The sequence below is a fragment of the Nostoc sp. genome (genome assembly GCF_036917615.1).
Lineage (GTDB): Bacteria > Cyanobacteriota > Cyanobacteriia > Cyanobacteriales > Nostocaceae > Nostoc.
In genome coordinates this window covers 173,015-221,257 of record NZ_JBALCZ010000026.1, presented here as the reverse complement: position 1 = coordinate 221,257, position 48,243 = coordinate 173,015, and the positions used below count along the sequence as shown (strand labels likewise).

The following is a 48,243-nucleotide window of genomic DNA, read 5'->3' as shown; positions in this document are numbered from 1 at the left end:
CAAGCTAAGGAAGTTGCACCACAGGTTCAGCCACAAGCTAAGGAAGTTGCACCACAGGTTCAGCCACAAGCTAAGGAAGTTGCACCACAGGTTCAGCCACAAGCTAAGGAAGTTGCACCACAGGTTCAACCACAAGCTAAGGAAGTTGCACCACAGGTTCAGCCACAAGCTAAGGAAGCTGCGCCACAGGTTCAACAGCAAGCTAGCGAAATCGCGGTATACATTCAAGAGCGAGCTGCGGAAGTCACAAAATTAATTCAAGAACGCTGTTTGTGGCAGTTTCACTCGCGTGCATGGGATCGGGAAGAAAACATCAATGGTGTTCTCAATAAGGCCGCCCAAATCTTGACTGGAGAAAAGGTGGTTCTGGATACCTTGATTGAGAGAGGTTTTTATGCAGATGCGAAGATCCTTTCGGCTGACCTAGAAATCAGGTTTTCATGGTTAAGTAAGATGGAGAACTCGCAAAAGAAAGCAGTACTGGAGTCTGTTAAGGCAATGCTGGTCGATATTGTAATAACCAAGTCGAAGAATGGTGAATTGCATTATTCGCTTTATTAAAGCAATTAGATCGGTAGTTCAACCCTCCGGGTGACGCTCCTGCGTCGCTAACGCTGACGCTAACAGCAGTTCCTCTTGGGGGAAACCCCAAGACTAGACTGCCTCATTAAACGAACAGTGTTGCTGAAATAGAGTTTTGTCATTCTGTTCGCGTTGGCGTAGCTTCTGGTAGAGAAGCCTTTATGTAGGGTTGGATCGCTTTTCGCTTCTTTCTTTGGGGAGAAGAGATCGCCTTCACCCATTCCTCAAGAGTAGCAAAGTGTTTGCGTAGCATCTCGTTTAGTTTTCAAGGCTTTTCAGAAATTCAATTCTATGCTTCTGGTGTAGTCGATGCTACGCATCGCTTACTTCGACCTAGAGGCATGAAAACGCCTTCATGCAGACATTCTACTTCGTTATCTATGCCCTGACGCGCCTGCTACAGAACAGGATGACAATTCATTCTTTCTTTCAACAACGTCAAACAAATACAATCACGAGTTTCTCACTATCTAGGAGTCAATAGGATGTCTTTAGTCGTTAAACAAAAAGAACGCAAGGGAATAATCAATCCTATATTTACCTGTCAGCCTGCTGGGGCTGAATATGCTGCAATTGGAGTAAAAGATTGTATTCCCCTGGTGCATGGAGGACAGGGGTGTAGTATGTTCGTTCGTTTGCTGTTTGCCCAGCATTTGAAGGAAAATTTTGACATTGCTTCTTCTTCACTCCATGAAAATAGCGCTGTCCTTGGAGGACAGCCACGCATTGAGGAAGCCGTACACACCTTAGTTGCACGATATCCCGATTTACGGATTATCCCAATTATTACAACTTGTTCAACTGAGACGATTGGGGACGATATCGAAGGAACCATTAACAAACTCAACGGCCAGTTAAAGACAGCCTATCCCGATCGCAAGATTGTCCTTGTTCCTGTGCATACCCCCAGTTACAAAGGTAGCCAGGTCAGTGGCTATAATGTCGGCATACATGCAATCATTTCTAGCCTGGCAAAAAAAGGCGAACCAACTGGCAAATTGAACCTCATTACTGGGTGGCTTAACCCTGGAGATGTCACGGAAATTAAGCGCATCTTAAAAGATATGGATGTTCCAGCAAACATCTTAGTGGATACAGAATCCTTCGATGCGCCTACCATGCCCGATAAGACAAGTTTTGCCTTTGGGAATTCAACCATTGAAGAAATTGCTGATTCTGCTAATGCGTTGGGAACTATTGCCTTATGCAAATATGAAGGAGGCAGCTCAGCTGAATTCTTACAAGAGAAGTTTAAGGTTCCTGCAATCATTGGCCCAACACCAATTGGCATCAAAAACACTGACGTCTGGCTGCAAAATATCCAGAAACTGACTGGGAAAGCAATACCAGAATCTTTAGTCAGAGAACGTGGAAAAGCTATCGATGCGATCGCCGACCTCGCCCACATGTTCTTCGCTAACAAGAAGGTAGCTATTTACGGAGATCCCGATCTGGTAATTGGCCTAGCAGAGTTCTGCTTGGAATGTGAGTTAGAGCCAGCACTGATGTTGTTGGGAGACGACAACAGAGCTACCAGCAAAGACCCAAGAATTGCTGCGTTGGAGAAGCAAGCAGCCTGTGATATCGAAGTCATTTGGAATGCAGACCTCTGGGAATTGGAGCGCCGCATTAAAGATAAATCCATGCAAATCGACTTGATTTTGGGTCATTCCAAAGGTCGATATATTTCTATCGATCACAAAATTCCAATGGTTCGGGTTGGCTTCCCCAGCTTTGACCGGGCAGGTCTGTGGAAATACCCCATTATTGGCTATAAAGGAGCAGAATGGCTAGCAGACACCATTGCTAACACCATGTTTGCAGATATGGAGAACAAGCACGAGCGTGAGTGGATCTTAAACGTTTGGTAGAAAGCTGATGTATATGGGGGATGGCATCTATCCGCAGTGATATTTCTGTCATCCACCCCCAACTGATTAGATGGTATTTCCATCAGAATTTTTACGATACTTAGCAATCCTATGTCAATTGTAAACCAGGCAGCACCCGTTTAACTGATTAGTATCAGAGGGCGGCTTAGTAGCCTGGTTTACAAATCACAGGGTATTGCTACAGAAGCTATTGAAAGATTGGAGAGTGATCATGACTGCAACAAGTATAGATAAGAATGTCGTATTTTACGGAAATTTGAGCGAACTGTATCGCTTGGCAAAAGAGGGGAAGATTAAGACCACTTTACAAGGTAGTCATACCCGTCCCTGTAAATTTTGGACTGCAACGAAGATTTTAAGTGGGATTAAAAATGCGATCGTCATTTCTCACGGGCCGAGTGGCTGTGCCTATGGTGTAAAGCGAGCATACAAGCTGACCAATAGCCGCAATAGTGGTTCACCTTATGAACCCGTGGTGACTACGAACATGAGTGAAAAAGCGGTAATTTTTGGTGGAGAAAAAGAATTAGCAGGCGCGATTCGAGAAGTAAATGAAAAATACCATCCAGATGCGATCGTTGTTGCCACTAGTTGTGCGTCTGGTATTATTGGGGACTGTGTTGATGACGTCGTGAATAAGGCGCGTGGCGAAATCCAGTCTGAAATCATGACGATACATTGTGAAGGATTTGCCGGGGAATATCGCAGTGGATTTGATATCGTATTTCGGCAAATCGTAGACTTTATGGAGCCGCCAACTCCAGAGCGGAAAGCACAACTAGCCGATGCTGTCAATATTGTGGGCGCAAAGATGGGCCCTGAAAGAACAGAAGTCGAAACTGATGTTAAAGAACTGGTGCGATTGATAGAAGGAATGGGGGCACGAGTTCATAGCGTCATCGCTGGTGACTGTACTTTAGAAGAACTCAAGCAAGCACCGAGTGCGGCAGTCAACTGTACTTTATGTTTGGATCTTGGCTATACCATCGGCAAAGCCATGTCAGACAAGTTCGGTACTCCGCTAAACTCTACCATCCTTCCCTATGGAATCGCTGCTACAGAAAAATGGCTCGAAGGGGCGGCAAAATATTTAGGCATGGAAGAACAAGCGGCTGCCCTAATGGAAAAGGAATATGCCGCAATTAAGACTGAATTTGAAGCAGCTAAGGGTTATATAGAAGGGAAGTTAGCGATTATCGAAGGACATGATGCTATCAAGTGCTTATCCCTTGCTCACATGTTGGATCGTGATTTTGGGATGCGTGTAGTAATCTATAATTTTCATCCCTGGAGTACAGAAGCACGAGAAACCAGTGTAGACTACCTATTGGAAACAGGGTTAGACCCGGAAATATTGATTACGAAAGGGACGCTGGCCTTTGGCAAGTACGAGTCCATGAAACAAACGGAAGATGAATTACTGGATTTCATTGGTGGTCTTGATGCAGAATCGGTAGTTTATTTTGGTTCTTCCTTGAGTTTCCCCCATATTCCCGTAGTCGATTTAAATGCTATCTTAAATCGTCCCAGATTTGGCTATCGCGGAGCCTTAAAGGTCGCAAGGTGTATTGAAACAGCACTCCAATATGCCTTTAGACCTCGGAGTGCTTTAACCAAGCAAATGGTATTCCCTAAAGATTCCGGGTTAGCATCTACTCAATCACTAAGCGGAAAATTAGCTCAAGACATGCCTGATTGTACCGTATATGCAGAGAAGAGACGGGGAAAATGTATGAATGAGTAATAAATGAAATGTGACTTTGCTAAATAAAAGTATGGATTTGTCTCACGCAGAGGCGCAGCCAAATGACTAGGCTTCTTCTTTCTTTGTGTCCTTTGCGTTCTTCTCTACGAGACGCTGTGCGAATGCGGTTCGTTCCTCATATAGTTTGAGTTTGGCGTATCTTTATACCGAATTGGTACTAAGCCAAAAACGTCAAGGCAGAAGTCGCTACAGGCTGCGCGAAACACGGAAAGGCAGAAGTCGCTACAGGCTGCGCGAAACACGGAAAGGCAGAAGTCGCTACAGGCTGCGCGAAATACAGAAACGTCAAGGCAGAAGTCGCTACAGGCTGCGCGAAACACGGAAACGTTAAGCCAGAAGTCGCTACAGGGAAGACAGAAGCCGTTACAGGCTGCGCGAAACACAAAAACGTCAAAGCAGAAGTTGCTACAGGGACAACAGAAGCCGTTGCAGGCTGCGCGAAACACGGAAACGTTAAGGCAAAAGTCGCTACAGGCTGCGTGAAATGCATTTACCATAGTCAAGCCTTATAAAAATAGGAGGAAAAAATGTCTGCTGAAACAACTTTTGACAATTGTAACCATAGTAAAGACCCAGTAGTTGGCTGTGCCCTTGAAGGTATTGCAACTACAGTTGCTGGTATTAAAGATGTCAGTATTGTAATTCAGTCTCCACAGGGTTGCGCGTCCACTGTTGCAGCTGGGTATGATGCTCATGAGGTTGATTTCACCAAGCGAAAAGTAGCTTGTACTCGTCTTTTTGAGTCAGACATTGTAATGGGAGCGTCTGAGAAACTCAAAGGGATGATTAAAGACGCGGATAAATCTTTTGATGCTAAGGTGATGTTTGTCGTTGGTACTTGCGCGGCAGACATTATCGGTGAAGATATTGCGGGATTATGCAACCAGCTTCAGCCAGATATCAAAGCCAAACTCGTTCCTTTAATGGCTGGTGGGTTTCGGGGCAATGCTTATGATGGCTTGGAGATGGGTTTGGAGGCTTTACTTCCTTTTATAAAAAAAAGGGAGACCAAGAGAAAGGGCAGGAAGCCAAAGATTGTAAATATTATTGCACCACAGGCAAATCTGAATCCTACTTGGTGGGCTGATTTGCATTGGGTAACGCAGACGTTAAAGTCTTTAAAAATTAAAGTGCAGACGGTATTTTCTCATAATACCTCTTTTGAAGAACTAGAACAAGCTGGTGAAGCAACCGCCAATATTGTTCTCAGTCATGATGTTGGGTATAAGTTTGCTCGGAAAATGCAACAGACTCATGACATCCCGTTTATCCTCGATGATATACCTTTACCAATAGGTGTAAACAACACTACTCGGTGGTTGAAGGCATTGGCGGCACATTTCAAGATAGATGAAAAAGTGGAGCCAATCATCAAACAAGGCGAAGAAATGGTCGTAGATACACTTCGCAAACGAGCATTGATGATTATTCCCCGATATCGTAACTGTCGAATTGCCGTATCTGCGGATGGGACGCTTGGTATTGGACTAGTCAGAATGCTTTTTGAAGAATTGGAGATGATTCCAGAAATCTTATTATTTCGCTCGGCGATGCCTGATTCTCGTTCAATTTTGGAGCGAGAACTGTACAGCCTCGGTCTTACTTCCCATATAGTATTTTCGGCAGATGGCTATCAGGTAAAACAGACCTTAGAAGAGTTTGGTGTTGATGCTGTGATTGGCTCGGCATGGGAAAAATACATGGCAGAGGAATTGGGAATCAAAATTGCTTTTGATGTATTTAGCCCCACTAACAGAGAAACTTATGTTGACAAGCCATATTTTGGCTATGAAGGCATGATCAATATCATGGAAGTGATTGCTAACGATTGGGATAGAGCTTTTCGTTCAAAAGAGATTAATTGGACATAGAGAAGCAAATACACGTGTTGATTAGAAATCGCGGCTCATCTTGCAAACATACTTTTTTGGAGAAACCGAAGGGTAGTCCGCGTAGACGGACTCAAAAAATTTGAAACCCGCGTAGGCGGGTTTTATCTGTATAAAGAATCAAAAGTTTTTACTTAAAGTTTTGATAAATTCAGCGTTTAATTACGTAGTTAAATTGATTTTATCCAACCAAGTTGGTATGATATTTTTAATCGGAAAAATAGAATAGTTAGAAAATCGAGTAATTTGGTTAATTTGAAACAAGCTGTTAGTAAATCCCAGGAAAAAACAAACTATGAATAAACTAACTACCTTTCCTTTCTTTTCTCAAGGAATGGCCAAGATTGGTACAACCTTGATAGCAGGACTTGCATTTAGTCTCTTGCTTTCTAGCCCCATCTATGCTGCCACCTTTGGTACTAATTTGATAGTAAATGGTGATGCAGAACAAGGGCAAGGAGACCCAATTGGTAACGCTGTTGGGGCTAATATACCTACTATCCCTGGCTGGACTACGACAGGTAGTTTCAGTGTATTAAAGTACGGGGCAACAGGTTTTAGCTTTACTAACCCCTCAGGCAATGTAGTAAACGTTACTTTTCCTGGTATTAATGTTCCTGGTCCAAGCGATCGCGGCGCAAATTTATTCTTTGGCGGTGCTGATCGAGCCTCTTCCAGTGCTTCGCAATTAATCGATATATCTGATCTGGCCTCAACTATTGATGCAGGTCAAGGTACGTTTAACTTGAAGGGCTGGTTGGGGGGATATAGCACCGATGAAGATAGCGCAGCACTGAAGATTACTTTTCTTGATCAAGCTAACAACTCTCTAGGCATAGCTAGTATTACTTCGCCAACTCCCGCGCAAAGAAACAACATCACAGGCTTATTTTTGCAGTCAAATGATGGCTCTGTACCTGTGGGTACACGTCAAATTAATGTACTGCTGAACGCCAATTATGTAAGAGGACGAGTAAACGACGCTTATGCAGATAATCTTTCGTTGGTAATTACTAAAGTCCCAGAACCATCAATCTCTGGTTTTTTGTTAATTGGCTTGTCTTGTCTCCCAGCATGGAAATTGCGTAGATATCGTCAAGTATTGCACTAGATGCATCATATTTTAGAGGTTTAAATCCTTAACTTGCAACAGTTGGAGAAGTTCAACTGTTGCAGTCTCAACCTTACTAAAGAATTTTCTCAACACGCTAATTCATATACAGTGTATTGCAGCTCAATGAAGTATACGGGTAGGGGCACAACATGTTGTGCCCCTACGATGATCTGTACCTCACCTTGGCGTAGCCTAAGAAGAGAAGTTGCAATCTGCTGTAATAATCCTATCTGATTTATGAAAATGAACGAACTGCCTTCGCGCAGCGTCTCGTTAGAGAAGAGCGCCTTTCCTTCTCGTAGAGAAGAAAAGAAACAGAAGCTTTCACATATGTTCTAGGACTGCTATATAGAGGATAAATTAATGTTGAAAGCAGCATCTATCAAAAAATGCTATTTAGCTAAATTTCCTGTAACTCTTGGGATACTTTAGTTTATGACATTAGTTCTTTTTTATTAAAAATTAGATAAACTGGCAACACAATCGTTTCTCTAGATATATTGCCAAAAGGCAATTAGCAACGTCAAACATCTACAATTAGCCTTGCTTTTCTCAAAAAGAATTGGAGTACAGTTTCTTGTTTAGAAATAATATCGGCTCTGCCTTCCATTCCCATTTGAATGGAACATTGTTTGTTTCCTCGACCTAAAGACAGACCTTGAGGTTCAATTGTCACCTCATAGAAGGCAGCAGTACCTTTAGCAGTAGTTGCGATTGTAGGAGAACTTGTAGCAGCACCATTATTCGCTGCTGGGAAAAATGCATCTGGAGAAATTGATTTCACTTTACCTTTGAGAGTACCGTAATCTGGATAAGGACAAGCAGAAACTCGCATTTGCACGTTTTGTCCTGGCTTCAACTTGCTTTTATCCTCAGTTCCTACCATTGCCTTAATCACCAAGGGCGCAGAAGTAGGGACAATTTGGGCAATTTCATCTCCAGGACGCAATGTTTGGCCGGGGTTACGTAGGTTGAGCTTGGAGATAACACCATCTGCTGTTGCAGAAATGATAGTTTCCTTGATCTCGATATTCACTTGTTTAAGTTCGCGGCTATCATGCTCGAACTGTTTTTGCATTTCAATCCGTTGCTGAATAAGCGCGTTGCGTTCTTTGCTTGATGTGGCGATGTTAGCTTGCGCCGTAGCTTTTTCTTGAGCAATGCGTTCTTGTGCGATCGCTACTTCTGCAGGAATTGGATTCAGGGCAGCTTGTAGGCTTTGCAATTTGGCTTTGGCAGCCTCGAGTGCTTGTTCTTGCTGGCCAACAGCTAGTTGTACTTCCTCAAATTGATCTTGTGACAAAGCTCCAACTTTGGCGACGCTCTCATATCGGTTTCGCTTTGTCTGCGTTGCTCTTAAACCGGCAGTTGCTGCTCTCACATTTGCAGAGGCTTCTTGGACATCACTAACAGTGGTAATTTGCTTGTCTTGATAGTCCCGCTTGCGACTGCTCAATTCAGCTTCAGCCGCTGCAACCACACGGTTACTGCGGTCAGTTTCGGCTACAAGTTGGTTATTTAGGGCATGAATCTGAGCGTTGATTTGAACCAGTTGTAATTTTATTTGCCCAACACCACTTTCTAGCTGGCTTTTTTGGGTTTGCAGGCGGGAGTCGTCAATAGTAGCGATCGCATCTCCTGTTTTGACAACTTGATTCTCTTTCACAAAAATACGCATAACTGGGCCTTCCGTAGCAGCCTGAACGAGCCGCAACTCACCAGCAGGACGCAGACTTGCCTGTGCTTGAACGGTGACTTTGTATTTAGTTACAGAAGCGACGGCAACTGCTATTGTCACAGTCACCAATGTAATCACACCGCCAATAGTAGTCCAACTACCAAGTGGTGGAAGAAAATCGTTTTCTTCAGCTTGGGGTAATAAGACAGAATTAGACTGACTAACCATAATAAAGAATCAGGATGAGGGAGGGATGATTTTTGAGGGCAAGGGATGGTCAAGGAGAAATCCAAAATCCTCAAAGAAAGAGGATGGCATTAACTGATGGTGGCGTATTTGCCGTTAGCATGATCGGAAGATTTCACCAGTAAACTAGGAGTCGATGACCGAACATCTTCTAAGAAGCCCAAGTGGTCACCAGGAATTTGGCGCAATTCTTCTGGAGAACCTTGGATTTGCAAACGTCCTCGCTCTAGTAATACAATCCAATCGGCTCGCTCAATGACCTTGGGGCGGTGACTAATTAAAATTGTGGTTTTGCCTTGGCGATAGGTAAGTAGTCGATCTAGTACTTCAGCTTCACTGGCCGGATCGAGAGCGCCAGTGGATTCATCTAAAATCAGTATCGGCGGGTTAGTAATTATCGCTCTGGCGATCGCTAATCTTTGGCGTTGTCCACCAGAAAGATTAGCTCCAAATTCTCCTAAGACGGTATGATACTTGTCAGGTAATTCGCTAATAAATTCATCAGCTCCTGCTATCTGGCAAGCTGTGACAATTTCTTCAAAAGTCACGTCAGGATAGCTGAAGTGGAAGTTATCAAAAATTGAGCGACTCCAGAAGTGCGGGTCTTGCGGTACTAAGACTACCTGCTGTCGCAGACATTCTAAAGATAAGTCTTGTCTGTTATAGATGCCATAACGGATATTGCCTGACTGGAGGGAATATAAACCAGCAATCAGTTTGGCTAGGGTACTTTTACCACAACCAGATTTACCAATTAAAGCAATAGCTTTACCACCAGGGATAGTCAACGAAAAATCTTGCAACAGCTCAACTCTACCAGCATGGTGGAAGTTAACTTTAGTGCAGATAATATTTGCATCAGTGGGAATTTTTGCCCAAGGCTTTTTTTCTGCGTTCAAATCTTCTGGGGTAGCGTCAATCACTTCTGCCATCCGTTGGATGACAATTTGGGCAGTAATAAACTCATCAGCTAACCCGATTACTGAACTTAAAAAACCGAGAAAGTTACCACTCATGCCGTTAAAGGCTAGCAGTTGACCGATGGATAATGTCCCATTAATTACTAAATAGCTGCCTAACCAGAGTAAGCCTATATTAGTTAAAGTTGAAAGAATATTAGTGAATGTGCTGCTGTATAGCTCCAACTTCATCGTACTCCAACCCAAGTTAGCGATGCGACCATAATTGGTTTGATATTCTTGCCAAGCTTGCGGAGTTGCTTGGGTCGTTTTGAGTACTTGGACACCACGAAAGGTTTCCACCAAAAAACCTTGGTTTTCAGTGCCTAAAATGATCAGCTTACGGGTTTTCTGGCGCAAGGCGGGTAGGAAAAGCAGGTTAACTAAGGTGACGATCACAAAGGCCAATACAGAAGCCAGAGTCAGTTGCCAACTCAAAAAGAGCATAAAGCCCAAGGAAACTAGAGCAATAAAAAATTGGCTAGGTAAACCAAGGACAATCTGCGAAACTAACTCATTGATGGCATGAATATCGGCAATTCGGCTGACGACTTCCCCACTACGATGTCCTTCAAAGTAAGATAACGGCAAGTGTAAAAGTTTTCGACCATAATCCAGCAGCAGTCCTAATTGCAACCGTTGACCGAAGTGACCGATGAGGTGAGACTGTACCAAACCAATCGCACTTTTAAACAAGTTCATGGCAATTACCCCAATTGCCACGGTAGTTAATAGTTGAGTATCTCCCCGCACTAGCACATCATCAGTGAGGAGTTGCATCATCAAAGGATAGGCCAGAGATAATATTCCGATCACAATATTGATTGCGATCGCCTGACCCAGAAGGAAGCGATAGGGCCAAACACGTACCAGATAGCGCCCAAAGCCAGTCATTTTGTCATCTGGCTGCTCGGAAAAACGGGTGTCGTCTGGCAGCAATAGCAGCATAATCCCATTGCTCCAACCCTCAACTAATTCCTGACGGCTGAGGTAGCGGATACCAATACCAGGATCACAAATTACATATTTATTTCTATTTTGACCGTATAAAACTACCCAGTGGTAGCCTTTCCAATGTATAATTGCGGGCATTGGAGCTTTATTTAAACTGTCGATCAGTTGAGGAGAAGCTTTGACTTGGCGGACATTGAATCCCAAAGCTTCTGCACCCCGATTCAAACCAAGCAGGGTAGTACCTCTCGACCCCGTACCTGCCGCTTCTCGTACCCGGCTTAGAGTCAAAGTGCGTCCGTAATGTTTGGCAACAGTTGCAAGGCAGGCAGCGCCGCAATCTTCTTCACTATGTTGGAGAACAACCTGGTATTTCATAAAAAATCTGGGGATTACTTGGTTACGCCGTGTGCGACTTGATTCTCATGCTGTTCGCATACTCTGACGCTCAAATCTTGCTATGGGTATTACCATTTACGTTTATTTGTGTTATTTTCATTGAAATGAAAAAGTAGGAGCGAAAACGACCTCGCCCCTACAAACTGCGAGAAAAGGATGTTACTCAGCTAAAAGCGAAGGTGAGAGCATTCTTTTCTGTTTTAGTTTTTCAGGTTTCTAGTCTGCGGTATGAAATAGAACCGAGTTAATATGCAGGTTTGACAGACTCCCAATTGTTGTTAGCATAGCCGCCTAAGTTACCTTTGCTACCTGGTTTTAGATAGTATCCTTTACCTGTGTAATTCTTACCAGTGTAGGCATACCAACCTTTGTTACCCGTTACCTTGTACCAAGATACTTTATTGTCATAGCCTCCTAAATCGGGATATGCTTTTCCGAGAGGAGGTGTCTCACTTCCTGAACCATTATATCCGGTAGAAAGGTATAAATAACCACCAGTAACAGTAGCAGCGGCTTCGTGGTCAAGGTCTTGCACCAATTCGATGCTATAGAGGTCTTGGGTTTGGTCGTTGATGTTAGACATTGTTTTATTTTCCTTAGTTAATTGAGGCAGGTTAGTAAATTGAGTCTGTGCGGCGCTGGCGTTTTAGGTGTTTGCCCTCTCTGCACTCCTTTACAATAGATAAATTTGATTAGATGCACATCGTCAAGTTTGGAAATTGACTTTCCAAAATTGGAAAGTCAATTTCCGAAAATAACTAAAACTTTTTAGGAACCCGAATTCTATTCGTGGGAGTATGTCAATTCTCACTTTTCTAAAGTTCTTACACTCAGCACTTGCGGCGGTGTCGAATCTGGCGGATAAATCACATCTACCTGTACTATCCGCTTAGTCGAAGGTGGAAGTACAACCTGCACCAATGGTTCTAACACCTGACCAGTTCTGTGCCATAGATGTACGTAGCGCGTCTTTTGTTGACCTTGGTCATCGAAGTAGCGTAGCCGCACTGTACCACGGAAGAAAGGAAAATCTAGGGATGGTTTGCAAAAACGCACACCACCTTGGGATAATTTATCTTCCTTCAAAGGTGTTTCCAAAGTAACGGTCACGGTCTGATTTTGGTTGGTATTGTTGCTTAAGGGTAAGGTGAGTTTATATTCCACCCCATAATTGCCATGTGCTTCGTATGCCGTATCTGGATAACGTACCAGCATCTTGGCTGTTTGGATTTGTTGAGTGCCCAATCGACCACTGAGCAATGTGTCTAAAGTATATGAGATAGCTTTGCCACGCTGGGGAATAGTCAAATTTGTGGTTTGGGGATTATCCACCAACTTTGCTTGCCATTGGGAACCACTAGACACACCAGCTACACGCCCATAAATCAGTGCGCCACTGGTAGCATTTGGAGGAGTAGGGGTTTTATCTCGCGGCCCAGCAAAGTTCCCGGTATCTAGTAAAGCTTGCCATTCTGCAAGAGTCGGTGGGCGTTCTTTTGATTCAGAATTTTCCTTGGCAAACATTGCTAAACTTGCCATATAAACTTGATCGCTACTACGCAGCCGCATAAAGGTAGAGCTACCATTCACTGGCTTTTCTAGATTTCGTACAGGAATAGGATGATTTAGCAACATCTGGCTTTGTCCTGGGGGAATTATCAGCTTTGCCTTAATATCAGCTTGTCGAACACCTCGGAGTACATCACCAACAGCGCGATCGCCTGGCCCTGAGTAAGCCTTCCCATCGTTATTTTCTATGTAGGGGGGTAAGGTGACAAAGGGCGCATCCTGCATCAAATAACTCGCTGCTTGCAACACATCTACTGTTAAAGGTTTTTTACCAGGGTTATGCACAATTACACCCAAATAAAGGGTTTGTAAATCTTTGGGAGTGTGGGTGTAGTGGTGAGCGAATAAGTCAAAGCGTCCCTGAAAGGGAAAATTGAGGTGCGCTGCTGGAACTTTTTTACCGTTTTTAGGAAAGGTAGAAAGTAAAATACCCTCAGTTTTAATCCATTCTGGGCTATTGCTGTTAAAAACAGGTACTGTATCCAACTTGCCTGGTAAAGCCAGAACTTCTCCTGGTTGGACGATTGATTTCTTGGGGTGCTGGCTGAGGTGAAGTTTGAGCGATCGCTGAACTATCTTTATGAGTTGTGCATCCAAAGGTTTGAGTTATGACAATTTCTAATAGAGGGATGAATACAGGTGATGGGAATTTAGCCAGCATAAATTTGCTTGTAAATCAAGGTGTGGTGTCAAATATAACAAGTTATTACTATAAGTTCCTGGAAGCGGATTTCTGAGAATGCGTTCGCTGTTCTCTCTTTTGAGTACTTCTAAAGGAAAGCTAGCATAACTGCGGATGTTAGAATCCAAAGTGGGTTTTATCAAACAGCGTTTGTTGGACTCCCAATAGCTCTGATGAAGTACGAGATACCCATTTGGCAGCGATTGTGACTGAAATTAACCGATGAACATTGATAGAACAATTAGGTTAAAACAATTGTTTCATTACATAAAAACTATGGGCTTTAAACTTCAAGCTTTGCAACTTCCTACTCTCCAAAAACAGTCTGAAGGACTTAATGTAATTGCTTGGCAGCAATTTCTTTTAGATAATGATTTCCCGATTGCTGCCGTTGATGGAGATTTTGGCAATATTACAGATAAAGCAACCCGTGAATATCAGAATCGGAATGGTTTAGCAGTGACGGGAGTTGTGGATACTGCTACTTATAAAAAAGCACTAGAGCAAGGTTTTCCCATCTATTTTGCTATTTATACTAATGCCGTCAAAAAATTCTTAACCTATCTTAACTTTGGCGATAATGAGGTCAAAAACTTACAACAAAGTTTAACAGCGATCGCTGCTTTAAATCCTTCGTTAGCAGTTGACGGAGACTTTGGCCCCAACAGTATAAGAGGACTAACCGAAACTTATAAGAAAAGAGACATCAATTTTCGAGCCGAGTTAGCTCAACAGCTTTCTAATGCAACAAAAACTAAGCTTGGTATTGATTTTGAGTTGGCTTTAGACAACATAACCGAATACGCCAAAAGATTAAGACAACAACTTAGTGGAAAAAACTGGGTTAGTTTTTTTGCAGACAGCAATTTAATTGATGATTTGGCTTCTCCCTTCCGTCAAAAAGTACAAACTTTTGAGCAAGCCTTAATAAATGCCGGAGCTACTATTAATATCGCTTCAGTATTTCGTTCCTCAGAACGGGCTTATTTAATGCACTACGCTTTTCGTATTAGTAATAATGAAATTGCTGCCAAAGATGTTCCACCTATGCCCAATGTAGATATTAATTGGCTACATTACACTAACGCTGGCTCTGTCCAAGCTGCTAAAGAAATGGTGTCTGCCTATAATATTGCTTTTCGACCTGTTCTTACCTCTCGTCATACCCAAAGATTAGCAATTGATTGGGAAATTACTTGGTCAGGAATCTTAAAAATCAAAAACTTTAGTGGAACTATCGTCAGCATTGGTGAGCCACGAACGAGTTATGAAAATTCTACTTTATGGCAGGTAGGTCGTTCTTACGGTGTAATCAAATTATCTAGCGATCGTCCCCACTGGTCTAATGATGGACATTAATGGATAGTATTCCGAATTATCTCATCCTCCTGAGCCTGGTTGCACAGTAAGTCCTACAAGTTAGAAAAAGCTTACAAGACGATCGCCTTCACTAATTCCTGTGAATCTACAGGCTTGGAAATATGCTGTTGAAATCCGACAGCGATCGCTTGCTGATGATCTATATTATTGGGTGTACACAGCAATTAGATACCTAATTAAGCAGGAGAAATTTATGTATGTAGTTTTCGGGGCGAGCGGACAGACGGGTTCTGCGGTTGCCGATGCTTTGCTTAAAAAACAACTTCCGATGCGCGTCGTGCTGCGCTCGGGCAAAACCGCCGACGCTTGGCGTGCGAAGGGAGCGGAAGTCGCTTTTGCCGAACTGACCGACACGGATGCGATGACCGCCGCGATGCGTGAAGCAGATGCTATTTATGCTATTAATCCGACGGCTTATAACGTCGCCGATATGTTTGCGGTGGCGAAAGACCTCGGCAAGCGTTACCTCGAAGCGGTTGAAAACTCCGGCGCGCGCAAAGTCGTGTTGCTGTCTTCGGTCGGCTCACAGCACGCTGAGGGCACGGGCAACATTCTAACAACGTATCATTTAGAGCGCATTCTCGGCGATTTAAAAATTCCCGTCACATTTTTGCGGGCGGCATCGTTTATGGAAAACTGGAGCGGCGTGGCTGCGGTCGCCGCCGGACAAGGTGTGATGCCGAGTTTTTACGCTCCGCTTGACCGAAAGATTCCGATGGTTTCCGCCAGAGACATCGGGCGCGCCGCTGCCGAAGCGATGACCGAGAATTGGACGGGCAAGCGCATTATCGAACTGCACGGCGCGGCGGACTATTCGCCGAACGATGTCGCCGCCGCCTTCGCCGCTACTCTCAAACGCGACGTGCAAGCCGTCGCCATTCCCGAAAGCGAATGGCAGGCGACGCTTTCTGGTTTCGGCTTTTCGCCTGAAGCCGTCAACGCATACAGCGAAATGATGCGCGGCTTCAACTCCGGTCTTATCGTTTTTGAAAACGGCGATATTGAAACGCGGCGCGGACAAATCACGATTAATGCCGCCGTCGCGGAAATAACCAAAGAACAAAATTTGACAAAATCAGCCATTGGATAACGAGCGCTATCCTGATGTCCAGTGGACAAGCGCTATTGAGGTAATTTCAAAAATCTAACGTCCAGTTATCAATAATCGCATTTATTGGAATCTACCCTGTATTGGGTTGAAGCTGGGGGTAGCAATGCATGGTGCCTGTATATCTCGGAAAAAGTATTAGAGTTAGAGTTGGAGCCGACTTCAATTAAATCTCATCCTAACTATCAGGAGCTATTGTCCTACGGTGCTATAGTTGCCTGATTTTGTCCGAAGTATTGTTTTAACAAAGTAACAATCTGAAATCCGGGTAATGCAATCATCATGCCAAATACTCCAGCGTGCTTCTTCAGGGATGATGTGAGACTACAGTAATTTTCAGGTAATTAAATCATAAGGTAAGGTAGCACAGCTGTGCGCTACAGGGGATTATGGTTTAAATAGTTGAAAAAAGCTGTAATTGTATTTTAAATATATATATTTCCTTGGGCAGATGAAATTTAGATGATATCAGGTTTAAATAATTAGTTCTACTGACTCTACATCCAAAAATAAGCTACAATTCAAGCAGAGTAAGCGTTTCCTGCTCATAAACTTCCCATGCTTGATAACCTGCAAACCCAAATTTACCAACTAGAACAATTTGCCAACAGTCTCGTTTCTAACCAACTGACACACCTTAGCGTGGTGAGTATTGGTATCATCTTTGCAGCCGGCTTGCTCACCAGTCTCACACCCTGTATGCTTTCTATGCTGCCAATTACTATTGGTTACATCGGTGGTTATGAAGCCAAAAGCCGCTTGCAAGCAGCTGCCCAATCAACTTGGTTTGCTCTGGGATTAGCAACTACATTAGCCGGATTAGGAATTTTAGCAGCTTTTGTGGGAAAAGTCTACGGTCAAGTGGGAATTGGTTTGCCGATTATCGTCAGCATTATCGCTATTCTCATGGGGCTAAACTTATTAGAAGCACTACCTCTGCAATTTCCATCCTTGGGCAAAACGAATTGGATTTCGCCAGATTTACCAGCAGGATTGCGTTCCTATTTGCTGGGGCTGACTTTCGGCTTAGTTGCATCCCCTTGTAGCACACCTGTTTTAGCCAGCTTATTAGGTTGGATTGCCAATACACAAGACTTAATTTTAGGCGCTGTTTTGCTACTTTCTTACACAGCTGGTTATGTAGCACCATTGATTTTGGCGGGTACTTTTACAGCTTCAATTAAAAAGTTACTAGAATTGCGTCGCTGGTCTGGTTGGATTAACCCAGTTAGCGGGGCACTATTGGTAGGATTCGGTGTATTTTCCTTAATTTCTCGGATTCCCCTTGGCAGTTTTTAATTTCAATCCTTGATGTGCTTGATTGAGATTTTATTATCAATACTTTTGTTAGATTTTACACGTAATGACTTTAGAAGATTCAGCGGACAAAGAATTAAAATGGTGGGCAGTACCTGGGCAGTTCTTACGGCAGGAGCTTTTGCCTATACTGACCAATTTACGACTAGCGATCGCACTCCTGCTATTAATTGCAATCTTTAGCTCTACTGGTACTGTAATTGAACAAGGTCGCTCACCCGCATTCTACCAAGCTAACTACCCAGAACATCCAGCTTTATTTGGTTTCTTAACTTGGAAGGTAATTCAGGTAGTTGGGTTAGACCACGTATATCGTACCTGGTGGTTTCTGGCATTACTCATCTTATTTGGCACTAGCTTAACTGCTTGTTCTTTTACCCGTCAGTTACCAGCCTTAAAAGCTGCCCAACGCTGGAAATATTACGAAGAACCACGGCAATTTCAAAAATTAGCTTTAAGTGCAGAACTAGATACTGGTTCCCTGAATTCTCTGTACCAAATATTACAGAAACGCCGCTATAAAATTTTTCAAGATCAAGAAAAAGAAAATTTACTGTACGCCCGCAAGGGAATAGTCGGACGCATCGGCCCAATTATCGTTCATATTGGCATCGTAGCTATTCTGCTAGGAGGAATTTGGGGGGCGATGACTGGGTTTCTTGCTCAGGAAATGGTTGCTAGTGGCGATACATTTCAGGTAAAAAATATTGTCGATGCTGGGCCTTTAGCAGCAGCCCAAGTCCCGAAAGATTGGGCTGTGCGCGTCAATCGTTTTTGGATTGACTACACTCCATCTGGCAGCATTAATCAATTTTATTCGGATCTGTCTGTCTTGAATAATCAGGGACAGGAAGTTGACCACAAGAAGATTTTTGTCAACGAGCCTCTGCGCTATCATGGCGTCACTTTCTATCAAACTGATTGGGGAATCGCAGGTATTCGTGTCCAATTTAACAACAGCCCGATTTTTCAGCTACCGATGGCGCAATTGAAGACCAACGGTAACGGGCGCATTTGGGGAACCTGGGTTCCGACTAAACCCGACTTGAGTGAGGGTGTATCCCTGTTAGCCAAAGACTTGCAAGGGATGGTATTAATTTATGATGCCACTGGCAAACTTGTTGATACTGTCCGCGCTGGTATGTCCACTCAAATCAATGGCGTGAAGCTGAAAATTCTGGATGTGATTGGTAGCACTGGTTTACAAATTAAAGCTGATCCAGGCATACCAATTGTTTACTCAGGGTTTGGCTTGCTAATGCTGGGTGTGGTGATGAGTTACTTCTCCCATTCGCAAATATGGGCATTGCAAAAAGGCGATCGCTTGTATGTGGGTGGCAAAACTAATCGCGCCCAAGTTGCTTTTGAACAAGAGGTTTTGGAGATTTTAGATCGGCTGAGTTCACAGCCAAAAGGTGAAGAGAAAGAGACGCCAATTGAAGTTTAAACCCTCCAGGGGCGCAAAGGAAATCGCAGACGAACGCAGAGCATAAGTGATAACTTTGCGTACCTACCCTACGGGAAGGCGAAGTGCCTATGCGTTTCAAAGTTATTTATAATTAATTACGTCCACACGACTACAAATTGGGAAATTACTAGAGGTATTTATTAAACATTGGAACAAAAGATTTCTATGTCTGCTCAACTTCAATCCAAGGGACGTATTTACCTTTTACCCCTAATCGCTATTTCGTTGAGTATCGCTTCTTGCACTGGTGATCAGAAAAACATCAAGCATGTTTCCCTCATTGGTACTGGAGCAAGTTTTCCCGCGCCTTTGTACGATCGCTGGCTTTCAGATTACAACCAGAAAAATCCCAATGTGGAAATTAACTATCAAGCTATAGGGAGCAGTGCTGGAGTGCAACAACTCATTGAAGGTACTGTGGATTTTGCAGCTAGTGATGTAGGAATTACAGGTGAACAAGCAGCCAAAATAAAACGGGGAGTGATCGCTTTACCCATAACTGCCGGTTCTATTGTGCTGGCTTATAACCTCACACCAGCTGCACACCAGTCGCCTCAAGTCAATGTGCCAATTGCTCTAAGGCTACCACGCCAAGTTTACGTAGATATCTTCCTCGGAAAAATTACGAATTGGAATCATCCTAGAATAGCCGTAGCTAATCCAGGGGTAAGTTTGCCAGATTTACCGATTCAGGTTGTACACCGAACTGATGGTAGTGGGACTACGAGCGTGTTGACGCAACACCTAAGTGCTATAAGTCCAGAATGGAAAAGGAAACTTGGGGCTGGTAAAGCTGTAGCATGGCAAGTGGGAATTGGTGGAAAGGGTAACGAAGGTGTTACCGCCCTGATTCAACAGATACCAGGAGCTATTGGCTATGTAGAGTACATTTACGCTAAACAAAATAAACTTTCTGTGGCTGCTTTAGAAAATAAATCTGGTAATTATATTACACCGACACCAAAATCTGTAGCTCAAACCTTAGAGGCAGTGAAATTACCTGCCAATAACTTGATTGCTTTTATCACCGATCCTACATATGCCCAGTCTTATCCCATCGTCACTTACAGCTGGCTTTTAACTTATCACCAATATCCAAACCGAGTCAAAGCTCAAGTGCTGAAAAACTTTCTTGATTGGGCTGTGATTGAGGGGCAAAAATCCAGTTTGGAACTCGGATATATTCCTTTGTCTAAAAAAGTTGTGGTTCAAGTGCAATCTGCCATCAAAAAAATTGCTGAATAAAGCCGATTAATCTCCATCTGTGCTAATCAGTGATGATATTACTTTTGGTGACGCACTTCAACCACGGTATGTACATTACCGCGAGGCGTAAAATCTGCTTTCACCGTGACTTGCAACGGATCACAAGCAGCTACAAAATCATCCAAAATTTGATTAGCAGATTCTTCGTGGGAAATGTAGCGATCGCGGTAACTGTTAATGTAAAGCTTAAGCGCCTTCAATTCCATTACCCGCTGATCAGGCACATAAGTAACGTAAATTGTCGCAAAGTCAGGATAGCCGGAAAACGGACATTTACAGGTAAATTCCGGCAAAGTAATGTTAATGTCATATCGCCTCCCCACACGCGGATTCGGAAAGGTAATTAGTTTACCTTCGGTAATGTCGCGTTCGCCATACTTCATTTCTTGGCTTGCCTGGGATACACTTTCAGCTGAGGAATTACTCATAAGTTCTTAAAATATGATTATTTGCTAGTTTGAGCAAAGGAGGAGATGGGGAGATTAATAAATCATAAATCCTTACTCAGGACTCATGACGGGCTAAACCATAGCTATCCGCTAACAGCACTCTTTCAATACTCTTCCTTTTCCCAGTCTGGACAATTCTCATCTTCACAACCGTGGGGATGCATGGCACAAACTAACAAATTACCACCATAAACTTGACCGTGGTAGTGAGTGCAACCCATGCAGGCAGGATTTTTTTCGGCTGTGGGTTCAACTGAATAAGGAAAACCCGGATCTATATCTGTTACGATGTCTTCCAGTTCCCAGTAAGCTTCCAACATTGGTTCAGCCAAATCTTGTAAATACTGATCGACATCAGTGACAATGTTAGGGACTTGCTCGGTGATTTCTTCGGTTAGCTCAAAAAAAGCGTCTACCATTTCACTCATTCCCAGGAAGAAACGCTCTACTTCATCAGCCACTATTTCGACGATTTCTACTAAATCTTTTTGCCACTGTTCCATAAACTTGACGCCCTTACAGGCTATAAACAAGACGGTTTGTGCTATCTGGGTTGAAGCACTAGAGTATACACTAAGCAATGTATCTTATCAAATTTCTATCTAAAGTGCCATGTCAAAGTGCCACTTATTTACTGATATTTCGATCAAAGAATGCTTTTTATTAATCGCGTTGCAATCGTTTTAACTCGTCTTGCAGGTCTAGCACTTCTTGGCGTAATTTATCTACGTTCTCATCAGTTGATCCCTCTTTCACCGTTGGTTCTTCATCTTCCTCTAAAATTTCAATCCGGCGAGGTTCAGAAGGGGGTGTTTCTGGTGAGGTTTCAGCAGATGCTTGGCTCTGTTGGGCTTGCTTCATCATCTCTTCAACGAAGCGGCGGGCTTCTTCTGTGTTCATTTCGCCCTTTGCCACCATTTCATCTGCCAGTTTTTGGACTTGCGATCGCACTTGGGCTAATTTTCCCCCTGCTTTCTCACCCGCGTAAGAAGCTAATCCAACACCGAGGTAAAAAGCTTTTTGAACAATATCTCCAAAACCAGGCATTGTTGCTGAACGCTCCTAAAAATAGGGCGACCCGGAGACTACGCCTACCACAAGCCTCCCGTGTTGCTGCTACCTTCCGGTTCTGACAAGATTTGGGTGTTGCAATCGCATAGATCCAGGTCTTCTAAAAGTATAACATTAAAATTCAGTAAGTGTGTCCAAAATCCAAAATGGTATAAGAGGTTGAAAATATGACAGCAAAAGCAACCTATCAGTTTGCAGGTAAGACCATCCTGATTACCGGCGGTGCGGGAGATATTGGCAAGGCAACTGCACACCGTTTTGCTGCTAATGGCGCAGGTATAGCCCTGCTAGATTTGAATGAACCGAAGATGGCAGATGTGGCTCAGGAACTAAAAGGTTACAACGTTCCAGTCGGCACGTTTCGCTGTGATGTTACAGCTAGTGATGATGTTGCCAAAACCTTTACTAGTGCTGTTGAGCAGCTTGGGCGTATCGACTATGTATTTAATAACGCGGGTTATCAAGGAGTGTTTGCTAAAACGGACGAATATCCTGAGGATGACTTTCAAAAGGTGATAAATATTAACGTTGTCGGCGTTTTCCACATTCTCAAGGCAGCTGCACAGCACCTGCGCGATACAGGTGGAGGCGCGATCGTCAATATGGCGAGTTATGCAGGGGTAGTTGGGCCGCCAAATATGTTGGCATACGCCGCTTCAAAGTTTGCTGTCATTGGAATTACTCAGACGGCAGCGAAAGACTTGGCTCCTTACGGCATTCGGGTGAATGCCCTCTCCCCGGCGTTGATCGGCCCTGGTTTTATGTGGACGCGGCAAACAGAATTGCAAGCAGCAGCAGGGTCGCAGTACTTTGATGCCGACCCCAAGGTAGTTGAGCAACAGATGATTAATTCAGTGCCAATGCGGCGTTTAGGAAGTTTGTCAGAGGTGGCGAATGGAGTAGCGTTTCTGATGAGTGAAGAGGCAAGCTACATTACTGGGTTTAACTTGGAGGTTACTGGGGGTTAATCAACAGCATCTAATAAGCTAACAATTGCTCACTTTCGCTGCCTCTTTGTTGTAGCAAGTGGGGTTACACAAAAGAGAAAACAAAACTTGCTTTTGTTTTTAAGCGTGTCTTTGTAATCTGCAATTTCCAGAGGGGGTATGATCGCGCCGCCTTTGAAACTGGAGTGCGATCGCTAACTGATGACTAATAACTAATTGGATACAAATGCGATCGCATATTCTGAGATAGTATGATATTTGTTAAAAATTCTGTAAAATTATCATAAATTTTAAGTGAAATTACTGCGATAACTTTTAATTAATATGTTATTTGCTGTATTATCTTGATGTCATCCTACGGTTAATGAAGTAATTTTTATGACATATGCCCAAAAGTTTTCAGTGTCTATGCTTGGAGCAGCTTTAATTGCCTTGGGCACAGGGCAAATAGCGCAGGCAGTACTATTAGTTGAATCAGAGTCAGCCGTAGTAAATCTTGATGCTAAAGAAGTGTTATTTACTATAAATTTTAATAAAGTGCCGGACTTTCTCACAGTTGATCAAGTCGGGAGGCAAGCCGACTCTTTCCAATACTTTATTGATGCAGATGGGAAATTGCCTGTATTCAGAGGTTCTCCATACTATAGTGAACTTGAGTCAATTATTCGCGGAGAAGAAATTCACGTTGCAGGTGACGTTCGGATACGTGATGTTGTCTCAATTGGCGCATCGGAACCAAATTCAGGAGGCTGGGGTAAGATTCGGGGTTCAGTACCATACAGCCTTGATGGTACTGTGCTGAAATTTTCAGCACCTCTGGAATTTATCGGTGATTCAGACGGTTTATTTAGCTATCAATTAGAGTCGTACGAGTTTGGAGGAATTACCGATAGTTTAGAGAATAAGTCTATTATTGCCAGTGTTCCCGAACCTGCTTCTGCATTAGGTGCATTAACTTTTGGAGCATTAGGTGTAGGCTTACGGCGGAAACGTAAACATAAATCAGCCCGCAGTTTTGTAAGTTAATAAGCTTGGGTTAAGGCTTGATCTCCCCTAACCTCCCTAAAAAAGAGGTTGCGCCTAGTTGACGAAATAGACAGGTGAACTATACCAAATACTGTTCAATTAAGGATTTTTTGTGGATTTTTGATGTGTATAGAGACATTGCATTGCAACGTCTCTATTAAATCCCGGAAAACCATTTTTACAATTCATCCAAGCTAGGATTAGCACTCCGCCACCCGTGCAAAATGGGCATAGTAAACAATCCCCACGCCAAACCCGTAATCAACCCAAAAGGTGTAACCAGATAGTTATTAAAACTCCACCAACCGAAAATCTGCGCTGCTAACTCCAAAGGATAAGCCATCATTAGCACACTAGCTAAAGCAGCACCACGTAAGCCATACTGACTTAACCAGTAAAATCCCTTACCGCCAAGCGCATATAACAGGCGAGTAATCAGCAAACCCGTGACAGTGCCGTAGCAGCGCATACACACAGCCATAATAAACGTTGGTGCCAAATATAACCCCATAGATGGTTGTGGACATACATGATTACCCATGAAATAAATGATGTCCGCAATTCCAGGAACCAACCATACTCCAGACGCAGCCAGAAAGGGAGCCACTGGCGGGCCAAAAACCATCCCCGCCAGCATAAAATCAGCAATTAAACTGACCCAATTAACCCCCAACTCTTCACTGAAAGCTACTCTTGTCATCTCCGTTTCTCTGCGCCCTCTGCGCCTCTGCGGTTCCTTTCTTAACCTACCTTATTAACATACGGACTTGTCAACTTATCCAACTGCTGAATCAACAGACTAAGGAACAATCCCACATCCGTCACTACACCCACCGATTCCACAGAACCGCGATCGCTTAACTTAGTCACCACAGCTGGATTAATATCCACACATACCATCTTCACCCCCGCCGGAGTCATATTCCCCACGCCAATGGAGTGCAGCATTGATGACAGCATCAAAATCATCTCCGTACCTTCGAGGTGTTTAGCATAATCCTCCTGTGCTTTAATCAAATCCATTTGGGTATCGGGCAAAGGGCCGTCATCCCGAATCGACCCAGCAAGCACAAAAGGCACATTATTGTGGACACATTCATACATCACGCCACTTTTAATTGCCCCCGCCTCCACAGCTTTGGGAATGCTGCCATAACGACGGATACTATTAATTACCTTCAAGTGATGGCGGTGTCCACCATGCACGGCGACACCCCGCTTCATGTCTACACCCAAGGAAGTGCCCATCATATTTTGCTCGATGTCGTGAACCGCGATCGCATTACCAGCCAACAACGCTTGCACGTATCCTTCCCGAATCAGTTGCGCTAGGTGTTCACCGCCACCAGTGTGAATCACCACAGGCCCAGCCGTGACAACTACTTTACCACCAGCATCGCGGATTTTCCGCAATTCCCAAGCCACTTGCTCAACGACTAATTCCACACGCCGTTCGCTGGAAACGCCCGCCGACATAAAACTAAATTCTTGGGTGCTGCGTAGTTCCCGCGATTCAGTTTTGCGGATGGTGCGGATACCTAGCACGTCTACAATTACCTGTTCGCCAACTTCTAAATCGCGGAGTATTTTACACCGAGCGACTAAGCCATTAGCAGTTTGGGTAATTGCGATCGCCCCATCCATCCGCTGATTTTCCACCTTCACCCACTGACCATTAATCCGCACTTCGGTAGGATAAATCGTACTGACGTAGAAATCATCAGGCGCAACGCCATCTTGGATTACAGGCTCCAGTTTAGCGTCTCGCTCATCATGCGGTAAATCTACAGCACCCAAATCAATCAACATTGAGATGATTTCTTCCATCACCTCATGGGATGGTGCTGATACCCTCACATCAGCCGCTGAGGTACTTTGTCGTTGTTCTCCCAAGTTGAAATTCAGGACTTTGAAGCTTCCCCCAGCATCTACAATCAAATCCAAAGCACGGTTAATTAAGCCAGCATCTAGCAAGTGTCCTTCCATGCGAATGACACGGCTTTCTACTGAGACATTGGCATGGACTTCATCCCTAACTGGTTCTGTTACTCGTAGAGTTAAGCATTTAGCCGCGCCACCAGCTTTCAGAAATTCGGTCAGCGGCGTTTCCAGCACTTGGAAACCTACATCTGTAAGGCGGGTTTTCAAAGCATCACTCGCCTTGTTCATGATCACGATGCTGTCCACATTCACCGCATTACAAGCGAAGTTGAGTGCATCAGCTTCTTCAATTGCGATCAGCTTTTCTGGTGCGACTCGTATTTCAATTAAGCGGTTGGAGTAAGAATCAAAAGCGCCTGGATAGTAGAGCAAATAGCCATTTGCTAAAGGACAAAAGCAGGTATCCAGGTGATAGAAACGTTCGTCTATCAATCGCAGGGAGAGCACCTCAATATCCAGCCATTTAGCTAGATAAGGGTGAGAATCTAATTCCGAGCGGAAACCGTATCCCGCCCATAACCAGCGTCCTTCCCGATCCAGCAGTGCGTCCCCTGCTCCCTCAAAGGGCAAATCTTTGGGAAGTTCGTTGACTGTATAACCATTTGCCTCAAACCATTGTTTGAAGAAAGGCTCCTCTCCCTGGCGTTCTTTGTGCATAAAGCGACTGAGGACGACGTTATCCCCCAGTAGCAAGCCAGCGTTGGCGGTAAAAACCAAATCAGGCCAACCTTTTTGGGGTGGTACTAAGTCTACAATGGCGTGTTGTTTAAGGATCTGGTGTAGTTCCTGCCACTGTTCCACGGCGCGATCGCGCGATGATTTGTGAATATTCCCTTCCATCCAGGGATTAATCACATAGTCCACATCGTAGTAATCAGGGGGACACATTAAAAAGCGAATACGGGAAGTCATAAAAATCTTACAAGCGTTTAGATGCTACAAGCTTACTTTGAATACAGATTTTCGTTCTTCTACATGTAAAATCTGCTACTAAAGCTTCTATCTTTTGATAGTTGAAGGCTTTACAAAGGCTTCGTTCTTAATTCTATTACTGGAAGAGACAAAGTGAGAGGAATTAAGTACACAAGGGGGCAAAATGGCGTCAGACTAGAGCTAATTTTACAGATGAATGACGTTGGATTCTCCGTTTCTGGGTGTCCCTGACGGTGCGATTTCATGTTACTCTAACCGCACTTAGTGCTGATAACTCGGATAATAGAGCTAAAAATCACAGTTGAGGATAATCCTGACCCAAAAGCAATTCAGCGTAAGCGTTCAGCAATCTGACTGTTGTTGAAGTGCTTAAAAGTTCATCTACTCATCACCCTCACTGAGAATATTTCGCACGAAGCATATTGACAAATTCTGTTTAAGATGGAATGAAACAGCCCTGCTTTTTAAGGGGGACTTTAGAGTTTCTTTTCCCTCCTTTTTAAGGGGGGTTAGGGGGGATCTTCGAGTTTGAAAACAGTCCCTAGTCTACTCGATAAACCAGACTCAGGATTTTCCTCTGTTACAAGGTTGAGGTTTAAACAAACGTTAACGTACCTTTGGTTTCAATGTTACTCGAAGGCTTATTTATAGTATTTTCATATAAACTTTATCAAATATTTTATTTTTCATATAAGTATTTTTCGTCTCGATTAATTTATACTAGACAATAACAGATAAACAATTGTATTTAGTCTGGAATATTATTTCCAAAAACTGCAAAATAATTGAAACCGATTCTGTGGACATAGGATATTTTTAGCTCAAATATTTATAGAAAATTTGATCCTGGTTAAGTGTCAAACGTGCTTACAGAAAAAATCTACAAGTTTACTTGCTATTATGCTAAATACTAAGACTTAGATAAACGGCAATAATAAAAAATATTTTTAACTTCAGAAATTAATTTTCTAACGAAATATCATGTCTTAAATTTCAGGTAATTATTAAAATTAAGCTCCTAATAATTAATCAAAACTCCCTTGTGTTTAATTTGTAGATTATCTAAATCCTAATTCTTGTCCATTAGCATATTCTGAGATACTAATTTACTTTTGCCATTACCAATTGGCTATTAAAAATGTCTTAATTGCCTCTGAAAAATGTGGATACAAATATTTTTCTCTAGTGATTCATACTTATCACAGTGAATGACAACATCCACATCTTAGAGTAGCATTGGAACCAAAATGTCTGCTAAGAAACGATTCTGACCGTCAGAATAAAATTTTACCACCGTTTATTAAGGTTTTGAGGAGATTGAAAACTGCATGAAAAAGCAATTGTCAAAGAAGTCGATTATTTCTAAATCTTGGTTAGGTTTTTTAATCATTATCTTATTAGTAACAGGTATATTTTTTCGCTTCGTCAATATTGACAAAGAAATTTATTGGCCTGATGAAGTTTACTCATCATTACGCATATCTGGCTATATGCAGTCAGAAATGAATGAGCAGTTAAGTAATGGTCGTTTGCTCAGCATAGAAGATTTGCAGAAATACCAGTATCCCAATCATGAAAAAAACACAATTGATACAATTAAAGGCATTATTTTAGAAGACTCACAAATTTTGCCGCTATACATTTTGCTGACCCGGTTTTGGGTAGAATGGTTTGGCAATTCTGTAGCAGTGACAAGAAGTTTTTCGGCATTTATTAGTCTGCTCACCTTTCCTTGTCTTTATTGGCTATGTCAAGAATTATTTAAGTCTTCACTAATAGGGTGGATAGCCATCGCCTTGGTAGCCGTTTCACCTATTCATGTCGTGTATGCACAAGAAGCACGATCATACAGTTTATGGATAGTAGCCATCTTAATATCGAGCCTAGCACTGCTACGAGCCATGCGCCTTAAAACAAAAGTTAGTTGGTGCATTTATACAGCAACATTGGTACTAGGGTTTTATACTCATATATTTTTTACATTTGTTGCTCTTGCACAGGGAATTTATGTAGTTGCAATCGAACGTTTCCGATTCAGTAAAACATTGATTTCTTACCTGCTATCATCGTTTGCAGGGTTTATGACTTTTGTACCTTGGCTGTGGATTATTATTACCTACCCTCAGCCAGAAGCAGTAATTTGGGCGAATCCTAAACAAACATTATTTGCGTCAGCTGCAAGGTGGGCTGGTATCTTTAGTCGGACATTTTTTGATTTAGGTATTAGCCCTAACGATCCAGGAAAACTTAAGATTGCCTTAATTCCTTTTATTTTAATTATTTTGGCTATCATCAGCTACTCAATTTATGTTCTTTGTCGAAGAACCTCTAAAGAAGTTTGGTTATTTGTCTTAACCTTGATTGGGTCTGTAGGGCTTCCCCTACTGATAGTAGATTTCGTCTTTCAAAAGCGATACGCTACTAGTCGATATACACTTCCTTCAGTTTTAGGTATACAGTTAGCTGTTTCTTACCTATTTACCACTAAGATCACGTCTATTTATACTAAAATTTGGCAAAAAAAGTTCTGGTCACTGGTAGCGGTTATAGTAATTATGGGCGGATTTATATCTTGTACCGTCCACTCTCAAGCCCAGATGTGGTGGAACAAACTCCCTGAAAGACACCAAGAATACCCTAAAATAGCTAACATTATTAGTCAAGGTAATAAACCGCTTTTAATTAGTGATCTTAATGAAGAGAGCATAATTATATCAATACAAATGTTTGGTCACTTAGTTGATCCAAAAGTGCGATTTCAAATTGTAGAACCAAATAAGTTACCAGAGATTACTAATGGCTTTACTGACATATTCTTGTTTAAGCCCTCTGACTTCTTAAAAGCTGGAATTGAGAAAATTTATAACTCCAAGTTACAGCAGATCAACGACTTACTCTGGAAAATAACAAAATCCACCTAAGAGAATGTTTGAAAAGTCTACGGTTGTATCAAGATCCCCCCTAAACTCCCTTAAAAAGGGGGGAATAACCTTCTCAAAGTCCTTTTTTATAAGGAGGATTTAGGAGGATCTAAAGTTTCTGATACATCAGCCACCACTTTTAAAACATCCTTTAAACCAAAAATACAGGTACATCTAGCGTTTGGGAGACTGCAATGCAGAACCTAAAAGCAGACAGTTAGCATTTGAATATCGTTCGTAGGTTAAAAATTAATATCAATTAGCCTAATAAGTGGCACAATTAGAGCCAAAATATACTTTAATTAAACCCAAAATTTAAGTATATACTCATATGGCTGCGGCTTATGTCATTGCCTCTTGACCACCCGCTAAAATTTGAAATCAGACTGCCATCTTCCCATCCTCAGTTATTAGAAGGACTGGACATATGGCTGCGCTTAGGTTTGATATCCGATACGCAAGTTAGGCAGTTATGCCAAGAGTTTCTCGTCTGTACAGTGGTGTTGCAACCCCAGGCTGAAGCTGAAACAAAGGTAGCGTTTGTAACCTCTGACCCCGTGCAGCAGTCGCCTGTAGCAGCTTTACAATCTAGTAATCGTAGACAACCGCAACAAAAACCAGCTAAACCCAACTTTATCAGCACAATGTTGCTGTCCTTGGGGGCAGAACTGAGTGTGCGTTGGCTACTTTTTTTAGGGGTATTTCTGGTAGTTGTGTCCTCTGGGGTACTGGCTGCGAGTCAGTGGAAGAGGTTTCCTGCTTCTGGACAGTATGGAGTTTTATTTGCTTATACTTTGAGTTTCTGGGGATTAAGCTTTTGGGCGACTAGGCAAAGCAACCTCAGATTGACGGCTCAGACATTGCTGATTGTCACCCTTTTGTTAGTCCCAGTGAACTTTTGGGCAATGGATAGCTTTCGGTTGTGGCAAAATCCTCTGGATTGGATTGTAGTTGCGATCGCCTGGCCTACTCTCACCGCTATTACTGTTTTACTCTATAAAAATCGGACTATTTTTGCTAATTTGCATAGCGGTAAATTACCTTTAGCAAATATTCTAGGGTTGAGTTATCTGCATTGGGGTTGGCGATTATCAGGATTTCCCTTGATTGCCGTTTATGTAGCAATGATCGGCACAACTATCATTACTGTTTATCACAATCTTTACCAACAGCCTAATACTGTCAGCGAGGAAGATCGGCGCGATGTCTACGACGGGCTACGCCTACGCCTTAGATTAAGTATTAGTTTACCTGCTGCTGTGATTATTTATGCCTTGATAGTGCTGCTAATGCGGGCAATTTTTATTGCTGGGGTAAATGTCACGCAGTTGGGGTTAGCTATTGGTATTTGCGGCTGGTTGGTAACTTGGTTAGCACAGCAAGGGGAGAGGGGAGGAGGAGTAGGGGAAGCAGAGGAAGTAACAGTAATATTCTCCTCATCTCCCTCATTCTTCTCATCCCTGTTAATCTGGGAAAAACTCGGTGGTATTTTACTCTTCCTGGGTTGGCTGGTTTCGGTAGTAAATTATCCCTGGCAAGCAATAGCTGTAAGTGGTTTGGGTTTGTGGTTTGTGGGAAGTTGCTTGCAGCGGTACAGTTTAAAGGCTGACTTAGCAGCAGTTTTTGTGATCGGCTTACAGACGATTTGGCTCTTTTGGCGGTTAATACCTGATAACTTACAGAAATGGGCGATCGCAACTGGCACCCAACTCACCAATTCTCAAAATGAACCTTGGGCGTTACTGGGTGTAGCTTTATTTCCATACGTAGTTTTGATGGTAGCGCTCACAGATAGCCTGTATCGCACCGAAAAGCGAGAATTAGCTAAGTTTGGCGAACTGCTCACCCTCTTATTTGGAACTTTTTTAACAACGATCGCTTTAGTAAATCCCACATTGCGATCGCTAAATCTGCTATTTTCCACCACCACTCTCGCATTCGTCACTCAACGCCGCTCTCCGTCATCTCTTCCCTTGATATATCTCACTCACATCATCGGGGTGCTGACGTTTTGCTCTACGATTAATTGGTTATTACCAACCCTGAGTCAACAAGCCTGGGCAAGTATTTTATTGGCTCTGATGGTTGCAGAATGGCGATTTAGCCTCAGCCAAGGTTTATGGCAACATAGTGCATGGGACATCGGTTTAGGACTAGCCGCGGCTAGTTTTTTCCTATTGTGGATAAATACAGAATCATCTTGGTATGGTGTAGCTGATAGCCGAGCTTATTTGGGAACCTTATGGCTAGTTACGCCTATAGCTCTCACGGGTGTTGCCAATTGCACAATTATTGAGCGGCGGATTACTAGCCGTTACTTGAGTGTCTTGGCTGTGGGAGTTGCCCAGCTACTGACTTTAGAGCTACCAGAAACCAGATTAATCGGTTTGGCTGTGGCTGCGGGACTGATGTTCGTAAATACGCGCTATTTCCGAAACCAAGCATCTGCGGTAATTACAGAAGGATTTGTTCTGAGTTTCATTGGGGCGCTGCTATGGACGGGTGTGCCTGGTTTACCTCGCCTCGCCCTAGCAGGTTGGTTTGTCGCCGGAGCGATCGCAACTCTAAGTCTATGGTTAGCGCGGACAGTTTTGAGCCGACGCGGTAACGAATTAGCAGTTATCTATGCAGCCGCCAGTGATCAGTGGGCGATCGCCTTGTGTGGTTTTGAGTTATTGGGTTTGACGCTGCACTCAGTGCTGATTTACCAAGGCTTTACGACTTCTGGATTTTTGTACTTAGCTACCACTGCTATCACCTTGGCAGCCATTGTTTATCGTAGTTGGTGCGAACCGACAAATTGGGCATTTTATGGCATTGGGTGGTGTTTGGAATTGTTGATTGCCCAGGTGCTGGGATTTGGGGAACGCTCAACTGTTAAGATTGCGTTTGCAAATATCGCCTTGGGTTTAATTGCTCAACTTGTCGGCGAATGGTGGCGGCGACGACATCAATTAGAAAGGCTTCCCAGCAGTTTTCACATTTTGCCATTAATTTATGGTGCATTCAGTGTATTGCTGCGTTTGAACACCTTCACCGAGTGGACTGGTTTGTATTCCTTGGGTGTAGCTTTAATTATCATTGGCGTGGGGCGACGGCGCGAGAACTTTAAACCCCTGCTGTACTTAGGAATCATTGGCGTATCAATTTCTGCTTATGAACTTTTGTTCTATCAAATGTTACAAGCTTCAGGAGGAGCATCAGGTGATGGATTGATTGCCATGTCTACCCTTGGCACCAGTATTATGTATGCTTACCGCATCCTGTCGCCTTGGCTTGTCAGCTACTTACGCCTGACTCCTCAAGAACTGAAAGGAATTGCTCATATTCACTGGGCTTGGAGTAGCTGTTTATTAATGGCTGCCATTCCTCTTCCCATTGGAGTTAACCGTTTGGTGGGATTGGCAATGGGAGTATTTTTGATTCGTTATGCCATCTTTGAGGGACGAAATTCGCGCACTTCCCCTAGTATTTTGCGAGGAATTACAATAGGCGAGATGTGGGTTTACCTCGGCTTATTAGAGGTAGCCGGGATGAGGGTTTATTGGCGCGAGACAGCAGTAGGAAAATTTTGGGCTGGGCCGTTAGTTCCTTGGAACGGTGCGATCGCCTGTGTGGTAGCCTATTTTCTGTACATCCTACCTTGGGAAAGTTGGGGTTGGTCTAAAAAACCTTGGCAGCAAGCCGCCTACATCGTGCCATTAATCATTTTATGGGAAACCAGAGTGCGAGTTTACCCCATTACCTTGCTACTCGCAGCTGGATTCTACATCTTCCTCGCAAAAGTGGGTGAAAATATCCGTTTTACCTATATTAGTGTGGCGTTGATTGATTGGGCGCTTTACCGTTGGTTTAATTCCTTACATCTGACTGATGCTTTGTGGTATGTAACACCCATTGGATTATCACTGCTTTATATTGCTCAAGTAGATTTTCAACTGAGGCTACCAGAGTATAAAGCAGCTCGCCATATTCTGAGAGTGCTAGGGAGTGGTTTAATTTGTGGGTGGGCAATTTTATTTCATCAACACACCGCCTGGATACCTGGAATTTTCAGCCTCATTGCCATTTTTGCCGGATTAGCTTTGCGAGTACGGGCTTTTCTCTACATTGGTACAGCCACTTTTTTAATCACTACAATCTATCAATCAGTAATTTTCAGCTTGCAGTACTCCTTTTTAAAATGGGTTATTGGTTTGCTAGTCGGCATCCTACTGATTTATATTGCCGCCAACTTTGAAACCCGTCGCGCTCAAATAACTTCCTTAATTCGTAGTGCCATTGATGAATTTCAATCATGGGAATAGGGCTAGGATTAAAAATTTATAACTCCTAATTTGTAATTGTGTACTCTTTCGGAATACACAATTGATATCAAATCCAGCTAATTAGTTGTAATTCCCAAAAGGTGAGTTTTACGGAACTCTGCGGGAACGCTGCGCGAACAGAAACCCAACCTACAATTATCCTTAACCCAAGCGCATTGAATTATAATCCATGATTGCACTTTCACTTTAGGTATTAAGGCGATCGCCAATATCTTGAAGTTCCCTAACTAGATTGCCAATTGCAGCTACACCGCCGCTTACAATGGCATTTGAAACAGCTTCCCCTAATCTGATTATGGGACTTAAAATATCAATAAACTTCTGAGCTTCTTGAATTTTTGCAGCCGCTTTATCAAGAGAATTAGTAGCCTCAATTATTTTTTTGGCTGGTTCATTTATATCAGTTAAAACTTTATTTAATTCTATGCTATTAAGTTTGGCAGCAAAGTCCAAAATTTTTTGGCACTCATTATTAATTAATTTCGATTCACTGAAGCTAATTTTTTGCTCATCTAAAAGCTCTGCTGCTCTTTTCTCAAGGGCGGACTTTAGTTCTATCATCTGATCTCTCAAGGACATAAACAATAACTCTCCTTTTTAAAATCATGAATTGACAATTGGAAAAAATTAGATAAAATCTAGTTAGAAAGCGCGATTAACTTCCTCTATTAGAGGTTTGACTGAGATGAGGTATTCATTGAGAATTTTTTGAATACGTTTTATTTTTTTCTCATCAATTTTTTTTAATGAAACTTTAGCATTACACTGACATAATCGATTAATATCTTGGAATTTTAGCCCTTCTTCAAATTCTTTTCTCAGTTGATTATGGGTTTTAACTGTACTTAAAAGAATCTTATTATAAGCCTTAGCTGCTTGTTCTTTATCAGCTACTATTTCCATATTGTTATTGTAGTCTGCTGTTAAGCTGTGGCCGACTGCAATTAGATCAACAAGTTGTTGATATTGTTGATAATTACTTGGATTGATTTTTGGATCCTTACCTAGATTATTTAAAGTAGTAAAGTCAGATTTATAGTAAAGATCAATTGCCTGTGCTTCTAGGTCTAAAGTTCCATTCTTACCAAGGTAGGTATGTTCTACAATAAATATTAAGCCTCCTTTAGCAGGTTGATAAAGATCAACACCATTTTGATCGGTTGCTGGAACTGAATTACCAGTCACGTATTTATGGATAGGCTCATTGGTACAAACAATCGCTTTTTGGAGAGCATCCTCTCGAATTTTCTTGGTGACTAAATCAGATAGTACTTTGAGGATTTGACTACCTCCGTCCACTGCATTTGCATCTAGTTTACCGCTAATAGATAAATCTTTGATACTTTGATCTAAGTTATCTATTGAGTTATCTAAAGATAAATCTTTTCCGCTTGCTATAGCACCTAGAGCATCCATGTAGTCAATTAAAATACTGACTGTTGTTTTGAAATTATTAGAATCAAGTCGCTCAGTTGTCTCACAACTCTCTCGCCGTTTTTTGCGAATATCGATTCCATTCTCACTAACTAAGTCGATATATTTAGTACGTCGTAAACAAGATTGGTAAATATCTTCAGCAAAATCATTAGAAGCTTGTTTAACTATCTCTCTACTCTTGCTAAAGTCTTTTACAGACTGAAAATTAGCTCCACAACTCCCTAACAAAACACCAATCGGAATAACGATACTGATTAAAGATTTTATTTTGAACATTTTTGCTTAATCTTATTGTCAAATCTAAATATTGCAAAGTCTCCATCGTTGCTCTTTAATGGAGTGAAAACTTAGTTTAGAATCGTTATAAAATAATGATTCTAAAAGGGTTAACTTTGAAACGAACAAAACAAATTGAAAACTTATCCCAACGCATATACGCACAAAGCGATCGCCATTGCCTACCTACGATAAATCAAGCCTTTCACTGCCTTTTTGCGTAAGTCCTATTATTTGTTGGAAGTCCCTAACAGAATCCCACATTTATAGGAATTATGCATTGACAAAATTCAATTTATGTCATACCAGTTATGTATGAAGATGCGCCAAATTATATGAGGAACTAACCGCATACTCCTACGGAGAAGCAAGCTACGCGCAGCGTCTCCAAGAGTTGAACGCATTCGCCTAGCGTCTCGTAGAGAAGGACACAAAGAAAGAAATAAGAAGCCAAGAAAATTTGGCGCAGCCTCACAAAGAAATGGTATCAGTTAACTCGGTTCTGGTTACTGAACAGAAGTTAAGCTTTTTGAGCTAATCTTCCTGTCATCTTTATAGGTTTGAGATCTATCAACTTATTCACTTATAGAGGAGAAAAAATGGCAGCAAATCGCTGACAAATTTGATGTTTGCCCTAGCACATAATAGCCTATTTGTAAAGTGCGTAAGTCCTAATTTAGTATCCATCAAAAAATATTGCTCCAGGGTTGACGTTTCGGTGTTTCGCGTAGTCTGTAACAACTTCCGCCTTCCCTGTAAGAACTTCCATCAAGACGTTTCGGTGTTTGGCGCAGTCTGTAGCAACTTCCGCCTTCCCTGTAAGAACTTCTTAACTGGCTGCTATAGCAACCCTAAATAAGTTGTAAAAAAAACTTACCCCCCGGCTAACGCTGTCCCCTGCTTGCTAAGGGGGGACTACAGGGGGTAGCAATAATTTCAAATTTTCACGAATGATTATAGGATTGCTATACTCATTCACTATTCAAAACGGTAGCTTTAAAGAATCAAGTAACTCACACACACTGACAAGCTTAAGCGCTACTCAAATGCTCATCACTACGAAAATTACTAGAGTTAATACAACGACTTAATCCACTCCCATTCCTTTGTTAAACCCTCTCTTAGAGAGACTTGCGGCTGATATCCCAGAATTTTCTGCGCTTTAGATACATCAGCAGCAGTGTGGCGGGCGTCTCCCATCGCTTTTTCTATGTGGTTTCTTTTGATTGATTTTCCAACAATTTCTTCAATCGTATCCAAGACTTCTGTTAAAACCACCCTGCTACCGCCACCGATATTAAAAATTTCTCCCACTGCTTCGGGTACGGTGGCGGCGGCTAAATTGGCGGCAATGATATCACTAACAAACGTAAACTCCCGTGTTTGCTGGCCATCCCCGTAAATAGGAATCGCCTCATTTTGCAAAATGGATTTAAAAAACTTATTAAATGCCATATCTGGGCGCTGTTTGGGGCCATAAACTGTGAAATAGCGCAATGTCACACAGGGCACGCCAAAGTTTTTGTGATATAGTTCACACAAAAACTCCGCTGCTAGCTTCGTAATGCCGTAAGGAGAAACTGGTTGAGGACAAATTCTTTCATGGGTAGGTAATGTTTCCGCATCACCATATACACTCGATGAAGAGGCAAACACTAACCTTTTCAGGTGTTTAGCATCCTTAGCTGCTTCCAGCAAAACTTGTGTCGCGTTAATATTTCGTTCTGTATAACCTCGAAAACCTTTACCCCAACTTGCTCTAACACCTGCTTGTGCCGCTTGATGGTAAACTACATCAACATCTTTTAGAAGTTTGTGCCAATCTAAAAACTGAATATCACCTTCAATTAATGTAAAGCCAGGTGACTGATGTAAGTGTGCAACATTTTTATGCTTTAACATCGGATCGTAGTAATCATTGAATTCATCAATCCCGATGACTTCTTCTCCTTGTTGCAGCAATGTTTCTGCAAGATGAGAACCAATAAAGCCGGCGGCTCCAGTAACGATAATTTTAGCCATGTTGCCTATTTGTTGATATTTTGATTAATCTTCATATTCACAGGTTAATACTTGTAATCAATAATCGTCATTACCTAAAGACAATTTATTTTTACTCAATTATTTCAACAGTTCAAAAAGTCATTATAAATACTTAAAAATTATACTTACATGAAAAAAAATCAGTATATTTATTGAATTATTGCTATTAATAACATTTATTATAATTGTACTAATTCGCAAAATTGGATTTTCAAAATAAATACAGTAGAAATTCAATAGCTATATTTCTTCTTGCCCCCTGCTCCTTAGGCTTTTTAGTCATGAGGGGGCTTGCACAAGTGTGAGAATTGATGAAAAAATTGATCCGCGAGAGCCGATAAGGCATTCTCGTTTAGCAAGGAACGCACGAGGAAATCAGTGAAAGTTTTAGTTGTAGGTAATGGGGGGCGCGAACACGCTCTGGCATGGAAACTGTTGCAATCTAAGCAAATTGAGCAAGTTCTCTGTGTACCAGGGAATGGGGGCACAGCAAGTATGGAACGTTGCCAGAACTTGCCCTTGGCAGGAGATGATTTTGAGGGCATTAGCCGATATGCTCTAGAACATGGGATAACTCTGGTGATAGTTGGGCCAGAAGTCCCCTTGGCGAAGGGAATCACAGATTATCTCCAAGACAAAGGATTGATGGTATTTGGCCCAATTAGAGCCGGAGCGCAAATTGAAGCGAGTAAAGCTTGGGCAAAAGCCCTGATGCAAGAAGCAGGGATTCCGACGGCACGGGCTGCGGTATTTACGCAGGCAGCAGCAGCAAAATCCTATGTGAGAGCTACGGGAGCGCCAATTGTTGTCAAAGCTGATGGCTTGGCAGCTGGTAAGGGTGTAACGGTGGCACAAACAGTTGAACAGGCAGAAAGTGCCGTTGATGCGATTTTTCAGGGACAGTTTGGCAGTGCTGGTAAATTTGTCGTCATTGAAGAATGTTTGATTGGGCAAGAGGTGTCAGTTTTAGCGTTAACGGATGGGTTAACAATTCGACCCTTGCTGCCAGCTCAAGACCATAAACGGATTGGTGATGGCGATACGGGGGAAAATACTGGTGGGATGGGAGCCTATGCCCCAGCACCTATTGCTACGCCTTCTTTGATGGCACGCATTCAAACAGAAGTCTTAGAAAGAGCGATCGCAACTTTACGAGCTAAAGGCATTGATTACCGAGGTGTACTGTATGCTGGGTTAATGATTGCACCCGATGGTGACTTGAAGGTTTTGGAATTTAACTGTCGTTTTGGCGATCCAGAAACGCAGGTGATTTTGCCACTGTTAAAAACACCGCTAGAAGAGTTGCTTTTAGCTTGTGTACAGCAGCGATTAAGTGAATTGCCGCCCATTGCTTGGAAAGGGGGAGCATCTGCCACTGTCGTTGCAGCCTCAGGGGGTTATCCAGGAGAATATCAGAAAGGCCAGGTTATTACTGGTATTGGCGAGGCAGAAGCAACAGGAGCAACTGTATTTCATGCAGGTACGAAGTTGAACCAGCAACAAGAAATAGTGACAGATGGGGGTCGAGTATTAAATGTGACTGGAATCGGAGAAAATTTTGAGCAAGCGATCGCCCAAGCCTACGCAGGGATCAAATATATTCAGTTTGAAGGGATATATTACCGGAGAGATATTGGGCATAGAGTGGCAAGTACGAAGCAGGGGGAGCAAACCCTATAAGCGATCGCCTGATTAGGCAAACTGACGCCGATTTGTACTAGCTGAAAATCTCCACAAGTTAAATTTTTGTTAGACTGCTCATCTGTGCGTAACCCACCAGTCGAAAAAATGGGGTTTAACCCGTTAATCCTCAACTGGATATCAACTCCGATGGCTGAAATCAGGTAAATTCGTTAAGACTACCTTAACAGGAATATCCCCTGCACTCCCCCATCTCCCTCTCTCCCCTAACATTTTTGTCAAATTAACTGTTAATTTTTTAGTTGTTGGGCTTTATAACAAAGACTACTAACAACTTTATTTAAGATGCTAAGTCTGTTAAAAACAATTCGAGATGCGATCGCTAGTTGGTGGTCAGAGTTCACACTCCAGACCAAACTGTTGGCTGTGGCCACAATGGTAGTTTCGTTGGTGATGAGTGGTTTGACCTTCTGGGCTGTGAATACAATTCAGCAGGATGCGCGGATGAATGACACCCGCTTCGGTCGTGATTTGGGGCTGCTGCTTGCTGCCAACGTTGCCCCCCTAGTCGCTGACAATAATCTGACTGAGGTTGCCCAATTTTCTCAACGCTTCTACAGCAGCACCTCCAGTGTGCGTTATATGCTCTACGCTGATGAAACCGGGGAAATCTTTTTTGGCATTCCTTTTTGGGAAGCGGAGGTAGAAAACTCCCTCACAATTAAACGGCGGATACAACTGCCAGAAGATTACCCTGGTGATGGGGAAAAGCCGATGGTGCGGCAACACACGACCCCAGATGGCACAGTCACCGATGTATTTATTCCCCTGATCGTCAATAAAAAATACTTAGGTGTATTAGCGATCGGTATCAATCCCAATCAGACCGCTGTCATTTCCACCAATTTTACCCGCGATGTCACCATTGCCGTTTTTATCACGATTTGGGTAATGGTGATTTTGGCAGGAGTGATTAACGCCTTGACCATCACTAAGCCGATTAAAGAACTGCTGGTGGGGGTGAAGCAAATTGCTACCGGAAATTTCAAGCAACGGATTAATTTACCTTTAGGGGGCGAACTAGGGGAGTTAATTTTAAGCTTTAATGAAATGGCAGAGCGATTAGAGCGCTATGAAGAACAGAATATTGAGGAACTGACCGCAGAAAAAGCCAAGCTAGAAACCCTAGTTTCGACGATCGCAGATGGTGCTGTGTTGATTGATAACAACATGCAGGTGATTTTAGTCAACCCCACAGCAAAGCGAATTTTTGGCTGGGAAGCCGCTGATGTGGTAGGGTGCAATGTGTTAGATCACTTGCCCCCAGTGGTACAAAGGGAAATCATCCGTCCCTTGTACGAAATGGCAGCAGGTGAATGCGAAAGCGCCGAATTCCGGATTTTTATTAACCAACCCACCCCGCGGACGATCCGCATTCTCTTGACTACAGTACTCAACGTGCAAAGGGAAAGCATCAAAGGCATTGCGATTACTATCCAAGATATTACCCGTGAGGTCGAACTAAACGAGGCAAAAAGTCAATTTATCAGTAACGTTTCTCACGAACTGCGAACGCCTCTATTCAACATCAAAACCTATATTGAAACCCTGCATGACTACGGCGAAGAGTTAGCTTTACAAGAACGGCAAGAGTTTCTGCAAACTGTTAACCATGAAACCGATCGCCTAACCCGCCTAGTTAACGATGTTTTGGATTTGTCAAAACTCGAATCTGGTCGCAACTACAACTTCGATGGGGTGGATTTAGCCCAAGCGATCGAGCAAACCCTGCGTACTTACCAACTCAATGCTAAAGATAAAGGTGTTGAACTTGTTCAGGAAGTTGATCCTAATTTGCCGTTGGTAATGGGTAATTATGATCTGTTAGTACAAGTGTTTGGCAACCTGATTGGTAATGCCCTCAAATTCACAAAAGCCGGTGGTAAAGTAGCAATCCGCGCCTATCAACTAGATTTCAAACCCAGTCACACCCAATCTTCTCCAGTGCGGATTGAAATTTCCGATACTGGAATTGGCATCGCCACAGAAGACCAACACTCAATTTTTGAACGCTTCTTCCGCGTCGAAAACCGAGTTCACACCCTAGAAGGCACAGGTTTAGGTTTATCGATTGTCAGAAATATCATCGACAGGCATCGTAGTAAAGTCCATCTAGTCAGTGAAGTCGGCATTGGCACCACTTTTTGGTTCGACTTAGCTGCTTTTGAGGAAAAAGCTCCACCGATACTGATTGAGCCTGTTGCAGAAGCATCCAAAATCACCACAGCTTGAAGACAAGGGACTGGGTATTGGGTATTGGGAACTGGGCATTGGGAAAAGACAAGGTAGAGACTTCTTCAATAATTCTCCTTTGTCCCCTTTGTCCCCCAGTCTCCAGTCCCCAGGAAGCACAAATCAAGACCTTAATATAACGAACAACAAACAGACCAATAATAAACTTAATAGCAACAGCAAAGCCTGATTGCGTTTTACCCAACTTTTCACAGTTGTTGCAAAACTGTGAGTGTAACGCTGCTGTTGCAAATCTAACTTTGTCTCTTCAATATTTTGGTAGAGAGTACAGTCTTTGGCGTAAGGACGCTGGGGAAAATTGCAAGTATCATCAGCGTGATAAGTGCAGGTGTCGCACAGATACCCATCCCCAGTGGCGCGGTGCAATGGAATACCGGGATGACCGTAAGCTTTGAGTGATGTCCGGCAATAGGGACAATTAATAGCTTGACTATCAACGAGTTGATGGCAGTGGGGACAAGATACAGTAGCCAAAACCTTTAGTGCAAATAAGTTAAGTAAACACTTTGATTCTAGCCATTTACAGAGGTAATGGAGAAATACATCCGTAGCCTGTTAATTTTGAATATGGCTAGCTCTCAAAAGTGGTTATTTTATCAGTAAAAGTACTAAATTTATGCTGATTTTTTATATTTTTATAAGTGATTTATATCACTCAAAATAATTAACGCTATGTCATAATCTATTAAATATGAGCTTTTGTTCCAAGTCTAATAATTATTTAGAGGTAGAAAAATATTGCCTTTTAATCCTGAGCTGTGCCGTAACGAAAGCGAAGTCGAAAGCAAACTCATAGTGCAATATTTGCTACCACAGCTAGGTTATACTCCTGACACCTGGCATCAAGAAATTGTCCTTGGTAGCATCCGCTTAGATTTCTTAGCATTTGCCGCACAAGTGATTCCCTTTGTCTTAGATGCCAACTCACCGCTGAGTGTCGTTATGGAGGCAAAGCATCCCAAACAAAACTTAAACAACCATCTCCCCCGACTCAGGCATTATTTAACCAGCTTGAATATAAGGTATGGATTGCTGACTAATGGTAAAGAGATTAGAATTTATCAAAAAATACAGACTGATATTCAGTTAATATTTCAATGCTCTGGGAAAGAAGTTGAGACTAAGTTAGAAAATCTTAAAAGTTTAATTGGTAGAGATAGCCTGAAAGAAGGACAGTTAATAGCTAAACCAGAAGTTCAAATAGAAAATAATTTAAATTTGGAAACAAAGAGGCAACATTCAATGAAAACGATTGCAATCTACCACAATAAAGGCGGCGTTGGTAAGACTACTGTTGCAGTAAACCTGGCAGCAGCATTGAGTAAAAAAGGTAAAAGGGTACTTTTAATTGATATAGATTCCCAGGCAAATAGTACTTTTGCTACAGGATTAATCAAATTTCAATTTGATGAAGATGATGATTTACGAGATTCTAATATCTATCATTTATTAGAATCAGGTGATTTTTTCTTAATACCCGATGTTACCCGAAAATCACATTACTTTAACAATCCTGAATTAGATGTTATTCCTGCACATATTAATTTAATAGAAGGACAGTATAAACTTAATCAAATTGATGCTAGTAAGACTAGGTTAGTTACGAAATTAAAAAAAGTAGAGCCAGAATATGACATTGTTATTATTGATACACCTCCATCCAGAGATTTATATGCGAAAGTTGCACTTGTCGCTGCTGATTACCTGATAATCCCTTCAGATTTAAAGCCATTTGCAAACCAAGGATTGTTAAGTGTCAAAAACTTTATTATAGAAGTTAATGAATTTAGAGAAATGATAGGAAAACCACACATTATATTAATAGGTATCCTGGCTTCAAAAATCTCTACTAATTCTAAATTTTTACAATATACTTTTCCTAAGCAAAGGAGCGTGATTTCAGAACGTTACAATTTGCCTTTGATGGAAGCAGTAATTTATGATAGAACCGTACTATCCGAATGCATGAATCAGACTATAACAGTTGGAGATTTGGAATATCCTGATCCGAAATCTATTGTTAAATATGCAGAAGAAGTAAAATCAGATGCTCAAAAATCTGCTATGGAATTTGAAGTTTTAGCAGATGAAGTGTTAATAGGAATAGGGTTAAATAAATGATTAATTTTTCTTTAGTAGATGTAAAAAGTATTACTTCTAATGAACCTCGAGCAAATTTTTCCGAGGCTGATTTGGAAAACCTCGCAGACATAATTATAGAAACTGGAGGAATTATCAGACCATTAGTAGTAAAAGTGACAGGAGTAGAGAGCTATACGGTAGTTGATGGACATTGTGAATATTATGCTGCTGTCAGGGCACGAGAAAAAAATCCTCGGCAAGCTGAAATGGTTAATGCCTTTGTTATCGCCCCAAAATTAGAGGATTTAGTAGTAAAGCAAGTTGCATCTCTCAAAGAAATTGATTTTTCTAATAAAACAGTAATACCACATCCTGAAACAACAAAGTTAGAACCACGTCTGGCAAATCTAGAATTACGTCTTGAGAAGCAATTCAATGAATTTAAGTCAGAAATTTTACAAGAAAGACAGAGAATAGATAGTCAGTTCAAGGAACTTGAAAACCTTATTCCCCAAAAGGGTGAACAGAGTAATCCACTTAGTTTATTGAACTCTTTGGATAAGGACGAGTTATCTATAAAGTTACAACGCTCTAGAATTCGTGGGGCTGAAAAACTTGCAAAAGACATATTTGATGCTCGACGCAAAAAATCAAAGCAACAATTTGAAGATTACCGTGATGTAGTAAAATCTGTTAAAAACTTGGGTGATCAAACAATTTTGACTATTATTGATGAGTGGTCAAGAAGCTAGTAGTTATTAAAATAAGTTCTTCGCAATGTAAAAACTCTGCATAGCTTTCTCTGCGCCTCTGCGTGAGAAATTATCCACTACGTACTTGATATAAAAAAGGTGTATGCCTGCGGCGGGCTGCGTCAACACATTCCTATAGCTTAACCCCGCACCTGTCGCAGTGCATTAAACGCTTTACCTCGCAACCCAACTGGTAACAGCGATAATCCTAAACCAGTCCAAGCTTTAGGAGTTGAAAAAGACTTTCCCGCCAAAACTAGCTCTCTGCCTTTCTGCATTTCACCCTTTTCAATTAAACGCAAACCTAATAATAATTGCGTTTCAGTTAAACGATTTTTCCTGATTGTCTCTATTTTTTCAGACTCAAATTTATAACTTTCTAAATACCGCATTTTATCAAATAAATAAGGAATGGCTCGATTGATACCTTGCTGCTCTGCATGGGAGCGATATTCCATCAATAATTCTGGTAAATAATAGCCATTTTTTCCAGCCAAAGCTAGACGCACAAATAAATCATTATCCTCACAATTTTGCAGATTTGGCTGCATATATCCTAATTCTTGTAAGGTTTTACGGCGAAATAATGTTGCCCCAATTTGAAAGCTTTGGTGAATAAATGCAACTTCCAACAAATTATCTACAATACCTGCTGGTAAATTATTCCTACCCCAGTGATGAGAATTTTCTTGAGTTTTTGCCTCATCCCGCACATTGTTAATATCAATTATCCAATGGTCTGTACCAACAAAATCAATGCTAGAGTCTTGAGCAAGAATAGCTGCGGTACTTGCGAGAAAATCGGGTGTTAGCCGATCATCATCATCAAATTTCATAAAATATTCACCACTGGCAGCATCAAAGCCAGAGCGCATATTATTACTTTTGCCAATATTTTGCAGATGATGGATATATTTTATCCGGTGGTCTGTGTACTGTGACATCAACTCAGGTGTATCATCGCTAGAACCGTCATCACAAACAATTAGTTCAAAGTCTTGCTCAGACTGATTGAGTACGCTGTCAATGGCATAAGGGAGGAGATGAACACGATTAAAAGTAGGAATGCAAACAGTAATTTTAGGCATGTTATATACTAATAAGTGGAGAATCTAGAAAATAGAAATTTTATATCAATTGCTAATTTAATGAATCGCCAATAAAGCTAAATATAGCAAATATTTATTTGAATTTTATTCATTGCTTTCGGTGATAAATTACTAGTTTTTACAATTATCCTAAGTGGTCTTAGCTGTTTTGGTCTTTGTTCTGGTTGTTTGAGAAAGCAATAGTATAGGAATATCTGCGCTAACATTCACCTCAATGCTGTTTGGCAAAGCTACTACTTGGTCAAACACCACATCATTAGCAAGGGTGTAAATACCGAAATTCATTTTGATAAATCCTTTTGATTTTTAAGTTTCTGAGTAACGCAAATACTATTATCGTTATTCTCTCTCATTATTGTGAAATAATTAATAATATACACATCTTTACACTTTATGCTGAGGGCAAGAAAGAAGCGATTTTGGTTAGTTTGGATGATACTAACATTACCCGCTGCTGAAGGTGACAAAGTTGTGGTGCGTGCAACCAACACCTGCGCTCAGGAAAGTTTCTTTGGAATACCTAGAGTATCTATAGGACTCATATTTGATTTATGAAAAAATTTAAGTATCTATAGCTCACCAAAATCCTTATGTCGTAGGCATTGCCAGTTCTAAGTATATTTCAATATTCAAGTATGAATCCTATATACAGGCATCCTGGCTATTGACTCGATACTTTCATAAAGCTTGAGCAGCTGATCTTTAGTTTCTTGAACTTGGTAGTGAGGATAGCACCCTACAATGAATATACGTATGCAAACTATTCACAACCGTAAAGTCAAAGGTGGAGGCTAAACGTTGGCACAATTGCAAACACAACCTCCGGCTTTGTCAGGCTCTCAAAAAAATTGGGTCTTACTCGGTGTCGGACTTGGGGTATTCATGTCTACCCTAGATCTCGGCATCATCAATGTTGCTTTGCCGACATTGGTGCAAGCCTTTGACACCAGTTTCCCTACGACCCAATGGGCTGTATTGAGTTACCAGTTGGTCAGTTCTGGTTTAGTTTTGGGGGCAACGCGTCTGGGGGATATGTGGGGCAAGAAGTCCTTATATCAAGGGGGACTTGTTCTGTTCACTTTCAGTTCCCTATTGTGTGCTTTTGCACCTAGTATTGGGTGGTTGATCGGCTTTCGGGCCCTTCAAGGACTAGGTGCTGTGTTCATTTCTGGGCTTGGTTTGGCAATCATCACAGAAGTTTTTCCCTCTTCCGAACGAGGTCGGGCTGTTGGGATCATCGGTAGTGTAGTGTCACTGGGAATTGCTTTTGGCCCTTCTGCTGGCGGACTGCTCCTCAGCTTGTCAGGCTGGCATAGTATATTCTTGATCAATGTACTGCTGGGGATCATAGCTAGTTTCTTAATAGCTAGGGTGGTGCCACCTTCTGTACGCATTCCGGGCAAACAGAAATTTGACTTTTTTGGAGCCATATTGGCTTTATTGACTCTGGGTAGTTTTGGGCTGGGTATGACGCTAGGGCAAAGCCAGGGCTTTAGCAGTATTAATGCATTGGTATTATTAACGATCGCTGCCGTGAGTTTTATAACTTTTTTGGTAGTTGAAGCGATCATAGAGCAACCGCTACTAGAGCTACACCTGTTTCGTAATCTTCAGTTAAGTATGGGTTTGCTAAGTGGCTGGCTAGCATTCACTGTTATTGGCGGTTCGCTACTCATCGTCCCTTTCTTTCTAGAGGGCGTCAAGCATTATCCGACGGTAAAAGTGGGGCTGCTATTAGCTGTGTCGTCTGTACTTAGTGGGTTAATTGCCCCTTTGGCTGGAATACTTTCAGACCGCTTTGGCGGTCGAGTGATCAGCTCCATTGGGCTGGGGTTGATGATTGGCGGCTGTTTAGGGATTAGCACCTTTGATGCTCAAATTACTGAGCTAGGCTATGTGTCGCGCTATTTTATTTACGGCATTGGACTAGGTTTATTCCAATCGCCGAACAACAGCACTGTCATGGGAGCAGTACCGAGGGAGCGGCTAGGGATTGCTTCTGGGTTGCTGTCTTTGTCACGTACTTCAGGGAATACGGTAGGAGTTTCTCTAATCGGGGCAGTATTTGGAGCGCTAATCGCTAGCATGTCTGCGGGTGCAGATGTCTCGGTTGCCCCTCCTGAGGCGATCGTTGCGGGGTTCCAAGGAACTTTTCGCTTCGCAGCCCTAATACTGTGTGGGGCAGCAGTTGCATCTGTTTTAAGGATCAGGAAGAGGCAGGGGGCAGGGGCAGGGGAGGCAGGGGAGAAATAATTAATGCTCAATGCCCAATGCCCAATGCCCGATGCCCGATGCCCAATGTCCAATATTCAATTATCAATTACTAAGGAGCTAGATAATCGTATGACAGGGAAATTAGAGGGGAAAGTAGCAATTATTACTGGCGCTTCAGCGGGAATTGGAGAAGCAACTGCGATCGCCTTGGCAGCAGAAGGAGCAACAGTAGTACTCGCTGCTAGGCGTGGCGATCGCATTCAGGCATTAGCAGAACGTATCGAAGCTAGTGGTGGCAAAGCATTGCCCATTGTCACCGATGTGACTGACGAAACCCAGGTAAATAACTTGGTAGAAAAGGCAAATGCAGAATTGGGAAGGGTCGATATCCTTGTGAATAATGCAGGGATTGCCTTACTCGGCACCATTGAAGCCGGGAATAGCTCAGACTGGCGGCGATCGTTTGACCTCAACGTACTAGGACTGCTATATGCT

34 protein-coding genes, 1 other RNA gene and 2 pseudogenes (1 of these 37 running past the window's edge) are annotated in these 48,243 nt (G+C 42.3%); 20 read left to right on the top strand and 17 right to left on the bottom strand.

The features are described 5' to 3' along the window. Positions 1-561 (top strand): V-containing nitrogenase subunit delta (gene vnfG / locus V7K85_RS09425; RefSeq protein ID WP_334812970.1); only part of this gene is annotated, 561 nt, incomplete at its 5' end. 139 nt (positions 562-700) lie between these two features. Here the strand turns inward: vnfG and V7K85_RS09420 are convergent. Continuing rightward, positions 701-835 carry a hypothetical protein gene (locus V7K85_RS09420; protein WP_334812969.1) on the bottom strand — a complete coding sequence of 45 codons (135 nt, stop codon included), beginning with the start codon at positions 833-835 and terminating at the stop codon, positions 701-703. 232 nt (positions 836-1,067) lie between these two features. Between V7K85_RS09420 and V7K85_RS09415 the strand changes: the two genes are divergently transcribed. The 4 genes from V7K85_RS09415 (at position 1,068) to V7K85_RS09400 (ending at position 7,239) form a co-directional block, all read left to right on the top strand. After that, on the top strand, positions 1,068-2,453 hold the full coding sequence (locus V7K85_RS09415) for a nitrogenase component 1 (RefSeq protein ID WP_334812967.1): 1,386 nt from the start codon (positions 1,068-1,070) through the stop codon (positions 2,451-2,453). A gap of 232 nt (positions 2,454-2,685) precedes the next feature. Then, on the top strand, positions 2,686-4,218 hold the full coding sequence (locus tag V7K85_RS09410; RefSeq protein WP_334812965.1) for a nitrogenase component 1: 1,533 nt from the start codon (positions 2,686-2,688) through the stop codon (positions 4,216-4,218). A gap of 548 nt (positions 4,219-4,766) precedes the next feature. Then, positions 4,767-6,110 carry a nitrogenase component 1 gene (locus V7K85_RS09405; protein WP_334812963.1) on the top strand — a complete coding sequence of 448 codons (1,344 nt, stop codon included), beginning with the start codon at positions 4,767-4,769 and terminating at the stop codon, positions 6,108-6,110. A gap of 313 nt (positions 6,111-6,423) precedes the next feature. Then, the gene (locus V7K85_RS09400; RefSeq protein WP_334812961.1) at positions 6,424-7,239 is read left to right on the top strand and encodes a PEP-CTERM sorting domain-containing protein; all 816 of its coding nucleotides are present in this window, start codon (positions 6,424-6,426) and stop codon (positions 7,237-7,239) included. A gap of 526 nt (positions 7,240-7,765) precedes the next feature. Here the strand turns inward: V7K85_RS09400 and V7K85_RS09395 are convergent. The 4 genes and pseudogenes from V7K85_RS09395 to V7K85_RS09380 form a co-directional block, all read right to left on the bottom strand. Continuing rightward, complete coding sequence (locus tag V7K85_RS09395) at positions 7,766-9,148, bottom strand: HlyD family secretion protein (RefSeq protein WP_334812959.1); 1,383 nt, start codon at positions 9,146-9,148, stop codon at positions 7,766-7,768. An 89-nt stretch (positions 9,149-9,237) separates the two neighbouring features. Next, entirely contained in the window at positions 9,238-11,454 is a 2,217-nt protein-coding gene (locus tag V7K85_RS09390) for a peptidase domain-containing ABC transporter (protein ID WP_334812957.1), read from the bottom strand. Positions 11,455-11,719: 265 nt separating this feature from the next. Next, positions 11,720-12,058, bottom strand: coding sequence for a hypothetical protein (locus tag V7K85_RS09385; RefSeq protein ID WP_334812955.1), 339 nt, complete (start codon positions 12,056-12,058; stop codon positions 11,720-11,722). 224 nt (positions 12,059-12,282) lie between these two features. Then, positions 12,283-13,705: pseudogene (locus V7K85_RS09380) on the bottom strand (DUF3370 domain-containing protein). A gap of 297 nt (positions 13,706-14,002) precedes the next feature. Between V7K85_RS09380 and V7K85_RS09375 the strand changes: the two are divergent. From V7K85_RS09375 to pstS, 5 genes are all read left to right on the top strand, one after another. After that, complete coding sequence (locus tag V7K85_RS09375) at positions 14,003-15,085, top strand: peptidoglycan-binding domain-containing protein (RefSeq protein ID WP_334812953.1); 1,083 nt, start codon at positions 14,003-14,005, stop codon at positions 15,083-15,085. A gap of 214 nt (positions 15,086-15,299) precedes the next feature. Next, positions 15,300-16,196: an NmrA family NAD(P)-binding protein gene (locus tag V7K85_RS09370; protein WP_334812951.1), complete on the top strand. Its 897-nt coding sequence runs from the start codon at positions 15,300-15,302 to the stop codon at positions 16,194-16,196. A 576-nt stretch (positions 16,197-16,772) separates the two neighbouring features. After that, positions 16,773-17,513, top strand: coding sequence for a cytochrome c biogenesis protein CcdA (locus tag V7K85_RS09365; protein WP_334812949.1), 741 nt, complete (start codon positions 16,773-16,775; stop codon positions 17,511-17,513). Positions 17,514-17,577: 64 nt separating this feature from the next. Then, complete coding sequence (locus tag V7K85_RS09360) at positions 17,578-18,978, top strand: cytochrome c biogenesis protein (protein WP_334812947.1); 1,401 nt, start codon at positions 17,578-17,580, stop codon at positions 18,976-18,978. 186 nt (positions 18,979-19,164) lie between these two features. Then, the gene (gene pstS / locus V7K85_RS09355; RefSeq protein WP_334812945.1) at positions 19,165-20,244 is read left to right on the top strand and encodes a phosphate ABC transporter substrate-binding protein PstS; all 1,080 of its coding nucleotides are present in this window, start codon (positions 19,165-19,167) and stop codon (positions 20,242-20,244) included. Between the two features lie 38 nt (positions 20,245-20,282). Here pstS and queF read toward each other — a convergent pair whose 3' ends face one another. The 4 genes from queF to ffs form a co-directional block, all read right to left on the bottom strand. Then, the gene (gene queF, locus V7K85_RS09350; protein WP_334812943.1) at positions 20,283-20,693 is read right to left on the bottom strand and encodes a preQ(1) synthase; all 411 of its coding nucleotides are present in this window, start codon (positions 20,691-20,693) and stop codon (positions 20,283-20,285) included. Between the two features lie 125 nt (positions 20,694-20,818). Beyond that, the gene (locus V7K85_RS09345) at positions 20,819-21,217 is read right to left on the bottom strand and encodes a hypothetical protein (protein ID WP_334812941.1); all 399 of its coding nucleotides are present in this window, start codon (positions 21,215-21,217) and stop codon (positions 20,819-20,821) included. Between the two features lie 160 nt (positions 21,218-21,377). Then, entirely contained in the window at positions 21,378-21,761 is a 384-nt protein-coding gene (locus V7K85_RS09340; RefSeq protein WP_334812940.1) for a phasin family protein, read from the bottom strand. A 25-nt stretch (positions 21,762-21,786) separates the two neighbouring features. Further along, an RNA gene (gene ffs, locus V7K85_RS09335) (signal recognition particle sRNA small type) lies at positions 21,787-21,883 on the bottom strand. 69 nt (positions 21,884-21,952) lie between these two features. Here ffs and V7K85_RS09330 point away from each other — a divergent pair. Next, complete coding sequence (locus V7K85_RS09330) at positions 21,953-22,753, top strand: SDR family NAD(P)-dependent oxidoreductase (RefSeq protein ID WP_334812938.1); 801 nt, start codon at positions 21,953-21,955, stop codon at positions 22,751-22,753. Between the two features lie 357 nt (positions 22,754-23,110). Next, entirely contained in the window at positions 23,111-23,758 is a 648-nt protein-coding gene (locus tag V7K85_RS09325; RefSeq protein WP_334812936.1) for a PEP-CTERM sorting domain-containing protein, read from the top strand. Between the two features lie 178 nt (positions 23,759-23,936). Here V7K85_RS09325 and V7K85_RS09320 read toward each other — a convergent pair whose 3' ends face one another. Further along, entirely contained in the window at positions 23,937-24,458 is a 522-nt protein-coding gene (locus tag V7K85_RS09320) for a DUF2085 domain-containing protein (RefSeq protein WP_334812935.1), read from the bottom strand. A 41-nt stretch (positions 24,459-24,499) separates the two neighbouring features. Beyond that, entirely contained in the window at positions 24,500-26,611 is a 2,112-nt protein-coding gene (gene argZ, locus V7K85_RS09315) for a bifunctional arginine dihydrolase/ornithine cyclodeaminase (RefSeq protein ID WP_334812933.1), read from the bottom strand. Between the two features lie 1,349 nt (positions 26,612-27,960). On the opposite strand from argZ, the gene V7K85_RS09310 reads away from it, so the two are divergent. Further along, positions 27,961-29,553, top strand: coding sequence for a glycosyltransferase family 39 protein (locus V7K85_RS09310; RefSeq protein ID WP_334812932.1), 1,593 nt, complete (start codon positions 27,961-27,963; stop codon positions 29,551-29,553). Positions 29,554-29,897: 344 nt separating this feature from the next. After that, a complete protein-coding gene (locus V7K85_RS09305) occupies positions 29,898-33,860 on the top strand; it encodes a DUF2157 domain-containing protein (RefSeq protein ID WP_334812930.1) in 3,963 nt (1,320 codons plus the stop codon). A gap of 207 nt (positions 33,861-34,067) precedes the next feature. Here V7K85_RS09305 and V7K85_RS09300 read toward each other — a convergent pair whose 3' ends face one another. The 3 genes from V7K85_RS09300 to V7K85_RS09290 form a co-directional block, all read right to left on the bottom strand. Then, positions 34,068-34,442, bottom strand: coding sequence for a hypothetical protein (locus V7K85_RS09300; RefSeq protein ID WP_334812928.1), 375 nt, complete (start codon positions 34,440-34,442; stop codon positions 34,068-34,070). A gap of 81 nt (positions 34,443-34,523) precedes the next feature. After that, entirely contained in the window at positions 34,524-35,594 is a 1,071-nt protein-coding gene (locus V7K85_RS09295; protein ID WP_334812926.1) for a hypothetical protein, read from the bottom strand. Positions 35,595-36,668: 1,074 nt separating this feature from the next. Further along, complete coding sequence (locus tag V7K85_RS09290; protein WP_334812924.1) at positions 36,669-37,616, bottom strand: NAD-dependent epimerase/dehydratase family protein; 948 nt, start codon at positions 37,614-37,616, stop codon at positions 36,669-36,671. A 399-nt stretch (positions 37,617-38,015) separates the two neighbouring features. Between V7K85_RS09290 and purD the strand changes: the two genes are divergently transcribed. Next, positions 38,016-39,317 carry a phosphoribosylamine--glycine ligase gene (gene purD / locus V7K85_RS09285; RefSeq protein WP_334812922.1) on the top strand — a complete coding sequence of 434 codons (1,302 nt, stop codon included), beginning with the start codon at positions 38,016-38,018 and terminating at the stop codon, positions 39,315-39,317. A 306-nt stretch (positions 39,318-39,623) separates the two neighbouring features. Further along, entirely contained in the window at positions 39,624-41,570 is a 1,947-nt protein-coding gene (nblS, locus tag V7K85_RS09280) for a two-component system sensor histidine kinase NblS (RefSeq protein ID WP_334812920.1), read from the top strand. A gap of 123 nt (positions 41,571-41,693) precedes the next feature. On the opposite strand, the gene V7K85_RS09275 is transcribed toward nblS, so the two are convergent. Beyond that, positions 41,694-42,065, bottom strand: a complete 372-nt coding sequence (locus tag V7K85_RS09275) for a zinc ribbon domain-containing protein (protein WP_334812918.1) — start codon at positions 42,063-42,065, stop codon at positions 41,694-41,696. Positions 42,066-42,329: 264 nt separating this feature from the next. Here V7K85_RS09275 and V7K85_RS09270 point away from each other — a divergent pair, with 264 nt between their 5' ends. Then, positions 42,330-43,712 carry an AAA family ATPase gene (locus V7K85_RS09270; RefSeq protein ID WP_334812916.1) on the top strand — a complete coding sequence of 461 codons (1,383 nt, stop codon included), beginning with the start codon at positions 42,330-42,332 and terminating at the stop codon, positions 43,710-43,712. Beyond that, the gene (locus V7K85_RS09265; RefSeq protein WP_334812914.1) at positions 43,709-44,425 is read left to right on the top strand and encodes a ParB N-terminal domain-containing protein; all 717 of its coding nucleotides are present in this window, start codon (positions 43,709-43,711) and stop codon (positions 44,423-44,425) included. The genes V7K85_RS09270 and V7K85_RS09265 overlap by 4 nt, the downstream gene beginning before the upstream one ends. Before the next feature lie 140 nt (positions 44,426-44,565). Here V7K85_RS09265 and V7K85_RS09260 read toward each other — a convergent pair whose 3' ends face one another. Both V7K85_RS09260 and V7K85_RS09255 read right to left on the bottom strand, forming a co-directional pair. Then, positions 44,566-45,513, bottom strand: a complete 948-nt coding sequence (locus tag V7K85_RS09260; protein ID WP_334812912.1) for a glycosyltransferase family 2 protein — start codon at positions 45,511-45,513, stop codon at positions 44,566-44,568. 195 nt (positions 45,514-45,708) lie between these two features. Further along, positions 45,709-45,819, bottom strand: a pseudogene (locus V7K85_RS09255) (Npun_R2821/Npun_R2822 family protein); the annotation flags it as partial. Between the two features lie 513 nt (positions 45,820-46,332). Here V7K85_RS09255 and V7K85_RS09250 point away from each other — a divergent pair. Together V7K85_RS09250 and V7K85_RS09245 are read left to right on the top strand one after the other, a co-directional pair. Then, positions 46,333-47,787: a DHA2 family efflux MFS transporter permease subunit gene (locus V7K85_RS09250; RefSeq protein ID WP_334812910.1), complete on the top strand. Its 1,455-nt coding sequence runs from the start codon at positions 46,333-46,335 to the stop codon at positions 47,785-47,787. Between the two features lie 3 nt (positions 47,788-47,790). Next, positions 47,791-48,243: the 5' portion of an SDR family oxidoreductase gene (locus tag V7K85_RS09245; protein WP_334812908.1), read on the top strand. 384 nt of this gene lie beyond the right edge of the window; 453 of the gene's 837 nt are visible here — the first part of the coding sequence; its start codon is at positions 47,791-47,793; its stop codon lies off the right edge, out of view.

Excerpts from the sequence above, each read along its gene's own strand:
- V7K85_RS09420 (WP_334812969.1), bottom strand. The coding sequence starts at position 835 with ATGCTACGCAAACACTTTGCTACTCTTGAGGAATGGGTGAAGGCGATC.
- V7K85_RS09415 (WP_334812967.1), top strand. The coding sequence starts at position 1,068 with ATGTCTTTAGTCGTTAAACAAAAAGAACGCAAGGGAATAATCAATCCT.
- V7K85_RS09410 (WP_334812965.1), top strand. The coding sequence starts at position 2,686 with ATGACTGCAACAAGTATAGATAAGAATGTCGTATTTTACGGAAATTTG.
- V7K85_RS09405 (WP_334812963.1), top strand. The coding sequence starts at position 4,767 with ATGTCTGCTGAAACAACTTTTGACAATTGTAACCATAGTAAAGACCCA.
- V7K85_RS09400 (WP_334812961.1), top strand. The coding sequence starts at position 6,424 with ATGAATAAACTAACTACCTTTCCTTTCTTTTCTCAAGGAATGGCCAAG.
- V7K85_RS09395 (WP_334812959.1), bottom strand. The coding sequence starts at position 9,148 with ATGGTTAGTCAGTCTAATTCTGTCTTATTACCCCAAGCTGAAGAAAAC.
- V7K85_RS09390 (WP_334812957.1), bottom strand. The coding sequence starts at position 11,454 with ATGAAATACCAGGTTGTTCTCCAACATAGTGAAGAAGATTGCGGCGCT.
- V7K85_RS09385 (WP_334812955.1), bottom strand. The coding sequence starts at position 12,058 with ATGTCTAACATCAACGACCAAACCCAAGACCTCTATAGCATCGAATTG.
- V7K85_RS09375 (WP_334812953.1), top strand. The coding sequence starts at position 14,003 with ATGGGCTTTAAACTTCAAGCTTTGCAACTTCCTACTCTCCAAAAACAG.
- V7K85_RS09370 (WP_334812951.1), top strand. The coding sequence starts at position 15,300 with ATGTATGTAGTTTTCGGGGCGAGCGGACAGACGGGTTCTGCGGTTGCC.
- V7K85_RS09365 (WP_334812949.1), top strand. The coding sequence starts at position 16,773 with ATGCTTGATAACCTGCAAACCCAAATTTACCAACTAGAACAATTTGCC.
- V7K85_RS09360 (WP_334812947.1), top strand. The coding sequence starts at position 17,578 with ATGACTTTAGAAGATTCAGCGGACAAAGAATTAAAATGGTGGGCAGTA.
- pstS (WP_334812945.1), top strand. The coding sequence starts at position 19,165 with ATGTCTGCTCAACTTCAATCCAAGGGACGTATTTACCTTTTACCCCTA.
- queF (WP_334812943.1), bottom strand. The coding sequence starts at position 20,693 with ATGAGTAATTCCTCAGCTGAAAGTGTATCCCAGGCAAGCCAAGAAATG.
- V7K85_RS09345 (WP_334812941.1), bottom strand. The coding sequence starts at position 21,217 with ATGGAACAGTGGCAAAAAGATTTAGTAGAAATCGTCGAAATAGTGGCT.
- V7K85_RS09340 (WP_334812940.1), bottom strand. The coding sequence starts at position 21,761 with ATGCCTGGTTTTGGAGATATTGTTCAAAAAGCTTTTTACCTCGGTGTT.
- V7K85_RS09330 (WP_334812938.1), top strand. The coding sequence starts at position 21,953 with ATGACAGCAAAAGCAACCTATCAGTTTGCAGGTAAGACCATCCTGATT.
- V7K85_RS09325 (WP_334812936.1), top strand. The coding sequence starts at position 23,111 with ATGACATATGCCCAAAAGTTTTCAGTGTCTATGCTTGGAGCAGCTTTA.
- V7K85_RS09320 (WP_334812935.1), bottom strand. The coding sequence starts at position 24,458 with ATGACAAGAGTAGCTTTCAGTGAAGAGTTGGGGGTTAATTGGGTCAGT.
- argZ (WP_334812933.1), bottom strand. The coding sequence starts at position 26,611 with ATGACTTCCCGTATTCGCTTTTTAATGTGTCCCCCTGATTACTACGAT.
- V7K85_RS09310 (WP_334812932.1), top strand. The coding sequence starts at position 27,961 with ATGAAAAAGCAATTGTCAAAGAAGTCGATTATTTCTAAATCTTGGTTA.
- V7K85_RS09305 (WP_334812930.1), top strand. The coding sequence starts at position 29,898 with ATGTCATTGCCTCTTGACCACCCGCTAAAATTTGAAATCAGACTGCCA.
- V7K85_RS09300 (WP_334812928.1), bottom strand. The coding sequence starts at position 34,442 with ATGATAGAACTAAAGTCCGCCCTTGAGAAAAGAGCAGCAGAGCTTTTA.
- V7K85_RS09295 (WP_334812926.1), bottom strand. The coding sequence starts at position 35,594 with ATGTTCAAAATAAAATCTTTAATCAGTATCGTTATTCCGATTGGTGTT.
- V7K85_RS09290 (WP_334812924.1), bottom strand. The coding sequence starts at position 37,616 with ATGGCTAAAATTATCGTTACTGGAGCCGCCGGCTTTATTGGTTCTCAT.
- nblS (WP_334812920.1), top strand. The coding sequence starts at position 39,624 with ATGCTAAGTCTGTTAAAAACAATTCGAGATGCGATCGCTAGTTGGTGG.
- V7K85_RS09265 (WP_334812914.1), top strand. The coding sequence starts at position 43,709 with ATGATTAATTTTTCTTTAGTAGATGTAAAAAGTATTACTTCTAATGAA.
- V7K85_RS09260 (WP_334812912.1), bottom strand. The coding sequence starts at position 45,513 with ATGCCTAAAATTACTGTTTGCATTCCTACTTTTAATCGTGTTCATCTC.